This window comes from Ferdinandcohnia jepli, from assembly GCF_047246645.1.
In the GTDB taxonomy this organism is placed as follows: Bacteria; Bacillota; Bacilli; order Bacillales; family Bacillaceae_L; genus Ferdinandcohnia.
Window position 1 is genome coordinate 269,184 of the sequence record NZ_JBFOKR010000002.1, and the last position, 47,204, is coordinate 316,387.

At 36.5% G+C, this 47,204-nt stretch carries 42 protein-coding genes and 1 other annotated feature; of the genes, 5 read left to right on the plus strand and 37 right to left on the minus strand.

The annotated features are described in order from the left end of the window. Nucleotides 1–155: 155 nt before the first annotated feature. The 20 genes from minD to AB3M96_RS03410 all read right to left on the minus strand — a co-directional run bounded on the left by minD (nt 156) and on the right by AB3M96_RS03410 (nt 20,119). Nucleotides 156–956 carry a septum site-determining protein MinD gene (gene minD, locus AB3M96_RS03315; RefSeq protein WP_412966143.1) on the minus strand — a complete coding sequence of 267 codons (801 nt, stop codon included), beginning with the start codon at nt 954–956 and terminating at the stop codon, nt 156–158. 2 nt (nt 957–958) lie between these two features. After that, entirely contained in the window at nt 959–1,651 is a 693-nt protein-coding gene (gene minC, locus AB3M96_RS03320; RefSeq protein WP_412966198.1) for a septum site-determining protein MinC, read from the minus strand. Between the two features lie 121 nt (nt 1,652–1,772). After that, on the minus strand, nt 1,773–2,282 hold the full coding sequence (gene mreD, locus AB3M96_RS03325; RefSeq protein WP_412966144.1) for a rod shape-determining protein MreD: 510 nt from the start codon (nt 2,280–2,282) through the stop codon (nt 1,773–1,775). Next, on the minus strand, nt 2,283–3,143 hold the full coding sequence (gene mreC, locus AB3M96_RS03330; protein WP_412966145.1) for a rod shape-determining protein MreC: 861 nt from the start codon (nt 3,141–3,143) through the stop codon (nt 2,283–2,285). 156 nt (nt 3,144–3,299) lie between these two features. Next, nucleotides 3,300–4,322 (minus strand): rod shape-determining protein, encoded by a 1,023-nt coding sequence (locus AB3M96_RS03335; protein WP_412966146.1) that lies wholly within the window; start codon nt 4,320–4,322, stop codon nt 3,300–3,302. A gap of 109 nt (nt 4,323–4,431) precedes the next feature. Next, nucleotides 4,432–5,103 carry a RadC family protein gene (gene radC, locus AB3M96_RS03340; protein WP_412966199.1) on the minus strand — a complete coding sequence of 224 codons (672 nt, stop codon included), beginning with the start codon at nt 5,101–5,103 and terminating at the stop codon, nt 4,432–4,434. Nucleotides 5,104–5,184: 81 nt separating this feature from the next. Next, on the minus strand, nt 5,185–5,751 hold the full coding sequence (locus AB3M96_RS03345) for a Maf family protein (RefSeq protein ID WP_412966147.1): 567 nt from the start codon (nt 5,749–5,751) through the stop codon (nt 5,185–5,187). Between the two features lie 235 nt (nt 5,752–5,986). Continuing rightward, the gene (locus AB3M96_RS03350) at nt 5,987–7,093 is read right to left on the minus strand and encodes a hypothetical protein (protein ID WP_412966148.1); all 1,107 of its coding nucleotides are present in this window, start codon (nt 7,091–7,093) and stop codon (nt 5,987–5,989) included. 192 nt (nt 7,094–7,285) lie between these two features. Continuing rightward, entirely contained in the window at nt 7,286–8,098 is an 813-nt protein-coding gene (locus AB3M96_RS03355) for a PRC-barrel domain-containing protein (protein WP_412966149.1), read from the minus strand. Nucleotides 8,099–8,168: 70 nt separating this feature from the next. After that, nucleotides 8,169–9,500, minus strand: coding sequence for a hypothetical protein (locus AB3M96_RS03360; RefSeq protein ID WP_412966150.1), 1,332 nt, complete (start codon nt 9,498–9,500; stop codon nt 8,169–8,171). 521 nt (nt 9,501–10,021) lie between these two features. After that, the gene (locus AB3M96_RS03365; protein WP_412966151.1) at nt 10,022–10,864 is read right to left on the minus strand and encodes a pilus assembly protein PilO; all 843 of its coding nucleotides are present in this window, start codon (nt 10,862–10,864) and stop codon (nt 10,022–10,024) included. Between the two features lies 1 nt (nt 10,865). After that, nucleotides 10,866–11,609 carry a PilN domain-containing protein gene (locus AB3M96_RS03370; RefSeq protein WP_412966152.1) on the minus strand — a complete coding sequence of 248 codons (744 nt, stop codon included), beginning with the start codon at nt 11,607–11,609 and terminating at the stop codon, nt 10,866–10,868. After that, nucleotides 11,610–12,584: a type IV pilus biogenesis protein PilM gene (pilM, locus tag AB3M96_RS03375; RefSeq protein WP_412966153.1), complete on the minus strand. Its 975-nt coding sequence runs from the start codon at nt 12,582–12,584 to the stop codon at nt 11,610–11,612. A gap of 25 nt (nt 12,585–12,609) precedes the next feature. Further along, nucleotides 12,610–13,365 (minus strand): prepilin peptidase, encoded by a 756-nt coding sequence (locus AB3M96_RS03380; protein ID WP_412966154.1) that lies wholly within the window; start codon nt 13,363–13,365, stop codon nt 12,610–12,612. A 57-nt stretch (nt 13,366–13,422) separates the two neighbouring features. Then, entirely contained in the window at nt 13,423–13,887 is a 465-nt protein-coding gene (locus tag AB3M96_RS03385; protein ID WP_412966155.1) for a type II secretion system protein, read from the minus strand. Between the two features lie 145 nt (nt 13,888–14,032). Next, nucleotides 14,033–15,235: a type II secretion system F family protein gene (locus tag AB3M96_RS03390; protein ID WP_412966156.1), complete on the minus strand. Its 1,203-nt coding sequence runs from the start codon at nt 15,233–15,235 to the stop codon at nt 14,033–14,035. Then, nucleotides 15,228–16,277: a type IV pilus twitching motility protein PilT gene (locus tag AB3M96_RS03395; RefSeq protein WP_412966157.1), complete on the minus strand. Its 1,050-nt coding sequence runs from the start codon at nt 16,275–16,277 to the stop codon at nt 15,228–15,230. Before AB3M96_RS03395 ends, AB3M96_RS03390 begins: the two co-directional genes overlap by 8 nt. A gap of 12 nt (nt 16,278–16,289) precedes the next feature. Then, a complete protein-coding gene (locus tag AB3M96_RS03400; protein ID WP_412966158.1) occupies nt 16,290–17,942 on the minus strand; it encodes a GspE/PulE family protein in 1,653 nt (550 codons plus the stop codon). Nucleotides 17,943–17,967: 25 nt separating this feature from the next. Next, nucleotides 17,968–19,233 carry a VanW family protein gene (locus AB3M96_RS03405; RefSeq protein ID WP_412966159.1) on the minus strand — a complete coding sequence of 422 codons (1,266 nt, stop codon included), beginning with the start codon at nt 19,231–19,233 and terminating at the stop codon, nt 17,968–17,970. 40 nt (nt 19,234–19,273) lie between these two features. Continuing rightward, a complete protein-coding gene (locus AB3M96_RS03410) occupies nt 19,274–20,119 on the minus strand; it encodes a hypothetical protein (protein ID WP_412966160.1) in 846 nt (281 codons plus the stop codon). Nucleotides 20,120–20,319: 200 nt separating this feature from the next. Between AB3M96_RS03410 and AB3M96_RS03415 the strand changes: the two genes are divergently transcribed. The 3 genes from AB3M96_RS03415 to AB3M96_RS03425 are packed head-to-tail and all read left to right on the plus strand — an operon-like array spanning nt 20,320 to nt 23,034. Further along, nucleotides 20,320–21,516, plus strand: coding sequence for a prepilin-type N-terminal cleavage/methylation domain-containing protein (locus tag AB3M96_RS03415; protein ID WP_412966161.1), 1,197 nt, complete (start codon nt 20,320–20,322; stop codon nt 21,514–21,516). 11 nt (nt 21,517–21,527) lie between these two features. Then, on the plus strand, nt 21,528–21,962 hold the full coding sequence (locus tag AB3M96_RS03420; RefSeq protein WP_412966162.1) for a PulJ/GspJ family protein: 435 nt from the start codon (nt 21,528–21,530) through the stop codon (nt 21,960–21,962). Nucleotides 21,963–21,975: 13 nt separating this feature from the next. Then, entirely contained in the window at nt 21,976–23,034 is a 1,059-nt protein-coding gene (locus AB3M96_RS03425; RefSeq protein ID WP_412966163.1) for a type II secretion system protein, read from the plus strand. A 41-nt stretch (nt 23,035–23,075) separates the two neighbouring features. Here the strand turns inward: AB3M96_RS03425 and AB3M96_RS03430 are convergent, their stop codons facing one another. The 3 genes from AB3M96_RS03430 to AB3M96_RS03440 form a co-directional block, all read right to left on the minus strand. Then, the gene (locus tag AB3M96_RS03430) at nt 23,076–24,800 is read right to left on the minus strand and encodes a sensor domain-containing diguanylate cyclase (RefSeq protein WP_412966164.1); all 1,725 of its coding nucleotides are present in this window, start codon (nt 24,798–24,800) and stop codon (nt 23,076–23,078) included. A gap of 87 nt (nt 24,801–24,887) precedes the next feature. Further along, the gene (locus AB3M96_RS03435; protein WP_412966165.1) at nt 24,888–26,201 is read right to left on the minus strand and encodes a bifunctional folylpolyglutamate synthase/dihydrofolate synthase; all 1,314 of its coding nucleotides are present in this window, start codon (nt 26,199–26,201) and stop codon (nt 24,888–24,890) included. 66 nt (nt 26,202–26,267) lie between these two features. Continuing rightward, a complete protein-coding gene (locus tag AB3M96_RS03440) occupies nt 26,268–28,910 on the minus strand; it encodes a valine--tRNA ligase (RefSeq protein WP_412966166.1) in 2,643 nt (880 codons plus the stop codon). Between the two features lie 53 nt (nt 28,911–28,963). Beyond that, nucleotides 28,964–29,188 (minus strand) — a binding site (T-box leader). A 198-nt stretch (nt 29,189–29,386) separates the two neighbouring features. On the opposite strand from AB3M96_RS03440, the gene AB3M96_RS03445 reads away from it, so the two are divergent. Then, nucleotides 29,387–29,578 carry a hypothetical protein gene (locus tag AB3M96_RS03445; protein ID WP_412966167.1) on the plus strand — a complete coding sequence of 64 codons (192 nt, stop codon included), beginning with the start codon at nt 29,387–29,389 and terminating at the stop codon, nt 29,576–29,578. An 18-nt stretch (nt 29,579–29,596) separates the two neighbouring features. On the opposite strand, the gene ysxE is transcribed toward AB3M96_RS03445, so the two are convergent. From ysxE to hemA, 8 genes are all read right to left on the minus strand, one after another. Further along, nucleotides 29,597–30,640 (minus strand): spore coat protein YsxE, encoded by a 1,044-nt coding sequence (ysxE, locus tag AB3M96_RS03450; protein WP_412966168.1) that lies wholly within the window; start codon nt 30,638–30,640, stop codon nt 29,597–29,599. Between the two features lie 92 nt (nt 30,641–30,732). Further along, a complete protein-coding gene (gene spoVID, locus AB3M96_RS03455) occupies nt 30,733–31,959 on the minus strand; it encodes a stage VI sporulation protein D (protein ID WP_412966169.1) in 1,227 nt (408 codons plus the stop codon). Nucleotides 31,960–32,343: 384 nt separating this feature from the next. Beyond that, a complete protein-coding gene (gene hemL, locus AB3M96_RS03460; RefSeq protein ID WP_412966170.1) occupies nt 32,344–33,633 on the minus strand; it encodes a glutamate-1-semialdehyde 2,1-aminomutase in 1,290 nt (429 codons plus the stop codon). A gap of 65 nt (nt 33,634–33,698) precedes the next feature. Next, nucleotides 33,699–34,679, minus strand: coding sequence for a porphobilinogen synthase (hemB, locus tag AB3M96_RS03465; protein WP_412966171.1), 981 nt, complete (start codon nt 34,677–34,679; stop codon nt 33,699–33,701). A 3-nt stretch (nt 34,680–34,682) separates the two neighbouring features. Continuing rightward, entirely contained in the window at nt 34,683–35,471 is a 789-nt protein-coding gene (locus AB3M96_RS03470) for a uroporphyrinogen-III synthase (RefSeq protein ID WP_412966172.1), read from the minus strand. Continuing rightward, nucleotides 35,471–36,403, minus strand: coding sequence for a hydroxymethylbilane synthase (gene hemC / locus AB3M96_RS03475; protein WP_412966173.1), 933 nt, complete (start codon nt 36,401–36,403; stop codon nt 35,471–35,473). The genes AB3M96_RS03470 and hemC overlap by 1 nt, the downstream gene beginning before the upstream one ends. A gap of 14 nt (nt 36,404–36,417) precedes the next feature. Then, nucleotides 36,418–37,251, minus strand: a complete 834-nt coding sequence (locus AB3M96_RS03480; protein ID WP_412966174.1) for a cytochrome C assembly family protein — start codon at nt 37,249–37,251, stop codon at nt 36,418–36,420. 14 nt (nt 37,252–37,265) lie between these two features. Further along, on the minus strand, nt 37,266–38,621 hold the full coding sequence (hemA, locus tag AB3M96_RS03485) for a glutamyl-tRNA reductase (protein ID WP_412966175.1): 1,356 nt from the start codon (nt 38,619–38,621) through the stop codon (nt 37,266–37,268). 268 nt (nt 38,622–38,889) lie between these two features. Between hemA and AB3M96_RS03490 the strand changes: the two genes are divergently transcribed. Further along, entirely contained in the window at nt 38,890–39,375 is a 486-nt protein-coding gene (locus tag AB3M96_RS03490) for a LiaI-LiaF-like domain-containing protein (RefSeq protein ID WP_412966176.1), read from the plus strand. Nucleotides 39,376–39,427: 52 nt separating this feature from the next. Here AB3M96_RS03490 and AB3M96_RS03495 read toward each other — a convergent pair whose 3' ends face one another. From AB3M96_RS03495 to lonB, 6 genes are all read right to left on the minus strand, one after another. Then, on the minus strand, nt 39,428–40,150 hold the full coding sequence (locus AB3M96_RS03495; protein WP_412966200.1) for an amino acid ABC transporter ATP-binding protein: 723 nt from the start codon (nt 40,148–40,150) through the stop codon (nt 39,428–39,430). 30 nt (nt 40,151–40,180) lie between these two features. Next, nucleotides 40,181–40,843, minus strand: coding sequence for an amino acid ABC transporter permease (locus AB3M96_RS03500; protein ID WP_412966177.1), 663 nt, complete (start codon nt 40,841–40,843; stop codon nt 40,181–40,183). An 89-nt stretch (nt 40,844–40,932) separates the two neighbouring features. Continuing rightward, nucleotides 40,933–41,688: a transporter substrate-binding domain-containing protein gene (locus AB3M96_RS03505; RefSeq protein ID WP_412966201.1), complete on the minus strand. Its 756-nt coding sequence runs from the start codon at nt 41,686–41,688 to the stop codon at nt 40,933–40,935. A gap of 250 nt (nt 41,689–41,938) precedes the next feature. Further along, nucleotides 41,939–42,535 carry a ribosome biogenesis GTP-binding protein YihA/YsxC gene (gene yihA, locus AB3M96_RS03510; RefSeq protein WP_412966178.1) on the minus strand — a complete coding sequence of 199 codons (597 nt, stop codon included), beginning with the start codon at nt 42,533–42,535 and terminating at the stop codon, nt 41,939–41,941. Next, a complete protein-coding gene (gene lon, locus AB3M96_RS03515) occupies nt 42,532–44,856 on the minus strand; it encodes an endopeptidase La (protein WP_412966179.1) in 2,325 nt (774 codons plus the stop codon). The genes yihA and lon overlap by 4 nt, the downstream gene beginning before the upstream one ends. 183 nt (nt 44,857–45,039) lie before the next feature. Next, nucleotides 45,040–46,722, minus strand: a complete 1,683-nt coding sequence (gene lonB, locus AB3M96_RS03520) for an ATP-dependent protease LonB (protein WP_412966180.1) — start codon at nt 46,720–46,722, stop codon at nt 45,040–45,042. Nucleotides 46,723–47,204 lie beyond the last annotated feature (482 nt).

Here is a 47,204-nt window from a genome sequence, read left to right on the forward strand (position 1 = left end):
GCTTTACTTACCCACTCATTTCTTTTTGCTAACCTGAGTGGGTACAATTCCAGTTTTTTACCCACACCAACTTTGTATCATCACCAATTTGTACTAACATACTGACTTATTCTTTAAAAAATATTCAAAAAAATACCACCTTGTTTTAAAGGTGGTTAACGGACGCCGAAGAATTTTTTAATCTTTGAGAACATTCCTTTTTCATCATTTTCTAATGATTGAAGTGGAATAGATTCTCCTAAAATCCTTCTAGCAATATTTCGATATGAGATTGCTGTTTTGCTATCTGAATTTAAAGCGATTGGTTCACCTGAGTTTGATGCTTTAATTACTGCATCATCATCAGCTACAATTCCAATCAAGTCGATTGATAAATGAGTAACAATTTCATCAATATCAAGCATATCACCCGTTTGAACCATATGGTTACGGATACGATTGATGATTAGTTTCGGTGGTTCAATTTCTTCTTTTTCTAGTAATCCAATAATACGGTCAGCATCACGAACTGCGGAAGTTTCCGGAGTCGTAACAACGATTGCTTTATCTGCACCAGCTACAGCATTTTGGAATCCTTGTTCAATACCCGCTGGGCAATCGATTACGATATAATCAAAGTCTTGCTTTAACTCTTCAACAAGTTTTTTCATTTGCTCTGGCTGTACAGCTGTTTTGTCACTTGTTTGTGCAGCTGGTAAAAGGTAAAGATGATCCTCAAATCTCTTATCCTTAACTAACGCTTGTTTTAATTTGCAACGTCCTTGAACAACATCTACTAAATCATAGATGATGCGATTTTCAAGCCCCATTACAACATCTAAATTTCGTAGGCCTATATCTGTATCAACTAGACATACCCGTTTACCTAAAACAGCTAAGGAAGTTCCTACGTTGGCAGACGTAGTTGTTTTACCAACTCCACCTTTACCTGAAGTTATGACTATTGCCTCTCCCACAGCTAGATTCCCCCTTCTAACCTTGTTAAATTAGGCCTTAAATGCGATAACTGCTGTAATCTATCTACTACAATGGTCTCATTTTCATCGATATATGCACATTCCATGAGATTACTTTCGTTTTGTATCGAATCTGGTGCTCTATTCATTATATCACCAATTCGAAGCTGTGTTGGCTTCATTATCGAAGCAGAGATAATGGCGTCTCTACGTCCATCAAAACCTGCGTGTGCTACTCCTCGTAATGCACCCATGATAAAGATATTACCACTCGCAATCACAGTTCCACCTGGATTGACATCACCAATTAGCATGAGGTCACCCTCAACCTTTAATACTTGTCCAGAGCGGATCATTCTAGCAACTGATATTACTTCTAGGTTTCTCTTAATCTCAAGAGCTTCTTGTTTAGAAATTACATCACTTTCCACTGTATCAACGACTAAATGCTTTTTATTTCGAATAATAGAGCGAATATGCTCCTCTTGTTTTCGAGTTAAATAACGATTCCCAGTTTTTACTTTAACAGGCACAATCGGAACATCATCATTCCGTTTTTGATTCAACGAAAGCTTGTCCTCTAAATCTACGATAAGCTCATTAAATGAACAAGAATCATCGAGATGTAACGTTAGCCCGTCTTTTGTCCCTTTTATAGTAACATATTGCTGTTTTTGTCCTTTCACGACGTTCACCTCAACGATTAATAATTCAACAAAAGACACCCGTTTTCCTGTTAAAAATGAAATTTTCTTAGATTAGGACTAGTAACATTACAAAAATGACTTTTATTAGAGGTTTACCCTAACTTCTAGTTTACTCTTCTATTTGAAGCTTACCTAGTATTTTTTTAAATGGAAATGAAAATAATGTGACAAAAATACTATTTAATATAACAGTAGGCAGTACACGTAGTTCTAAAAATCTGTCAAACGACATTGTTGCAACTCCGATTGATAGATTAACACCAAATACAAAAAACTCTAAAATGACAACTCCAAGAATGCTTAATATAGAAATAATAATAATATTGGTTTGTAAAATCCTGCTTGCCTGGGAAATAATATAGGCAATTAACGGCATGGAAAACATATAAACACCTAAAACCTCTGTATAAATGACATCATACAAAAGCCCCAGAATAATGCCATATAATATTCCACCAAGTTTTGATTGATATATCGTAATGAAAATACTAAGTATCAGTATGAATCGAGGAACAAATACTTGGTCTTTATGGAAAATTTCAGCCGGAACGACATCGACAAAACTACTTTCAAACAGAAAGAAAAATCCCATAATTACTGGAAGAACAACTTTCTTCACCTATTCTTCCTCCTCTTCCTCTGGAACAATCATTGTTCTTTCAACTACGATAACATGATCTATTTCATAAAAATCAGCTGCTGGTTTTATATAAGCAGTTTTTGTTAATCCATAATCATCAGGTACAACTTCCATAACTTCACCAATGTACAATTCACTTGGGAAAACACCACCATATCCCGAGGTTAGTACCTTTTGATCCTTTTCTATTTCAGCATCTGGAGTATTGATTTTAAATAACAATGCTTTTTTTTCCTGATCATATCCTTCTATTAAGCCCATTATCTTTGCCTCGCCTTGTATATATGCTGAAATACGATTTATTCGATCTGGAGAACTTAATAGCTGAACAGTGGATGTTAGGGCATTAGAATGTTTTACCTTACCAATTAAGCCTTTTGAGGTGATGACAGCCATATTCTGCTCAACCCCATGCTGAGTACCTTTATTTATTGTGATAACCTCATGCCATTGATCAGGATTTCTCCCAATAACTGTGGCTTGAATTTTTGTAAACCCGCTAAGAGACTCTGTTTTGTCTAAAACCTCTTCAAGCTTTTGTTTTTCTTTTTCAAGTTCTTGCACTTTTGCCTCTAGTTGCCCATAAGCTTCAAGTTTTTCCTTCAAAATTTTATTCTCTTCGAACGTATTTTTAATATCATTTACATTCTCAAAAAATCCAGAAATAGATTGAGCCGGCGTATGAAATAATCCTTGGACCCATCCAACTGAATCCTTTAAGAATTTTTCTGGCCAGGACAATTCTTCCCGCTCTTTTAAGGAAAATCCGATTAATGCCACCAGAAAGATGAGACAGACAAGTAGAATAATTAATCGTTTATTAAGAAAAAATTGTGGCATAAATTACACCCTCTTACGTAGCTTTCATATTTCATTAATAACACGTAAAGTGGGGACGTAATCCCCACTAATTCAAACTGATATATTTCTGGAAGGAAAAACCCACTTTTTAACGTAATAGTGGGTAAAAGCTCCTCCTGGTAGAATCTACCACGTTTATCGGTAGTCCTTTGATTTTCCTTTAAATAAATGGATATGATCAAGAGCTTTACCCGTACCAATTGCGACACAATCTAATGGATTTTCAGCGATTAATACCGGCATACTTGTTTCTTCACTAATTATCTTATCCAGATTGCGTAATAATGCTCCACCGCCCGCTAACACAATACCACGGTCCATAATATCTGCCGCTAATTCAGGTGGTGTCTTTTCAAGAGTATTTTTCACGGCATCTACAATTGCATATACTGTATCATGTAAAGCAGATGCAATTTCATCAGCAGTAATTTCAATTGTCTTAGGGAGACCTGTCAATAAGTCTCTCCCACGAATCTCCATGTTTTCTATACCTTCTGGTGATCCTGCAGAACCTATCTCAACTTTAATTGCTTCTGCGGTACGATCCCCGATCATAAGATTATACGTCTTACGAATGTATTGGATAATTGCATCATCCATTTCGTCCCCAGCGATACGGATCGATTGACTTGTTACAATTCCACCTAAAGAAATAATTGCAACCTCTGTCGTTCCTCCACCAATATCAACAATCATACTGCCAGTTGGTTCCCAAACAGGAAGATTCGCTCCGATTGCAGCAGCAAATGGTTCTTCAATTGGATATGCATCTCTTGCACCAGCCTGTCGTGTTGCATCAATTACTGCACGTTGCTCAACAGCTGTAATTCCAGATGGTACACAAACCATGATATATGGCTTTCTTGCGAAGATACTCTTATTTCTAACCGCTTGGTTTATGTAATACTTCATCATTGTTGCGGTTGTTTCATAATCAGCAATAACCCCATCCTTCATCGGACGAAGAGCTACAACGTTTCCTGGCGTACGCCCAATCATATTCTTCGCATCATTTCCAACTGCAACAATTTGTTTTGTATCAGTTTGCATAGCAACTACTGAGGGTTCTCTCACAGCAATTCCTTTTCCTTTAATAAAAACAAGTGTATTTGCAGTTCCTAAATCTATTCCAAGGTCTCGAGTACCAATTCCAAACATGATATGTATCTTCCTTTCTGATACGAATTACAAATGATATAGATAAGTGTGTTTAAGTAAAAAACCCATAACAAATATTATAACGTACTACATGAAAAAATAACAGTAGTCACACATAGCCTTTTTCTTTCAAACTTACATATTTATGCTCACCAATTATTAAATGGTCCAAAAGCTCTATACCGATTATCTTACCACATTCGACAAGTCTTTTCGTCACTTCTATATCCTCCCTGCTTGGAGTAGGATCACCGGAGGGATGATTATGAACACAAATAATAGATGCAGCTGATCTTCTAAAAGCTTCTTTATAAACTTCTCTTGGATGAACAATGGAGGCATTTAAACTTCCTATAAAGATTGTCTGTCTATGGATTACTTGATTTTTTGTGTTTAAGTACAAGCATACAAAATGCTCTTGAGACAAAAATCGCATATCCTCCATAACATATTTCGCACCATCCTCAGGTGAGCGAATAACATATCGGTCTTCATATTGGAGTTTGCCAATTCTTCTTCCAAGTTCGATAGAAGCCATAATCTGGACAGCTTTTGCTTGCCCTATCCCTTTAATTGCTGTAATTTCTTCAACTGTTGCATCCTTTAGTAATCGTAATCCTTCGAATTGGTGTAATAAGCGGTTTGAAAGCTGAATAACTGACTCTTCCTTGGAACCAGTTCGTAAAAGTATAGCTAATAACTCTAGATTTGAAAGACTCTCTGGGCCTTCGGTAACTAATCGTTCACGCGGCCTTTCCTCTTGGGGATAATCTCGAATCATAAGTGCTGATGAATTCAACTACGTTCCTCCTATCCAATTTGTTAGGATACTCGGTCCGCTCGGGTGCACTTATATAAGATTTTACTTTTTAAATCCCAATTTCCTTAATTCCCTTAATGTACGTGATACTGGTAATCCAACAACAGCAAAATAATCTCCTTTTATATGCTTTACGAGGGATGAACCGAGCTCCTGTATACCGTAAGAACCTGCTTTGTCCTTTGGTTCACCAGAAGCAACATAATCTGTTATTTCTTCATCTGATAAATCCCAAAAGGTAACTTCTGTTTTTTCATAAAATAAGGAATGTGTATCGTTGTAAATGATTGCTACTCCTGTTATCACTTCATGAGTATGATTTGATAATGCTTTTAATACCTGAATAGACTCCTGTTCATTTTTAGGTTTTCCTAAAATTTGGTTTTGAAACAACACGGCTGTGTCTGCTCCAATTATATAGGAGTCTGGATACTGTTCTGATACAGCTTTTGCCTTGTTAAAAGCAATTTGCATAACCATTTCTTCAGGAGTAAAATTTTCATCGACGGATTCATCTATATTACTGACGGAAACATCGAAGGAAAGTTTCAGATTTTCTAGAAGTTCTTTTCGACGTGGAGATCCTGAGGCTAATACGAGGTGTTGCATATTTCTCACCCTTTTATCATTTTTCGTTACAGATAGGAAGATACGTATTTATCGTATCAAACAATTGGACGTTGTACAATTTTATAAAATCGAGTTTTAAGCAAGATTTAGTCTTTGATAAAAAATAATGATTTATGTAGAATCGTTGAAAAATTAAGCAATAAAGAAGGAAAGGAGAATCACTGTCTCCTTTCCTTCTTTGGAAGTGCGCGTCAAAATTAAATTTTACATTTCATTATGATAGTTTTGAAACCCATTTTGCGTAATTGCTAAAAGCGTCAAGCGCTGCCTGCTGCGACTGCCATAATACCTTTTTATCTCCACCAGTTTTAAACGTTTGCAGACTCTCATAAGCACTTATTATCTGAGTTATAAATGCTTTCATATCCTCAGTTAACTTATCTTGTTTGATCTCTTTTACCTTTGCATAGTCAGTTGATAGCTTTTCCCATTCAGCATCAGCAATGGTTCCTGTTCCAAATGCTTGTGAAGACTGAGCTAACAAACCTTTGAATAACGGAAGACTAGTAGCAATCGCTTCAGAATCTGACTTAGCAGCATTCTTATAACTACCGCCTTCATAGACAAAAGCTTTGACAAAGTATTCTAGCTCTGTACTCTCATATACCGCCTTTATACCAGCTATACTTTGTTGATCAGCACCAATTCCCATAAATACAAAGAACGATCCATCCTGTTCCACAGCGGACGCTGCATATCCACTACTTTTCACCTGACTTACGACAGTGTTTGCTGCTTCCAACGTAGAAAACTTTCCACCCTGAATAACTCCCGTAGACAAAGACTCGAGTTGAATTTCAATAACATCAGTCGCCGCAGGCTCTTCCTTACCATTATTTGAGCTAGGAGGAGGAGTCTCTTCTGAAGTAGTAGGAGGAGTTTGTGCTCCCTCCGGCCCGGCATTTACATCACTTACTACTTTTAAAATCATAACTCCAAAGCCTGTACCTACCACCACTGCAAGTAAAATAGAAACTAAAAATTGCTTAAAAGTAAAAACCTGTATTCCGCTACTTTTGCTCTTTTTTGGAAAGTGCGGTATTTTACTAGGACCTTTTGTTTTTCGTAGGTCCTCAATTGGAATAATCGGAATCTCAAAGTCTGGTGTTGCATCTTTCTTTACTGATGCGTCTGGTAATACCCAAGTGAAGTCATCCTCTTCCTCTTCACGTGCAGCGGCCACTTCTTCATTCTCGACAATAGTAAAGGTTTGATTTTTTTTACTCTTCACTTTAATATAAGGCTCTATTTCTGGTTGCTCCTCCGGAACCTTTTGTTGCTTCCCATTAATTTTAATAGAGATTTGCTTGGTCTTGTCCATTTTTACACCACCTATGATAGAAAACGACCTATTTTTTAACATGCTAACACACCTATAAAAAAAAAGAACAAGACATTTGTCGTCTTGTCGTAAAAGGTTTTCGTCAAATTTTTTAACACGGTATATAAACATCTAAAACAGCATAATACAAAAAAGCACGTAAATGAGGGGTGTCATTTACGTGCTTACCTATTACTCTACGTTCATTGATAACTCAACAACAACACTTGGGCCTTCGTCTTGAGCTTTTAAGATATCCTCTGCAGTAAGCTGAGTTCCTGCTGTGATAAGTACATTTCCTTCATTATCAACGATATCCTTTAACACAGTTTTACCATTAAGGATGTCGACTTGCTTCTGGCGTAATGCTTCAATTTCATCTTCTTCATGTTGATCAATTAAAAGATCTATGTCATCAAATGGAGTCTTCTTAACTGGTTCAACAGGTGTAGCTGCTTCTAGTAATTCTGCTAATTCATCATTTTCAGGAGTGTCTAACTCTGGGTTTTCCAAGTATTCAACTGATTCTAAGAACTTAGATGCAGCATCTTCTTGAACAATGATAATATCCTTACCGTACGTCAATACTGAATCAGAAGCTAACGCAACTTCTTTTCCAGAAACCTTTAAAAGAGTTCCTAGTAAATTCCCTGTTTCATCGTCGACAAAATATTCAACGACTTCACCTAAAAGTTGTCCTTTACGGGTCATAACTTTTGTGTTTGTGATTCTAATTTTTTTATTTACTAGAGAATTCGCAATTGGAATCTCGTTTAAATCAATTACAGAGCTTTCACTTTCAATAGTTACTGCGTATTCCCCAATACCAATTACCTTTTTAAACGGAATTGCTTTTACACTTACTTGCCAATCTTCATGTTCGATTGTAAGAAAATCCACTGAGCCTTTTTCTGGATTTATAACGAGGGATTTTACCTTCCCAATCTCTGTACCATCTATAATACTAATAATCGGTAAACCCACGATCTCAATACTCTTTTTCATATAATTCACCACACCTATTTATTTTTACGGCTTTTACTATATATTTTAACATGCTTTACGCTAAAATTCGTCATTTTTTGCAATATTCTTCTAGTAAATAGTTAATTTCTTGTAAAATAATCGGGTATTTCTTAAATCTACCTCGATATTCCATTAGTAATGTTAATAATTTATGATATTTTTCCTCTAACACATAGTGTTCTATTAGCAAGCTAATAAATGTATAACAATCCCGGTCTGATAAATCAGGATGCAAGTGGCTAATAATTAGTTTCTCATATTGCGCTGACGGCAATGACTTTCGCAGCAGCTTTAACTGTGAAACCATTATTTGAAGTACCTGTTGTTTAAGCTGTGAGTTTCCAACTGGAATATTTACCTCAGGTCCAGCTTCTTCTATTTCCTCTGCTATCATATCGGAAATTGTAGGTTCTTGGCTACTAGATTCATTTTCCAGTGAAATGGTATCTTCGTCAGTTGTAGTTGTATCAATTTCTTCTATAGTAAAATTCGCAATTTCAATTGTTGAATCATTTTCGTCCACATTACTATCTTCAGTACTTTCAGTAAAAATCTCTCCCTCTACCGAATCATCGATCTCGATATATGGAGAATGTAATTCTGCTACTAGTTTAGTAGGCTTAAGCGATAAGTTTTCTGCTATTTGATTCTCATCCTTTTCAACTTCTTTGATGAGTTCATCAAGTATAGAGTTGCTGTTTGCTAGCTCGTCATTGTCAACTTGTTTAGTTGCAGATATCTCAGCTATTGCTTTTTCTAATTCATCACCTTGAGTTTCGGTTATAGCAAAAGTTTCGTTTTCCACAATAACATCTTGTAGGTATTTAGAAGCAATTAATTCTTGCTCTATTGTTTGATCTTTAAGTTCCTCAATCGTATCGAGTGTAGGTATTGTAGTTAGAGGAGTTTCAATTTCAGTTTGATTATTTGTTTGCAGTTCCTCAATTTGGTCTTTAGGACTTACTTGTGGTTTGTCATTTTCTTCATGTATTGCAACAGCTTTATTAGAGATTACTTTAGGTTCTTCAAGTTTTGCTATTGAAGGTCCCTTGCCATCAAACTGAATAATTTCTTCGATATCATCTTCAAGTTCAAATTTAATAACCTTTTTACCATGTTCGCTTGACATTTCTTTCTTTTGGAACAACGTTTTACCGTACTTCTTTTCTATAAAAAGGCCTACTACTGTTAATAGCAGTATCATGATAAGTATGGTTTGCCATAAGGTAAGGATTGTTTCAAAAAGAATACCTATAAGTGCAAGCATGAATGCTATTCCTAAGATAAGAAACTTGCCAAACTTCGTAAAACCGGTAGGCAATACATATATAATTGGGATAAATAAAAGAAAAGCTATTAATGCAAAAATATATGCTTCCAAGTTCTCACCTCTTTCCAAGGCACTCTATCAATTAATTTATGACTATATCTTCATAGTAAGTACGAATAGTTCTTTAGATACAGAGTAGTACTATTCTACTATTTTTGACAAAATCAGACTCTATCATTGTATAATAAATCCTCTTATTTTAAAAGAAAGTTATTAAATGATTTATCAGGAACTTTTTACAAATAGGTGAAGTGTTTAAAGTGTAATGATTGTTTTTATTGCAAATAATAATTTGTGTTTCTAAATGGTTTGGTGATTTCCGCTCCTGGCACTCGCTTTCCGCGGGCGGTCCGTGAGCCTCCTCGTCGCAAAGCTCCTGCGGGGTCTCACCTGGACACGCTGTTCCCGCAGGAGTCTCCCGCCATGCGCTCCAATCACCCTTCTGAAAACATAGAATGTAAGAAAAAATAATCTTCTAGATTAAGCGTGATTGGACTAAAAAAGAAATATGTTCGCAAAAGATACCGAAACAAAAATAAAAGAACGGCATTATAGTACCGTTCTCTTTAATATTATTCACTTTTCTTCTCTTCTTCCTTCTCTTTGTCTAAACCAATTGTAAGAGGATTTCTCTTTTTACTTGGCTCAGGCGCCTTAATTTTCGGAGCATCTTCTGCTAATTCCGCAAATGCTGGCATATAGAAGGTAGAAATGGTTACCGCATACACAAGTGGAGTTGGCTCCTGTTCGATCATAGTTAACTCAGGCCTTCCAGTAATGGTTAAGGAATCAACCTTTGTTATCCTTGTTTGATGCTCGACCACAGATAAGAATTTTTCTAATTCATAATAACTTGGTGACTCTACAGTAAGAGAGACTGTTATTTGTTTAAGACCATTTACCAACTCAGGTTCCAATTCTGAAATAACGATTGGTTCACCGGTAGTAGCTTCAGTTGTTTCTGTCTGTTGGTTGGTTTCAGTTGCAGCATTTTCAGTTCCCTCGGTTGATTCAGATGTAGATGTTTCTGTTGTAGCATTTGGATCTTGTTGCTGTGCTGCATCTGTTTGTGAGTCCAATGTTAGTGCATTTTCACTATAGCTCATTGAAATAATTTTGCTTTTTGAAACGGTTTCCGCTCTTTCGAGTTCAAGCAATAATTGTTCAACAAGTGGAATAACAGGAATCTTTTTTTGAATTTCTGTTGAACTAACTACTGGTGCACTTGATGTCTGTTTTTTGGAAAGCACTGTGTCTAATAGTTTTTGTTCCATAACAAGCGTTCGTTCCTGTTGTTCAACTCTAGCTTCAACAGGTTTTACTATTACATAATACCAAAGGTAAAAACCACCGACTAAAATGGTAAGAGTTAAAACTAAAATTAAAACTTGTTTTCTAGTAAATCGGAGAGTCATATTAATTTCCCTCCTTTTGCAATGTCTTTAAAGCATCTTTATTAATCTTAAGCTCAAACTGAGCTAGGTATCGTGGAATATATTCTTTCTTGTCTTTTTCCTTTTTTTCAGTAGTTGTTTGATTTTCAACTGCCTGTTCAGTTGTCTGTACAGACGCTTGATCGATAGGATCTGTAGGGTTCTCTACTGTTATTGGATTATCAGATGGTTCAGTAACAGGTTGAGTTTCCATAACTGGCTGTTCAGTCGTTTCCTCTTCTTCTACTGGCGAGCTTGTCACAACCGAATTTAATTTTGTTTCATCGATATACTCTGAAGCATTTAATGAAGCAATATAATGAGCAATTTCGGTATTTGTATCAAACTGGATGACAAGTGAAACAATTCCATCTTCTACATAAGAAAAAGCTTGTATAAAACCACGTTCAGGTAGTAAACCAGATAAATGGTTTAACAACGGTACCGTCTCAACGAAATAATCATCAGCCCATTTAACGGTTTTTTCTAAGTTAATGACATTAGTTGATTCCTGATCAGCAGAGAACTTTTTCTCCTCTGTGGCCCGTTGTTCTTGAACTGCAGCAATTTGAGTGCTAAGAGACTTATCTGTAGATTGCACTTTATTATACACTGTGTAGGAGTAGAAGCCCCCACCTAAAACGACAATTAAAATAAGAGTCACTATTAAAAATATCGCTCTATTTTTAAATTCTTTTCTGGGTAGTAAATTAACTTCAACTAACATTTATTGCACCTCTTTTAGTGCTAAACCCAAAGGAAGATAATAATTTATAGGTAGCTTGTCTAATGTATCAATTGTAACAATCGGTAATTCATAACGTTCCAATAACATAGAAACTAATACATGTAATTGTGGATGATCCCCACTTATAAGGATGTTCGATACTTGCTCCTTACCCTGGCTAATCGTAAAACGGTAGAAATCAAGTACATGCTCAATTTCTTTTAAAATATCATCGACGACAACGTCAATTTCATAATGACGATTTGACCAAATAAGTTCTGCAACTGTATTGGTACGGTTTTGACGTATATCCCAATCGTCTACTGAAGTATCTAGTGTGATATGTCTCATGAACAATGGAATATGTTCATGGAAGATACTCAGATTAACAGATTGTAAGTCAAATTGTATAAGCAGTGAATGGTCTTCTTCCATGGTTTTATCACAGAAGTCAAACAAGCGATATAAACAAAGCGGAGAAATATCTGCTGCAATTGGTCTTAAGGTTACTTTTTCTAATAGAGATGAGTAGTCCTGCGCAATTTCCTCTGGAGCAGCAATTAGTAACACTTCTTTTTTATCCTCTTGTTCGGACAGTTTTTTAAAATCCATTACTGGTTCATCAAATGGTAAGTGTATTGTAGATCCAAGTTCTAAATACAAATAACCCATAATTTCGTCATCCTTAACCTCAATCGGAATTGAAGTCTTTCGAATTACAACGAATGAATCAGGGATTACAAAACGAACTTCACGATTTTTAATTCCCCATTCAGCAACACACTCTTGCAGGATTAATTGAAGAGTTTCCCGTTCAATGATTTTACCTTCCTGGATAATTCCTTTTGGTAGGTAACGTTCCCGAAACTTCTGTACAGTTAATGGGTTTGAATCCTTTACACCAACATAACGGATTACATGGTCTTTTATAATAATATTTGCAATATGCTTCGACGAAAAGAGTGTAAGAGCCATTATGCATTCTCCTTATGATTGTTAATTAAGAAACAATAAAGTGTGTATACCAATCTAAAAATTCATTACCAAAGTAATAAGCAACCAATGTACCTATAACGATGGCTGGTCCAAATGGCATTGGTTTTCCTTTTTTCACTTTGCCTAGTGCCATTCCTACTAAACCTAGAATTGTTCCGGTAATGGTAGCAAAGAAAAATGAGAGAAGAACTAACTTCCACCCAAGCGCTATTCCTAACACAGCGTAAAGCTTGATATCTCCGCCTCCCATGCCCCCCTTACTGACGAGAGCAATTACTAGAAGCAATAGAAATCCAACCGCACTTCCAAGCAGCATGTCCCACCACGGAGTAAGCGGAATAAAGATACGCTCAATAAGAAAAACGGGTGAGAAAAATAAGAGAACTTTGTCTGGAATAATCATATAAGTAACATCGGAAACGAAAATGATCATAAGTAATGAAATCAACGTCCAAGCTACAATCAATTCCTTTGACCATCCCACCAGAAGTGGCGAGATCGTAAAAAGAATTGCAGTGACCGCTTCAACTGAAGGATATATGGGTGATATGCGAGAACCACAGTTTCGACATGCGCCTTTTTGAAAAAGAAAAGAAAACACCGGGACAAGTTCTTTAGCAGTTAATTGGTGTTTGCAGTTTGGACATGAAGAACGTGGGTGAACGATTGATTCTCCATTTGGGATGCGAAGACCTACTACATTAAAAAAGGAACCAAACAAAATAGCTACTATTAATATATAACCAGAAAATACTAGCAATATCTCCACACCTTTTAATAAGATAACCCTCACATTGAGGGTTATCTTAAGTAGTTATTAATCCAAAATAGTTAAAATCTCAGCATCTGTTAGACCGTCATTTGCAGTAACTCCATCAAATGTAAATCCATTAGCTGTATGGTTTGTTATTTCAAAAGATAATATTCCGTTTGTATCTCTTTCTACAGTGAGAGTAAAGTTATCAGCTTTGTTTAGATAACTCTCGAAAGGAGATACCCCAGTTTGAGTTGGTGATACAGTTGTTCCACTATTATTTTGTGTCACTGTTAAGGTTGGTGTTGCTCCTGATGTATCAAAAGTTGGAGTTTCTGTAGTAATATAAAGTCTAGCTGAGTCAATAATTTGTTGTGCCTCTGCTACCGCAGAATCACGTTGAGAGTTACTAATCACGTTACCAATGGCAGGAACTGCAATTGCTGCAATTATTCCCAAAATTACAACAACAGCTAATAATTCAATTAAGGTTAAACCTTTTTGATTCTTTAAAACCTTTTTAAACATGTTTTCCCCTTCTTTCTTTTTAAATAGATTAGTAGTCTTAGTCTAAAAGTCCTTAAACTAGCTTTATTATACTGTATTTCCTTGTAGATTACACTACATTTTTAACGAAAAATGCAAAAAAATGTAAAAGTTTTTAATATTTGTATTAAATTTGATTAAATATGTCGAACATCGGTACCATAATTGAAGTAACAATAGTACCTACAATCCCTGCTAAGAAAACAATCATCAATGGTTCTATTAATGATTTAAGCTGATCTGTAGCGTTTTCCACTTCATCTTCATAAAAGGTTGCTACTTTCCCTAGCATTTCATCTAAAGAACCCGTATTCTCACCAATTGCAATCATTTGGGTAATTAAAGGTGGAAATACCCAATGTTTTTTCATGGGTTCCGTCATTGACCTTCCCTTTTCAAGTGATGTTCGTGAATCCTTTACAACCCTCGAAATCACTTCATTTTCAACAATTGATTCAACAACAGCTAATGCCTGTAGTATTGGTACTGAGCTAGTCAATAGTGAGCTTAGAGTTCTTGTCATTCTTGCTAAAGCTGCTTTTTGGAGGAGTTTTCCAAATATCGGCGATCTCAAAATCATATAATCCCAATAATATTTTGATTCCTTTCTTGCCTTTACAAGAACAATAGCTAGATAGAATAAAATAAAGAAAAGAATAACGACCCACCAGTAAGCTTGCATGACTTCACTCGCACCAAGCACAAATTTAGTGATTGCAGGGAGATCAGCACCAAAATCAGCAAACATTCCTACAAATGTAGGTACAACTGATACTAATAAAAAGATCACTACTGCAATAGCTACTACCCCAATTACAGCAGGATAGGCCATAGCTGATTTAATCTTTTGTCTAGTTTTATGTTGTTTTTCAAAATGAACAGCTAGTCGTTCTAACGTTTCATCTAGTGTTCCCCCTACCTCACCTACACGCACCATGTTTACGAAAAGAGTAGAAAACACTTTTTTATGCTTAGAAGTTGCTGCTGATAAAGATATACCTTCTCTTAAATCAAGTTCTACTTCAAATAAAGTTCGCTTCAATGCCTTACTGCTAGTCTGACTTGCTAATATACTCATAGAGTCTACTATGGTTACACCAGCTTTTATTAGAGTAGCAAATTGTCTTAAAAAGATAGTGAAATCTTGTAATTTCACTGGATTTCCTATTGATAGATCTTTTGTTAATAGGGTTTCTGGTACTTCATCCACCTGGGTAACTCGAATCCCTGATTCTTTAAGTTTTGAAACTGCCTCCTGTTTAGAAGGCGCTGCAACTGTACCTGACTTTTTCCCTTTTGTATCTCTTCCCTGGTATTTATATCTAGGCATTATGTTCAACCTTCTCTTGTAGATATGGCTGTGCAATTTCTTTCGAAATTACACCAGCCTGTACTAATTCCTGAAGATTAGCGTCTAAGGTGTGCATTCCTTCAGCTCTACTTGTTTGCATAATGTTCTTGATTTGGTGGTTCTTCTCGTTACGAATTAGGTTTGCCACAGCTGAATTATTAACTAATATCTCAGTTGCCGCACGCCGTCCACTTTTATCAATAGTTGGGAAGAGTCTTTGTGAAATGACTGCAACAAGAACTGATGCAAGCTGTATACGGATTTGCGCTTGCTGAGATACAGGAAATACGTCAATGATACGGTCGATTGTCGACGGTGCACTAGATGTATGCAAGGTTCCCATAACAAGATGCCCGGTTTCAGCTGCAGTTATTGCTGTTGAAATCGTCTCTAAGTCACGCATTTCCCCGACAAGAATAACGTCTGGATCCTGACGTAAAGAAGCCCTTAATCCATTAGCAAAATTCTTTGTATCAAATCCCACTTCACGTTGGTCAATAATACTATTTCCATGCTTATGAAGATACTCAATCGGATCCTCTAGTGTAATAATATGCTTACTCATATTTTGATTCATATAATTAATCATTGCTGCCATAGTTGAAGATTTACCGCTACCAGTTGGCCCCGTTACAAGGATAAGTCCCTGGGGTTTTTCTGAGACCTTTTTTATAATCTGCGGCAAGTGGAGATCATCAATTGTTGGGATATGGGATGGTATCACACGAAAGGCAAGCGCAATAACCCCTCGCTGCATATAGGCGTTTACACGGAACCTTGATATTGCAGGAATTCCATATGAAAAATCGAGTTCTCCTTTATCCTCAAATACAGACCACATATCTTCGGGGATTATCCCTTTCGCCATCTCTTCTATCATTGGTGGCTTCAATATATCTTTACCGTATTTCTTTAAATCACCATGGATACGGAAAACTGGTGGTACACCAGCCGTGATGTGAATATCCGAAGCCTTTAGCTCATGAGCTGAGCGTAAAATAAAATCAATTCTATCCTTCATTACACAACCCACCTAATCAGCTAATGTTACCCTTAAAATTTCCTCTGTCGTTGTTATACCTTGCCTAACTTTTAACAAGCCATCGTCAATTAAGAAAATCGTTCTGTTCTTTATTGCAATTTCTCTAAGTTTAGTGAAAGATTCTCCGTTCATAATAACTCTGCGCATTTCATCGTCTATCTCTAGCAGTTCATGAATGGCAACACGTCCTTTATAACCTGTCATATTGCAGGTTCCACAGCCTCGACCACGAATGATTTTATCAATTTTTATTCCTCTTCTAGCAAATATCTCTACTTCTCGTTTTGTAGGTTCATGTGCCTCACCACAATCTCGACACACTCGTCTTACGAGACGTTGCGCAACTACACCACTTAGAGACGAAGCAACTAAGAATGGCTCTACTCCCATATCTACTAATCTAGTAATTGTACCTAGTGAATCGTTTGTATGAAGAGTACTTAAAACCAAATGCCCAGTTAATGATGCTCTAACGGAAACTTCAGCTGTTTCCTTATCACGAATCTCCCCAACCATTATAATATTAGGGTCCTGACGTAGTATTGCTCGTAAACCTGCAGCAAAGGTCATTCCAACATTTGAATTAACTTGGATTTGGTTAATTCCATCAAGCTGGTATTCTACTGGATCTTCAATCGTGATGATATTTACATCTTCAGAGTTTAAATTATTTAAGGCAGCATACAATGTAGATGATTTACCGGATCCAGTTGGCCCAGTAATTAACACTATTCCTGTTGGACGTTCTATTAAGCTAAGGAAACGTTGTAGATTTACTTTATTAAATCCAAGAGAATTAAGGTCATTTAACGCATTACTTAGATCCAAGACACGCATTACTATCTTTTCACCATATACAGTTGGAAGTGTAGAAACACGCAAGTCAATCGGATGAAAGTCCAGATTCAACTTAATCCGGCCATCCTGAGGCACACGGCTCTCAGTTATATCCAAGTTTGACATAATTTTAATACGGGCTGTTAAGACACCTTGCATATTTTTAGGTAAGGAACGTTCAGTTCGTAGTACACCGTCCACCCTATACCTTAATATTACTTTTGTTTCCTGTGGGTCGATGTGTATATCACTCGCACGTTGCTGAACCGCATTTTGCAAAATTTGATTTACCAATTTTACTACTGGTGAGTCATCATTCGTTATACGTTCTTCTTCTACTTCTTCAACAGTATCGTCCTCAATATCGATGCCATCACCGATATCATAGAACTTTGTAATAGCTCTTAGTATTTCATCCTTAGTCGCAATCGCAGTTTCAATTTGAAAGCCAGTTTTTAAACGTAGGTCTTCAATAGCAAAAAAGTCCATAGGGTCTGCCATTGCTACAAATAGCTTGTCCCCTTCCCGCTTTAACGGAATAAGCTTATAGCGTTGAGCAAGTTGCTTTGGGACCATTGAAGTGACGGCTGGATCAATTGGATATCGAAACAAGCTTACATGTGGAATACCCAATTGGAACTCTAACACTTCAATTAGTTGTTGTTCAGTTAAATATCCTTTTTGTAATAAAGCATCTCCGAGTCTCTGAGTTTCAGTTTTATCACGTAATGCCTCTTGTAGTTGTTCTTCAGTAATTAAACCTGTTTCAACTAACAAATCACCAATCTTTTTCCTTACTTTTTTCATGGGTGCTCACCCCTCTACAACATGTCTATTTTTCAGTGTTTTCTTTATCCCATAAAGAACCATCATTCTCTAGTTCCGATTCTTCGTCTTCATCAATTGTAGGAGTATCATTTTGATCCTGTAATTCATCAATAATATCCGCAATTAGTTCTTCAGGATCAAACAGACCATGAACCTCAACGCGATGAATTGGTTTATAATAATCTTCCGCAAGCTTAACCTTATCAAGCTCTTTATTGCTTTGCTTAACTAAACGGGAGACGGTGACAAGCACTCCGTCTTTACCCTTCTCTTTCACTTCAGATTTCCCGTATTTAACTAAACTTGAGTATTGTTTAATCGTTTTTGGCTTATATACTTCTTTTTCACCCAAAATTATTTCATACTCATTAGGTAGCTTTGCTCCAATTAGCTCTAGTTGTAATCCTTCTCCTGTTAAAGCGAAGGTTAATTTATACTGGAATGGATTGATATTATAAAAAATTAAATCTTTATTTCCATCTATTTTTGCTTCATAGCCTAGTTTTGCATATGCCGGCAACTCATCACTTATATGTCTCTCGATAATTTTAAAATTTGTAGGTAGAATTGTTTCGTAAATTCCTGTTGCGATAATACTTAATGCTTCATCTGTAAAAGCAAGTCCGTTCGTCTGGGCAACAAAATCTGATAAAGAGAATGATTGTGCCGGGCCAATTTCAATAACGCCAACGTCCTTCACCCATTTATTCACTTCAGTCTCGTCTTTAATATTTGAAATAGTCGCTTTTGAAATAACCTGAGTCTCGTCGACAATAATGTAGCTAACTAAATTGATTTCTAGCGGTTCTGGGTCCAATCGACCTGCCTTTTCTGTTAAGACATTGATTAATTCCTCGTGTTTAAAATCATCTAAGTTTTTCTTGGCTAATGTTTGAACAGCCATTTCTAAACGCTGTTTATTAATAACTGAAGGAAACACATTTACTGTACCGTTTGATGCAGCTTGTACTATTTGATCAATAGGAAATACAAAAAGCTCATCTTTTGTGAGCACTTCTTGATTATCTCCGTTAATGATTGTTATATTACCAACGGTATTCCATTCTGTAATTTTAGCTCGTAGTAAGTTCTTAGCTTCATCTTTTGTCAACCCTGAAACGTCCACTGGACCAATCATCGTGCCTTCGGTAAATAGTTCTCCAGAGAAATATGTACGATACGTACTAGCACCCACATGTGAAAATGTAAAAATAAACAAGACACATGCTATCATTAAGGCAAATATTTTAATTTTAAACTGATATCCCACACTTGTTGCCCCTTTCTATCAGGCTACCGTTCTTCTATTTTTATTTTCTATCGAAACTTAAAACCTCTAACGTTTCCATTTCTGATTCAGAGGAGATTTCTTGTTCCTTATTCGCTATATCATCTTCATATGTTTCATTTAATACAACTTCAAGTTCCTCAAGATCTGAGAAAAGAGGATTTGCTTCGAAATCAATGGGTACAGTTTCTTTTTGTTCAACAAAGTCTGTGTTTTCTTGAAGAATTTCGTCTATATTATGTATGAAGTCGAGACTTCCTACATCTTCTTTATCTTTATCTTCACTTTTATTGGTCTCAATCTCTTCATTTATTGAAATTTCATTTAGCCAATCTTGTTCCTCAAAACTATCATCTATTGAAACGGCAACTTCCTCATGAACAGAAACCTCTTCCTGTACTTCATAGTTTTCAACGAAATCAATAGTAGAATCATCTATAGTCTCATCAACTTGGTCATGGTCTGGAACTAATTCATCTATGACTTCCTCAGTTTTGATATTGTTTTCATTGTCTTCAGTATTAATAGTTTTATCGTTGCCAACAAACTTTACAGGGATAAGTTTTTTGGATTCCACTTCTTGGTCTTGAATAAGTAGTTCCTTTTTTCTACTTGTCATTGACTTACTATTTTTAGGAACTTGCTTTTTAATTTTATCTACTAGCAAAGTAAAAACAATAACTAGTAAAATAGTAATAAGCCCAAGCTGTAGCTTTCCTATAAAAGGCTCAGCCACAATACCTACAATACCAAGACAAAAAGATAGTAACAATATCACAAATTTTGTCAGTGGTCTAACACCTAAAGGAAGCAGTAATATAATAGGAATAAGGATAATAAAAGCGATGCCAGAAAAGATATAAGTCACAAATCGTTCCACCTTTATAGTTATTAATGCCCATTTTACAAAATTATCTATATTAATCTACATTTTATCTTATAAAACCAAATTATTAAAGACGAATCTACACGAAAATTGTAAAAAAATGAAAATTTAGTAAACATATCTCTACATATGAGATAAGTTGTCGTATAATAATAGAAAGTAGGCAAAAAGTAGGTGAATATATGCCAAAAGCACGGAATCAAGGTTTTACATTAATCGAACTACTAGCTTCAATAGTAATTATTACAATAATACTTACGGTTTTCATGAAATTCTTTTCACAGGCAATTATGTTTGCTAATCAAAATGAGGAGACACTAACTGCATCTAATGATGCTAGAGAAGTACTATCTTTACTTCAAGAGAATCATAGATCAATAGATGTTCTAAAAAGCATTACTGAGAATGGTGGAATTTATAACCCGGACGGAACAGTAAAGACAAACACAGTGATCACAAATACCGATACGTTAAAAAAACTTTTAAATCCATGGAATGAAATGAGTGGATTGGTTGTTGACGATATAAAATTGTCTTTAAAAGACGGACCAAATAATCTTGTAGAAGTAAAAGTGGAAGTGATGACACCTGATGATAGTAAAGTTCTATCCGAAACATTTGGATATGTTCCAAAGAAAAGAACAAATACAATATTTAATCTTTCAGAATTACCAAGTTCTTCTGCTAAAGGAAAATTAAATATTTGGACCGGTTTAACTGAGGAGTCAATTTTTATAGAACCTGATACCTACGATATTGCTTTTCAAATGAAGAATTCAAATCATAACCGTTTTTCTTCGATTACTTTTACAGAAGATGGTGATTCTTCCTATTACTCTATCAAGAGAGAGATTGATGAATATACGATTAAAGGAACACTACTATTTAGATCACCACATAATAATGGGGGATTCGGCATATTAGTAGACGGTACTTTAATGAAACCGACTGACACAATTAAATCACAAACTGAATACTTAAATGAAAATGGCTTTATGATATCGGTGATTCCCAAAGATAATCAAGTCCATTTGAGTCTTCGTAAGGATGGCAAAGAAGATACTTCATGGATTAAAATTACAAAGCAAATTGCAATGCAAACTGGTACAAGTATAAACTGGCAGTTACCTGTACAATTAGAAATTAAAGTACAAAATGCGTATTCAATTAACAACTCCCTTGACCCATTGTCAACCACGAGAGTATATACCATGGTTCTTGCACAGGGAAGTACAGTGAAAACACAGCCGATACTGTTTCAAAGCGACACTATTAATTTAGCAAAAATAACGTCATATGATTATTATTCCAAATACATTGGCCTTAGGTTGTGGAGTAACAGCAGTACCAGTTTTAATGAAATAAAAATATTCCGCTAGAGGGGAATGTTATGAAGAGTATTGATAATCAAAAGGGATTTACACTAATTGAATTACTTGCCTCTCTGGCCATCTTTGCTATTATTGCAGGTCTTGGTACTGGAATTTTACTTAATAGCATGAATTATTATGAAAAGAGTAAGAATAAGCTTTCTCTAGGACAGGAAGCGAATATCCTGCTTAGTCAAATAACAAACTTACACCAGACATCTGATGAATACGTACTCTCCTTTAATTCAACAACTGGTGAAGTTAAATTGAATTCTGAAAAGGTGGGTAAGCCCAATCTTTCCTATGAAATACTTGCTGGAGCGAAGGACTACTCAAGCTTTTCTGGTGACCTCCTTGTTAAGACTGACCGACCTTTATATATAAAACTCAATGTTGAAGATACAGAAAACTCGTTATCTTACAGTGTTAAAACAGTGATAAATCGGAAGCAATAAGGAGGGAATTACCATGTATTTTAGAAATGAAAAAGGAAATACACTTCTATATGTCCTTGTTACAATAACTTTACTTTCAGTATTTGGAACAGTACTTTCAGCGCAAGCCTTAAGCGGTTCAGAACAAGTACAAAAAACGGAAAGTTTTCAGCAGGCAACCGATGCGGCAGAAATGGGTATTGATCATTTTTATAGGGATTTTAAAGTGAAAATTAATAATGTTGATTTAAGAAATAATACTTGTACAACAATAATCAATACTGCAAATACCATTATCAATTCTAAAACAATTGATTCTAATACTTCTTACAAGATTACTTTTGATTCTGACCCAAGTAAGAATTGTTGGTTTAGTCCAGATGAAGGGAAGTATAAATTTAGCTTTTTAAGCACTGGCTACATTAACAAAAACGGAACACAGGTCTCTGACAAAACTTTAACTGCAACGTTCCCAATACAGATTAATAATCTTTTCCCACCTAAGCCTGAAGGGTTTGACGATTGTGGAAGTGCAAGTGAACCATGTATTCCCACAGGTACTAACACTTATACGTATGACAAAGCTTATTTTCCAAATGGATTGACTATCGCTGATAAATCAACAATCATTGCAAATAGTATTTATACAAATGGAGATTTAAACATTAGTGGTTACAATAATACAGATGAATTAAGAATTAAGCATGATTTATTCATAAACGGTGGTTCCCTCTTCCATAACCATGCAGACGCTATTGTTGAAGGTAACTTTTATTTGAATGGAACCTTCCAAGAGAATAACCATGGAGAACTTATTGTAAAGGGTAATGCTTACTTCTACCAAGACATTTTAACAAAACCACACTCCTTTATCTGTGTAGAAAAAACCTTAACACTGTCTGAAGTAACAAAAAATGTCTTAGGTGTTACTTTACTTGGTCCAGGACAAACATGTGATTCCATTAATAGTGTAGGAAACGGCAATGGAAATGAAGTTACAGGGGTATATGCTAAAGAAATTAGGATTTTTAATTCCGATGAAAATATTTTAATTAATGACAATGATTTAGAAGTTGATTATACAGGGAATTAAGCATACGTAAAGAAGCTCATATCGCCTAGATATGAGCTTCTTTATTTCACATACTCCGCAACCCTATTCCTGCCCGCCTGCTTCGCCCCAACATACATAGCACGATCAGCATGACGTAGGAGCTCAAGCGAAGTTTCTGCATCATATGGTGCAGTTGCGAATCCAATGCTCGCCGTGATACGAACCATTACTCGCTTTTGACTTTGGTTCAAATCATCTTCGATAGTAAATGGCCGATTAGAGATCATTTGTCTGATCGTCTCGGCAAGTTCATAACATGCACCCTTTTCTGTATCCGGTAATAATATGACGAACTCTTCTCCTCCATACCTTGCGACTGTTCCTATGTTACCAATTAGATGTTTAAGTCGTAAAGCTAATTCTCTCAAAACATCATTTCCACTTTGATGTCCGTAAGTGTCATTGATGGCTTTGAAATGATCAATATCTAATAGTATTAGTGATAGTGGTCCAGTTTTATGATTGTCTAGTTTTTTGAACTCTGTTTCTAGTACTTGTTCAAAGTACCGGTAATTGTAGACTCGAGTTAATGAACATATCTCACTTTTACTCTTGGTTTCTTCATGATGTCTAGCATTTTCAATTGCTACTGCTAGATATGTTGATAGGATATCAACGATCATTAACTGGTACTTTTCATAGCTTCGTCTTTTGTTTGAGGCTAGTGCAAAGACACCTACCACTTGTTTATTTCTTATAACAGGAACACAGATGACACTCTCAGCCGAATCTGGTAAATAACCTTCAGTTATATCTCTAAATTCTTTTTTCGTATTATAAAGGATTGCTTTCTTCTCTTTCCATACCCTACCTGCAATACCTTCTCCCATTCGTAGAGGAGGATATGATTGGTCAGTTTGATTATCCGTAGAAAAACTTCTAATTACATGAAGTTCCCTATCCTCCACAACATCAAGTATGTATGCATAATCAACAGGGAGCATTTTACAAATTTTTTCTATAAACACATCTAGAACCTCTTCAACCTTTAATCTTCCTGCAAGTTGATGTCCAATTTCAGATGCTTTTTGCAAATAATCATTAATTCGTTGACTAGAATAATAGAGTCGTAACATGAATGACAAACTAACAAGAGGAATTCCAACGTAGAATAATGCTATTAATCCAACTTCAATATATAACATGTATAAGACAAGACCTACTGGGAAATGCAGTAAAATAGTTGCGCCTTCCCAAATGACATCATTCGTTATAAATGGTTCTTTTTGAGGATTCTTTGATAATGTAGCTTTGATCACACGTAACAACGCATGGTTAGTGATAAATCTAGTAATCTGATATCCGATTACAGGGATCAAGAATCCAGGAGACGACATATCAATTACTCCATGTGTTCCACCTAGTAAATAAAAGACCACTGCTGCAAGAAATGAAGTTAAAAAGAATAAAAAGGAATTAAGTGGTATCCGGTATGAATCCTTTACTCCAATTCTTACTCGAATTAACAATAATACTAAAGCAATTTGTGTAATTAAGACTTCGATAAATAATCCAAAGAAGAGGAAAATCGCTAGAGTAACACCCTCTGTAAACATAATAGGAACATTGTTTACAATGATAGGTAAAGCAGAGATTAGCCCAGTAAGTAGCAAGAAGCTTATAATATCGATCTCAAATCCAGCAAATACTGGTTCTGTATTCTGATACAATAACCACATGCTTATAGGAAATAGCAAAAACCATGCTAACCAAAGGCCATGTCTAACTCTATTACTTACCTCCATCACGTTTTCCTCCTCTCATTTACATCCTATGATTATTTTACCAAATTTTCAGATACATGTCTTCATTTTAGTTCTTTTTTCCTATCATTAATTTTTAGTTGATAAGATATAATGCCGTACATTTGAAATAAAATAAAGTGACCCAGTTATTAGCAACACTTCATTCTCACTGTTAGAAAGCTTATTCTTACTTATTTCAATTGCTTCTATCCAATTCTCTATGACACGTATTGAATCACTAGCTGATGAACTTTCATATAGGTCTTTTGAACTAGCTGCTCTCGGAAAGTCAAAACTAGTAAAAGTTAATGAGTCAGCTACTTCTTCAAGCTGAGATATCATGTTATCTAGTTTTTTATCCTTCAATGCACTAAATACAACATGGACTTTCTTATCTGATAAATGTGTTTTAATAGTATCCACCAAGCTCTTAATTCCCTCTGGATTATGTGCACCATCAATGATAATAGGTGGTTGTGTTGATATTTGTTCAAACCGTCCTACCCAGTTTGTTTCTTCTAATCCTTTAAGAAGTTCCTTTTCTGAAATCTTCGCTACACCTTCCAGTACTAATAACTTAATTGCCATAACAGCCAAGCTAGCATTATTTACTTGGTGTGCCCCCTTCATTGATAAGAAGAGATTTTTATATGTATCGTTTGGTGTCTTAAGTGAAAAAAGTTCTCCTTGCTCAGAAGGCTTATGATCCACAATAAAGAAGTCCTTGCTTAATTGATAAAGAGCACTGTTTGTCTGTTTTGCCTTCTGGCTTATTACTTGAATAGCTTCCTCTTGATCAACAGCTGTAATAACAGGCTTTCCCTCTTTAATAATCCCTGCTTTCTCACTTGCAATCTCAGTTAATGTATCACCAAGGATGTTCATATGATCATACCCAATACTTGTAATAATTGAAAGCATCGGTGTAATGACATTCGTTGAATCAAATCTGCCTCCTAGTCCGACCTCCATGATGACAAAGTCTATTTCAGGGTTTGTACCAAAATAATAAAGTGCCATAGCTGTAATGACTTCAAATTCAGTTGGTCCACCAAGGTCAGTTTGTTCCAATTCATCAGCTAATGGTTTGATAACTTGTAAAAGAGAAACAATCTCTTCATCACGAATCGGTTTTCCATTCAAACTGATTCTTTCATTAAAGCTTTCAATATAAGGAGAAGTAAATGTACCTACAGAATAGCCTGCCTGTTGTAAAATGTTTCGAAGATAGCTAACTGTAGAACCTTTACCATTAGTTCCTCCAACATGAATTGCTTTAATTTTTTTCTCTGGATGGTTGAGTCGTTCCATCATCCACTCCATCCGTGATAAGCCGGGCTTTATACCAAGTCTTAATCGACTATGAATCCAAGATAATGCATCTTCATATGTATGAATCATTATTTGTTCCTCACTTTATGCATAAGTAGAGACGAATCTACTAGTAGATTCGTCTCTTGTGTATCCTTACCCTTTTAATTCTGTAATTCTTGTGCGAACTGCATCACGTTTTTCGATGTAGTCCTTCTCCTTAGCGCGCTCTTCTTCGATTACTTTTTCAGGAGCTTTTTTAACAAAGCCTTCATTGCCTAGTTTCTTTTGAACTCTTTCAACTTCTTTATCAAGCTTTTCAAGTTCTTTTTCCAGGCGTTTGATTTCTTCATCAATATTGATAAGTCCTTCAAGTGGAAGAGTCAATTCTGCTCCAGTTACAACCGCAGACATTGCTTTTTCTGTCGAAGAAATCTCCGTTGCGATAATTAATTCACTTGGATTACAGAATCTTTCAAGGTATGAACGATTACTCTCAAGCTGTTCCAATACCTGATCATCTTTTGCCTTTATGTGAAGCTTAATTTGCTTACTCATTGGTGTATTAACTTCGGCACGAATGTTTCGAACTGAGCGAATGATATCTACCAATAAACGCATTTCTGATGCAGCGTTTTGATCAGTATACTCTTCTTTAACTACTGGCCAGTTTGCAATTGTTATGGATTCGCCATGATGTGGCAGGTTCTGCCATATTTCCTCGGTAATAAACGGCATGAACGGATGTAAAAGTCGCATTGTGTGATCTAATACATATGCCAAAATTGAACGAGTTGTTTTCTTAGCTTTCTCATCTTCACCGTATAGAGGAAGTTTTGCCATTTCAATATACCAATCACAGAAATCGTCCCAAATGAAGTTGTAAAGTACGCGACCAACTTCTCCAAATTCATACTTATCAACTAGCTTTGTAACAGAAGCAATTGTTTCGTTCAAGCGAGTTAAAATCCATTTATCAGCAACAGATTTTTCTCCAGTAATGTCGATATCTTCATACTTCATATCGCCCATATTCATCATTGCAAATCTTGAGGCATTCCAAATCTTATTTGCGAAGTTCCAAGTTGACTCAACTTTTTCCATACTGAAACGTAAGTCTTGACCTGGTGAACTTCCTGTTGATAAGAAGTAACGTAGAGAGTCTGCACCATATTGAGCAATTACATCCATTGGGTCTACACCATTACCAAGAGATTTACTCATCTTACGCCCCTGTGAGTCACGTACTAAACCATGAATGAGTACATCCTTGAATGGACGTTGACCTGTGAACTCAAGACCTTGGAAGATCATCCGAGATACCCAGAAGAAGATGATATCATAGCCAGTTACTAATACATCTGTTGGGTAGTAACGCTTGAAGTCTTCTGCATTTACGTCTGGCCAACCCATCGTTGAAAACGGCCATAACGCTGAGCTGAACCATGTATCTAAAACGTCATTGTCCTGTGTCCAGTTTTCAATGTCTGCTGGAGGCTCATGATCTACATGTACTTCTCCAGTTTCATTGTGATACCAAGCTGGAATTCGATGTCCCCACCATAATTGACGGGAAATACACCAGTCACGGATGTTTTCCATCCAATGTAGGTATGTTTTTTCAAATCGATCAGGTACAAATTGTACTTTTTCTTCCTGAGCTTGAAGCTTAATTGCTTCATCCGCTAATGGTTGCATTTTTACAAACCATTGAGTTGATAAATATGGTTCAACAACAGCACCACTACGCTCACTATGACCAACTGAGTGCATATGATCTTCTATCTTGAAAAGGACACCTTCTTCTTGTAGGTCCTTTACGATTTGTTTTCGACACTCAAAACGATCAAGTCCTTGGTACTTTCCTGCATTAGCATTCATTGAGCCATCTTCATTCATAACTAGAACGCGCTCAAGATTATGTCTGTTTCCTACTTCGAAGTCATTTGGATCATGTGCTGGAGTTATTTTAACTGCTCCAGATCCAAATTCCATATCTACGTAATCATCGCCAACGATAGGGATTTCTCTACCAACGATTGGGAGAATAACAGTCTTGCCAATTAAATGCTTAAATCGTTCATCTTCTGGATGAACAGCAATCGCTGTATCGCCTAGCATTGTTTCTGGACGAGTTGTTGCAATTTCGATATGACCGCTTCCATCTGCTAACGGATATCGCATATGATAAAATGCACCTTGAACATCTTTATAGATAACTTCAATGTCTGAAAGAGCAGTCTTTGTAGCAGGATCCCAGTTAATAATGTATTCACCACGGTAGATTAGACCTTTTTTATATAGAGTGACGAAAACTTCACGAACCGCTTTTGAAAGACCTTCATCAAGTGTGAAACGCTCTCTTGAATAATCTAATCCAAGCCCCAGCTTTGACCATTGTTCACGAATATGACTTGCATACTCTTCCTTCCACTTCCATGTTTCCTCTACGAATTTTTCACGACCTAGATCATAACGTGATTTTCCTTCTTCACGTAGCTTTGCTTCCACCTTAGCCTGTGTTGCAATTCCTGCATGGTCCATTCCCGGTAACCAAAGTACATCATAGCCCTGCATTCTTTTAATACGGGTTACGATATCTTGTAATGTCGTATCCCAAGCATGACCTAAATGCAGTTTACCAGTAACGTTTGGCGGTGGAATTACGATTGTATACGGTGTTTTGTTAGCATCACCAGTTGCTTCGAAGAACCTTCCGTCTAACCAATACTGATAACGTCCCGCTTCAATCGCTTGCGGGTCATACTTGGTTGATAATGTTTTTTCTGTTGTTTCCATATGATTTCCTCCTTACTAGTACCTAAAAAAATAAAAAACTCCATTCATCCTATTAAAAGGACGAATGGAGTTAATTCGCGGTACCACCTTTTTTCATAGATATGTTACTATCTATGCTCTCAATAAAGATAACGGCTCTTCACCGGCTTTTACTACTGAAGATTCATAAAAGCTACTCATGGGCGACCTTCCAACGTAACAGTCCTAAGAAATCTCCCAGCAAATGATTTCTCTCTCTGAAGGTGTGACGATGTACTCTTCCCAATCCATGTAATTAAGATGATTTAATTTATTATATAATCTACTACAAATGTTACCTAATTGCAACCTCTATAGTCAATAAGGTTAACCAAGTTTTTACTACTTTATTCATATGCAGAGTCAGCGTGACAAACTTTTTTAAAACATTTAGCGGAACTTTTCATGATTCCTAAGCATAACCTAATTATAGGAGTTCTCGAAGGGAGCGAAACACCATGAGAAGACGAATTCGAAAATATGGCTATCCTCCATGGCTGCGATATACTCGTGATGTTTGTGCACAGTTTATCATTCCGATTGTAATCGTACAGGGAGTCCGAACGATTTTTCTACCAACATCGTTTGATGTCATATTCCTAGCACTTCTAATAGTATTTGCTGCTTCATTGCATTTAGATTGGATCTAAAAAAATCCCATACAGCGCCTATGTATGGGATTCTTCTTCTTCAGTATTTAATTCTTCTTGCTTTCTCTTATCTTCTGCCTCAAGAATCTTTACAGCTACATATTCAATGTTTTTGGTAAGCCAATAGGCTCGTTGTAACTGTTGGACATGCTCTCTCTCACTTTTGGTTCTATTTTTCTCGTAATTTTTAATACAACGATATATTGGTTCAGGGTATGATAAATAGCTTAGAAATAAATAAATCTCTTCATCTCGTAACGGATTGTGTTTCCGATATGTTTCATACCATTCAACACAGTTTTCACATAGAGTTGGATATGTTTTTAATAATCGATAATAAAGACTCACTAAGTCATTAACAGGATTCCCATAAGCTGATTTCTCAAAGTTAGATAGATACCCTTTTCCATTATCATCAAAGAGGAAATGTGAATCAGATAAATTTCCATGGGTGAGTGCGGTACGGAAGGTCTTACTTTCTTGCACTTTGTCATACCAGCAATCAAGTTGATTATGTGCAAACCGACTAGCAAGGCTAACCTCATAAAAATACGTGCAAAATTGTAGTTCAAAGGGGGACATATACCATTTCTTTTCAGCTTGTTCTACGAATGACTCGAGATATTGATTTTGCTCCTCCCACTGATTAACAATTCCCTCAAAATGACTCGTAATTTCATCCTCTTCTATTGTTTGTTTTCTCGATGTAGTAAGATGAACCCTTGCTATCTCCTTAAAAATCACATCATTACGTGTGACACGGTCAGTTGGTTCATGGTTCTGTATCCACGGCATTAAATAATGATAGTTTTGACCGTAATAGACGAGATACATTCCATCTCTTGTAGGATAGATCGGTACCGCTCTCGTATAGCCCTGTTGAAATAATTGCTGAAGAAAGACTGGAAAATGTAAATTTATTTTCTTTGTTATTGTTTTAAGCGCGAATACACCGTTTCTCGTTACGACCTTCTTTATCTTTCCATGGTCTTCTATATGTGTAGGCTGCAAATTATATTTCTTTAAGATGGGCCCATAATTTCCGACCTCATTCTTTGCCATGAGGACCACCCGCTCTCTATACCTATTTATTGATAGTGTTTCAATCCACTTAAATAACAAAACAGGTGAGGGAGTGCCTCACCTTATTTCCTTTAAATATTTACCTGAACAGGAATGTATAAAAGCTGTCCTTCTGATAAAGAATCTTCATTTAGGGTGTTTACTCGTACTAATTGCTGAGTAGAGATTTCATAGCGCTCCGCAATTTTATCTATCGTATCACCACTTTGAACAATACAAATCTTCATTGTTGTATGTTCTTCTACTTCATCTCTACCAAATATTTTCGTAAGAAGTAATTCATTTTCGCTTCTTGTAGAAGATTGATTACTAGCTTCTGCAGTTTGCTCTTTCTCTGATCTTTCCTCAACTGCTGTTACAGTTTCTTTATTAGGGTTATCTGATCCGAAAGTAAGCTTATTATCATGTCTTGCTTTAACCTCAATTTGTGGTGTTAGAGTAGCCACCACTTCTTCTTCCTTCTCCTCTATCACTTCCTCGACTTGCTCTTCAACAACCTGTAAAAGTTCCTCAGGCTCCTGATATGCCTCTCTTCTCGCTTCTACTTCAAAAGGTACGAATAAATCATCATCAGCTTCTTCCTGGTGCGAATTATTTGTTTCACTGACCTCTTCTACCTCTTCATTCTCTGGTTTATGTAGCACTACTTCATCTGGTGATTGCAGTACTACTTCCTCTTCCTCGACTTCTTCAGAAACAGGTTCTTGCTCTGCCCTCACTTCTTCAAAAGTCTGTTCTTGTACAGGTTCTTCCTCAAAAGAACTGCTCCGAACGAGCTCTAGCTCTTTTTCAGGAGCTTCGACCTCTTGAGATGCCACAGGAAATGCTTCTCTAGCTGGCTCTTCAACAGGATCATCTGGTGGTGGTGTGGTTTGCGTAACATTTTGAATTCCACTTATAGACAAATCCGCAATAATTTGCAGACAGCCACGTTTTGGAAGTTCATAATCAAATGCTTCGATAGATACATATACTTCATCAAGACTCTGAACACGGTTTTGAGGAATCGTGATGTCAACAGGGAATCTATGATTTAATACACTGATTCCGTCTTCACGAGTTTTCACCTCATTTACGAGTCTTACCGACGTAAAGTCGCGTTCTTCCTCTTCAGAAGCATTTTCATCTATTCGATATTCACCAGTTAGTTGTAATGCACCGCGAATGGACACATATTGATCATGCTCTTGAATCACAATATCTGGATCAAGAGAAATTGAAACAAGCTCTGAGACTTCCTGTCCCTTTTGAAACCAGACTGATTCCTCAACCGAAAATCGTAAGTTTTCAGATGACAAAGCTACTCCTCCTTTCAGTCCCCTTCTATACTTATTTACTATGACATTACAATTTTTATGATGATTTTAAGGGAATTATGATAAGTTCTTTAAATAATATGTGGGAGAACAAAATATCAGTAGATAAAGTGGAGGCTGTAATGAATTGTTAATAGTGAAGAATTGTTGATTTTTGAAAGTACTTACGAATAATTTTAATTAATGCCGAAATAATCCTGAAAACAACCGAATTAATTTATTTATGTTGAATTGAGAACATTATTGTCGGATTCTCACGCTTTATTGCCGAATTCTTCTATCCAGCTCCTATTACAGCAGGAAAAGTAGCCTTTGAATGCAAAAAAAGACAGACCCAAACCCAGGTCTGCCTTCAATCCTTTGATATTAGCCCTTCAACTTTGAAAATGCTGTTTCTGCAGCAGCAATCGTTTTATCAATGTCCTCATCTGTGTGAGCAGTTGATAGGAATAATCCTTCAAATTGTGATGGTGGAAGGAATACGCCTTGCTCAGCCATTTCACGATAATAAGTTGCGAAATAGTCTAAATTAGACGTTTTAGCTGCTTCATAGTTGATTACTTCTTCGTTTGTAAAGAAGAAGCCAATCATTGAACCTGCACGATTAATACGACAAGGGATATCATATTTTTTTGCAGCTGCTTCTATGCCTTGTTCCAGACGGTCAGCTTTCTTTTTAAATGCAGTATAATGTTCTGGTGTTAATTGTGATAGTGTTTCATATCCTGCTGTCATTGCTAGTGGGTTACCAGATAGTGTTCCAGCTTGATATATTGGTCCGCTTGGTGCAATTTTCTCCATAATGTCAGCACGACCACCGTACGCACCTACTGGAAGTCCTCCACCGATTACTTTCCCTAAGCATGTGATATCAGGTGTAACTCCAAAATATCCTTGTGCACAATTATAATCAACTCGGAAACCAGTCATTACCTCATCAAAAATTAGTAAAGCTCCATATTGAGTTGTGATTTCACGCAATCCTTCTAAGAAACCTGGTAGCGGAGGAACAACTCCCATGTTACCAGCAACAGGCTCTACAATAATACCTGCGATGTCGTCTCCAAATTGCTCAAAAGCATAACGAACACTGTCTAAATCATTATACGGAACAGTAATCGTGTTTTGCGCAATACTCTCAGGGACACCAGGGCTATCAGGTAGACCAAGAGTGGCTACACCTGAACCAGCTTTAATTAATAAAGAATCCCCATGTCCATGGTAGCAGCCTTCAAACTTCATAATTTTATTTCGGCCAGTATATCCTCTAGCTAATCGTAATGCACTCATTGTAGCTTCTGTTCCTGAGCTAACCATACGGACGATTTCAATTGATGGTACTCGCTCAATAACCACTTCAGCTAATTTATTTTCAGAAAGAGTAGGCGCACCAAAGCTTGTCCCTAGTTCCGTAACCTTCTTAATTGCTTCAACTACTTGATCATTCGCATGACCATGAATGAGTGGTCCCCATGATAAAACATAATCTATGTATTCATTTCCATCTATATCATAAATCTTTGAGCCTTTTCCACGCTCCATAAAAATCGGGTCCATTTTAACTGATTTGAACGCACGTACCGGGCTGTTAACTCCACCAGGCATTAGCTTTACAGCTTTAGCAAATGCTGCTTTAGATTTTTCATAACTTCTCATCGTCATAACCCCTTTCAATATTTTAGAGGTGATACTCCCCTTTTTCAAGGGGCAACACTACCACCTTATTTCTCTTCCAACCAACGAGCAATATCTTTTGCATGATACGTAATAATCAAATCTGCACCTGCACGCTTCATGCCTGTCATCATTTCCATTACAATTTCTTTTTCATTAATCCAACCATTTAGGGCAGCAGCTTTAACCATGGAGTATTCTCCACTTACGTTATAAGCTACGACTGGAGCGTTAAAATTATTTTTCACATCTCTAATAATATCTAAGTATGAAAGAGCTGGCTTAACAATTAAGAAGTCTGCCCCTTCTTGAACATCAGACTCTGCTTCACGAATTGCTTCTAAGCGGTTTGCATAATCCATTTGATAGGTTTTACGGTCACCAAATGAAGGTGCACTTTGTGCAGCATCACGGAATGGGCCGTAAAATGCAGATGAATATTTAACTGCGTATGACATGATAGGAACATGTTCAAAGCCTGCTTCATCTAAGCCATAACGGATAGCAGCTACGAAGCCGTCCATCATGTTTGAAGGTGCGATGATGTCTGCCCCGGCTTTGGCCTGACTAATTGCAGTTCGTGCTAGTAAATCAAGTGAAGGATCATTTAAAACCTGTCCATTTTCAACTACCCCACAGTGACCGTGTGATGTATATTCGCAAAGGCAAGTATCAGCAACAACAACAAGCTCCGGATGTTTTTCCTTTGTTACCTTAATCGCTTGTTGAACGATACCGTGGTCATGGTAAGCTCCTGTACCAACCTCATCCTTTTCTTCTGGTACTCCAAATAAAATAACAGATTTAATTCCTAATGAAACAATCTCATTTAATTCTTCTTCTAGTAAATCTAGAGAAATATTAAAAACTCCGGGCATAGAAGAAACTTCAACTTTTTTGTTTTCTCCTTCTACGATAAATAGTGGATAAATCAAGTCTTCCTTATGTAAATATGTTTCTCTAACTAATGAACGTAAATTTGCTGTATGACGTAAACGACGGTGTCTTGCAAACTGTAATTGTTCCATTTATTATTCCTCCTTAGGCTTACAATGCGCCTCTATTTCTAAAAGTAAATCATCAATCGTATATGTACTAGGACAAATGTGAATCGGAATACCTACCTTCATAGCCGCTAGTTTCGTTTGCGGTCCGATGCAAGCAAATACTGTACCCTTCGTCCACTCTTTCCACTCTGTTTGTTTAACAATCTTATAAAACTGAGAAACGGTTGAGGGACTTGTAAACGTAACAATATCTATTTCTTTGTTTTTTAAAAGTTGAATGAGCCGTGTTTTATCGTTATCATTTTCTACTGTTTCGTAGACAATTAGATCTGTAACTTTAGCTCCTGATTCAGATAACTTTTCAACTAAATAGGGACGCGATAAATTTCCTCGAGCTAATAAAAAACGCACTCCAACTGTTACATATGGTTCCAGACTCTCATATAAACCTTCTGCAATAAACTCAGCTGGAACAAGATCCGGAGTAACACCATATTGCTCCAATGCCTTCTTCGTTTTTGTACCTACAACAGCAATTTTAGGCAATCCCTTTATTTCACGATTTACCAGATGATAGAATTCGAAAAAATAGTCTACACCATTTTTACTTGTAAATACGAGCCAATCATAGGTATCTAGCGTTTTAATCGTTTCAAGTATCATCTGTTCGTTTTCTGGCTTTTCAAACGCAAGTAACGGTAGTTCTATGGGAATCCCACCAGCAGCTGATATTTTCTCAGAAAACTCAGCTGCCTGTGTTTTACTTCTTGTAACTAAAACCTTTTTTTGAAAAAGAGGTTTATCGCTCTCCATTACTGATTTAGCTCCTCTTTAACTTGGTCAATTAATTTCTTAGCTCCAAGCTCTGTTAGCTTAGCAGCTGCTGCGTTACCAACTTCTATTGGATTTGTTCCATACACTTGTTCTTTATAAATGGTTTTTCCATCTGGAGAACCAACTAATGCTGTAAGTGCAATTTCTTTTTGATCATTCATAGTTGCGTAGGCTGCAATTGGAACCTGACAACCACCTTCCATTTTGTGCAGGAATACTCTTTCAGCAGCTACTGTTGTTTCGGTATATTCATCATTTAACTTTGCTAATTCAGCTAATAATTCTGCGTCTTCTTCTCTACATTCGATTGCTAATGCACCTTGACCAACTGCTGGTAGGCAAGTTTCAGGTTCTACATACTCTGACACAACATCATCAGACCAGCCCATTCGCTTTAGACCAGCTGCAGCTAACACAATTGCGTCATAATCCTCATTTTCAAGCTTTGCAAGTCTTGTATCAATATTTCCACGAATCCATTTTATTTCGATGTCATCACGTTTAGCTAAAAGCTGTGAGCTTCTTCGTAAGCTACTCGTTCCAACAACTGCACCACTAGGAAGTTCCTCAAAAGCTTTATTGCCTTTTGAAATAATTACATCACGATGATCTTCACGTTTTGGCACACAACCAATGACAAAGCCTTCAGGTAGTACAGATGGCATATCCTTCATACTATGTACTGCCATGTCTATTTCTTTATCATATAGAGCTTGCTCAATCTCTTTTACAAAAAGGCCTTTTCCACCAACCTTTGATAAAGTTACATCAAGAATTTTGTCACCCTTTGTTACGATTTCCTTTACCTCAAATTCATAAGGTACTCCTAAATTTTTCAATTGTTGGATAACCCAATTTGTTTGAGTAATCGCAAGTTTACTTTTTCTTGAGCCTACAATAATTTTACGCATTATGTTCCTCCTAGTTATGAATGCCAAAAATGAAAACGAGATAGACTTCCAAATAAAAAGAAATTTATTAGTAGAAGTAGAAACGCTCCCATATTCCAAAAGGCAATTGTTTTTCCTTGAAGCTTTTGCACAACTCTTTTATATAGATACCATGCATATATTAGTAACACAAAAAAGGAGCCTAATACCTTCGCATCATATAAATAAAAATTATCTAGTTTTAGGTATGCCCATAAAACTCCTAAAAGCAACGACAGTAAAAGCATTGGCACACCAATCAAATTCAATACATATGACATATGATCAAGCTTTGATAAGTCATCCATTCTAAGGAGTCGTTTCCCCCACTTTTTTTGCTTTAATAGATTGTATTGAATCGCATAAAGAATTGAAAAAACAAATGACAGAGAAAAAGCACCATATGAAAGAATCGCCATTGTAATATGTATCATAAGTAATTCAGAAATTAGCTGTCCTTCTACTGCACTGGAACCATGCTGACCCGGTGCAAAAGTGTGAAGAGCCATTATGAAGAAACCAATTAAATTGGTAAAAAACACAATGAAATCAACTTTTAAAAATTTTGTAAGAAGTAGCGATAGGGAGATTAATACCCAGGCATAAAAATAGAGTCCTTCAAACATAGATAATATCGGAAACCTACCTGTATCAATGACCCTAAAAATAAGAAATATCGTTTGAATTATCCATACAAATGCAAGTAACCAGAAGGCAAATGTGTTTACCTTCCGGTTGTTATGGAGAAAGTCTATAAAATAAAGTAACACACTTAGTGCATAGAGAATTACCGTAAACTCATGTAATCTCATTACATTCATCTCTACCATATAGGATTCCTCTCTTATGACTGTAGAGAAGGCTGCTTTTTACCAGCTGCTATCACATCAACCAGTTCATTTTGTTGTTTTTGTTTCCCTTTTTCGATATCAACTGCTTCTTCAATATCAAAAATCTTCATAAACAATGCTAGAGATTCCTTGGCATTTGGTTCTGCAGCAAGCTCTTTAGCCTGTAAAATAGGGTCTTTTAACAGCTGATTGATAATACTCTTTGTATGTTTATTTAACACCTTTTTCTCACGGTCTGTTAGACTTGGCATTTTTCTTTCAATGCTTTCCATTGTTTCAGCTTGAATGGCTAATGCTTTGTTACGAAGTGCTGAAATAACTGGTACAACACCTAGTGTGTTTAACCAAGATTTAAATTCAACTATTTCAGCTTCAATCATTACCTCAATTGCCTCAGCCGCTACCATACGCTCTTGCATATTAGCCTCGACAATGCCTTCTAGATCATCAATATCATACAAGAAGATACTTTCAAGTTCAGCAAGCGCTGGGTCTAAATCCCTTGGTACTGCAATGTCTACCATAAATAATGGACGGCCTTTTCTCATTCGCTCAACATTCTGCATCATGTCCTTTGTAATAACATAACCCTTCGCACCTGTTGAACTAATCATGATATCGGCATCAACTAAAGCACACTGTAACTCTTCAATTGTTTTTGCTTCACCTTGGAATTTTTCAGCTAAATTTTTTGCCTTTTCAAATGTACGGTTCATGACTGTAACTTTTTTCACACCTGAACCATAAAGATTTTGAACGGCTAATTCACCCATTTTACCTGCACCTAAAATCAGCACATTTTTCGATGATAAATCACCGAATATTTTCTTTGCAAGTTCCACGGCTGCATAACTCACAGAAACAGCATTTGAGCCAATCTCAGTTTCTGAGTGAGCCTTTTTTGCAAGTGTAACTGCCTGTTTAAATAAGTGATTAAATACAGTACCAGAAGTTCCATCTTCTTGAGCTGATAAAAAGCTTGAACGGATTTGTCCAAGAATTTGAGTCTCACCAACTACCATTGAGTTAAGTCCACAAGTCACATGGAAAAGATGGTCAACTGCACCCTCATTTTCAAAAATTGTTAAATACGGAGAAAACTCTTCCTTATCAATTCCGAACCACTCTGAAAGAAAGGCCTTGATGTAATAACGTCCAGTATGAACCTGATCAACAACCGCGTAAATTTCCGTACGGTTACAAGTTGAGACGATAATATTCTCAAGGATACTCTTTTTTGTTTTTAATTCCTTCATTGCTTTTGCAATATCATTGGGGTCAAAAGTAAGCTTTTCACGTATTTCAACAGGGGCTGTTTTATAATTTAATCCGACCATAATTGTATGCATAGCTCTAATCCCCCCACTAAAATGTTTTAGTTCATAATTAATTCGTTTATGTTGTTAAAGACGAACACAAAAACTATCTATATTATAGCATGTGCATTATTACAAAAAATCGAAAAATGTGTGAACACTATTTGACAACCTATGCTAAGATTGTAAGTAGAATTTATAATAGACATATAAGAACATATTCGTACATATTTCGTTATACTACAAAGGTTACATTAACAAAAAAACGTGGTCAAATCAAGTAACTAGCACGGAGGACCGTATGAAAAAGAACAATATATTTTCTGGTATTATCTTAGTTGGGATTGGTTGCTATCTCCTTCTCCAGCAACTCCAAATACCAGTATTTACACATTTTTATTCCTGGCCAACACTTGTAATCATTGTTGGCATTGCTTTTCTTGTTCAAGCATATTCTGAAAACAATCACGGCAGCATCCTACCGGGTGTCATTTTAGTAGGTTTCGGATTTCATTTCCATGGGATCAATCAGCTAGCTTTTTGGCCAAAGCAATCTGGAACGCTTTTGTTTATCATTGGACTAGGTCTGCTGCTTACATATTTCAAAACGAAAAATGGTCTATTTCAAAGTATACTTGTTTTAGTTGTTTCGTTGTTATTCCTTAATTACAACCGATTTATGGGTTGGCTCGACTTTTTAGAAGGTGGTTTTGCCTTTATATTAAATTATTGGCCACTAATTCTAGTCGGCGTAGGTGTCTACTTATTATTTATTAAGAAAAGGTAAAATATACTAATCATGCAAAAAGACAGAGTATTGGGCTCTGTCTTTTCTTTATTTATAAAACCGAATTTAAAAAATCCCTTGTACGCTGTTCTTTTGGGTTAGCGAAAATGTCTTTCGGTATTCCGACCTCCACAATTTTACCATCATGCATATAAACAACCATATCCGCAACTTCACGAGCAAACCCCATTTCATGGGTAACAACAACCATTGTCATACCTTCATTTGCTAACTGCTTCATGGTCGCTAGTACCTCACCGACTAACTCTGGGTCGAGGGCGGAAGTAGGTTCGTCAAATAACATTATTTCTGGCTTCATTGCTAGTGCACGGGCAATTGCTACCCGTTGTTTTTGTCCGCCTGATAATTTTGATGGATACACATTTTCTTTTTCTGCTAATCCTACCTTTTGTAAAAGCTCCCTCGCTTCTTCAATTGCTTGTTGCTTAGGAATCTTTTTCACCTGAGTTGGTGCTTCAATGACATTTTCAATTACAGTCATATGTGGGAATAAATTAAAGTGTTGAAACACCATACCCACTCGTTGTCGAACCTGATTCAAATTGTCTTTTTGAGGGTTAATCTCTTCATTATTTATTAATATCAAGCCACTATCTTTTATTTCTAAAAAATTTAAACAACGAAGCAACGTACTTTTACCAGAACCGCTCGCTCCTATTAAACACACAACTTCACTCTCTTTTACTTCGATGTTTATATCTTTTAAAACATGCAGGTCGCCAAATGATTTATTTAAGTTCTCTACTCGTATCATTTCTTTTTTACCCAATTTATTGTCACCCCCTTATTTTTCACTTGCAGATAATTTTCTCTCAAGCATACCAACAAGTATCGTAAAGATAAGAACTAGAAATAAATAATAGACTGCTACTATCAACAAGTAGGTCATATAATCAAAGTTATTTGACCCAAGTGTTGTTGAGACATTAAACAGCTCGTTTAATCCGATAAATGCTGCTAGCGAAGAATCTTTTAACCCGATAATAAATTGGTTTCCGAGGGGTGGAAGCGCTCTTCGAAATGCTTGTGGTAAAATGATTCTCCGCATCGTTAATACCTTGCTCATACCAAGCGATTGTCCTGCTTCCATTTGGCCACTATCAATTGACTGGATTGCTCCCCTGAATATCTCAGCTATATATGCCCCGTTATGAAAAGCGAGACCCAATGTTACTGCCCAAAACATTGAAATATCTAGAGAAGTCAATCCAAAATAAAAGACAAAGATTTGAACAATTAAGGGTGTACCCCTAACAAGGTAGATGTACAGATCTGCAATCTTTTCAAGTGCTTTTTTACTTGATATTTTTAGGAAAGCAAAAAACAAACCTATAAAGATTGCTATTAATATAGATACTGCCGTTACTTGAAGAGTTAACAGCATTCCCTTTAAAAATATGGGATATGAAGCTATGAGTTGCTCAAGGACGTGACTAAACTCCGGCAATTGTTTTCATCTCCTCACTTTACGTGGTTATAATAAAAGTTCTGTTGTAAAAGAAACGAATGTAGAAGAACTACATTCGTTTGAAAGAACTATTCACTCTGTGGGTCTGTTGTAATATCTTCTTTAAAGTATTTTTCACTAATTTTCTTCAACGTGCCGTCCTCTCTAAGTTTTTCGAGTGCTTCATTTATTTTTTTCAGTAATTCTTCATTTTCTTTCGATACAGCAATTGCTTGTTCACTTAGCCCGAGTATTTCCTTACCCTCGATCTCTATACCTGAACCAATTGCCTCTTTTCCTGTTAAAAAGTCTGTAATAACTGCATCATGTTTACCGATTGATAATGCTTCTAACGCCGTTACATCGCTATCATATTGAATCACATTATCTGTTACTTCTTGTGCAGTTTTAGCATAGGTAGAGCCCTTTGACACTGCAACTTCTAATCCTTTTAGGTCATCAAGACTTTTGATATCACTATCTGGCCTTACAAAGATTTGTGGCCCAGAGTAATAATATGGTGTTGAAAAATTAACATGTTCGAGACGCTCATCTGTAATCGTGTGACTGGCAACCGCTGCATCAAAACGACCTGATTTAACTCCTTCAACAATACTATTAAACTTAAAGCGTTTTTGCTCGGGTTCTAATCCAAGTTCCTTAGCTACTGCCTCTGCAACTTCGATATCAAACCCCGTCATTACTCCTTCCCCATCTGTAACACTAAATGGGTTGTATTCTCCAGATGAAGCAAATGTGAATTTTCCTTCGTCAACTAATGACATTCCATCTGATGAAGATTTTTCTCCTCCACATGCAGCTAAAATAACTACAAGAAAAACCATCGCTAACAATAAAACTAGTCCCTTTTTCAAATCTGTATCCCCCTTTTTTATGTCGCAAAACCTTTCTCACATAGATTTTTCGCCACAAATTTTCAACAGCGTAAAACCTTTATATGTCATATATGTATTTACCAATGGCCTCACATATTCCAATTCGGGTAAATCACCCTTGAATCTTGCAGAATCATGCGGTTTCTGCATTTTTTGTCAAAAACCACTTTTATAACATAAAAAAAACAGCTAAAATCAATTAGCTGTTTTCTGAATTCATATAAGATTTTAAAACAGACCATGCTTCGTCTTTGCCTAATCCTGTTTCAGATGAAAACTTAATTAAATGGTCGCCTGGTTCAAGATTTAATGTCTCTCTTACAACCTTTAGGTGCTTATCCCATTTTCCTTTAGGTATTTTATCTGCTTTTGTCGCGATAATGATAACAGGTATATCATAGTGTTTCACAAATTCATACATCATAACATCATCTTTTGAGGGAGGATGTCGTAAGTCTACAATTTGAACAACAGCCTTAAGCTGTTCTCTAGTTGTTAAATACGTTTCAATCATCTTTCCCCATATTTCTCTTTCACGTTTAGATACCTTTGCATATCCATATCCTGGAACATCAACAAAATGAAGCAACTCATTGATAAGATAGAAATTCAATGTTTGTGTTTTTCCTGGCTTAGAGGATGTTCTTGCTAATGCTTTACGATTGATCATCTTATTAATAAAGGATGACTTCCCTACATTCGAACGACCTGCTAGAGCAAACTCTGGTAAATCCACTTCAGGATATTGATCTGGTTTAACAGCACTTATTACAATTTCTGCACTTGTTACTTTCATTTTTTCTCCTCTGTTAGAGCATGTTTGAGTACCTCGTCTAAATGAGATACCGGCACAAACTCCATATCTTTTTTAACACTTTCTGGGATATCATCTAAGTCCTTCTCATTATCCTTCGGGAAGAGTACCTTTGTTAAACCAGCTCGATGTGCACTAAGTGATTTTTCTTTTAATCCACCAATTGGTAAAACACGACCTCTTAGAGTGATTTCACCAGTCATTCCAACCTCTTTACGGACTGCTCTTCCTGTCAATGCAGAAATAAGTGCCGTAGCAATCGTGATACCCGCTGATGGGCCATCCTTTGGAACTGCACCTTCCGGAACATGAAGGTGGATATCGTTTTTCTCGTTGAAATCAGGGTCAATATTTAATTCTGTTGCTTTTGAACGAATATAACTAAATGCAGCTTGTGCAGACTCTTTCATGACATCTCCAAGCTTCCCTGTTAAAACAAGCTTTCCTTTACCAGGAGCAATCGATACTTCAATTGACAGTGTATCACCGCCAAAAGCAGTATAAGCTAGACCAGTAGCAACACCTACTTGATCTTCAAGTTCAGCTTGCCCGTAACGGAACACTGGTTTTCCTAAAAACTCAACAAGGTTTTTATCTGTAATGACAACCTTCTTTCGCTCGCCTGAAACAATGATTTTTGCTACTTTTCGGCAAATAGTTGCAAGTTGTCTCTCAAGACTACGGACACCGGCTTCTCTTGTATAATGACGAATGATACTTAATAAAGCATCTTCACGAACTTGAAGCTTTCCTTTGGTCAAGCCATGTTCTTCAACTTTTCTAGGTAATAAATGATCCTTTGCAATATGAACTTTTTCAAGCTCTGTATATCCAGCAATTGTAATGATCTCCATACGATCACGAAGTGGACCAGGAATGGTTGCCAGGTTATTTGCAGTTGCAATAAACATAACCTTTGATAAATCATAAGGTTCCTCAATGAAATGATCACTGAAATTAAAGTTTTGTTCAGGATCAAGGACTTCTAACATAGCAGCGGAAGGGTCCCCTCTAAAATCACTAGACATTTTATCAATTTCATCTAGAAGGAAAACAGGGTTTATCGTACCTGCCTTCTTCATACCTTGAATGATTCTACCTGGCATTGCCCCGACATATGTACGACGATGTCCTCTAATTTCAGATTCGTCTCGAACACCACCAAGCGAAATACGCACAAAATTTCTTCCTAGAGATTTTGCAACTGATTTTGCCAAGGACGTCTTCCCGACTCCTGGAGGGCCAGCTAAACATAAAATTGGACCTTTTAGTGAGTTCGTTAGTTGTTGAACTGCTAAATACTCAAGCACACGTTCTTTGACTTTTTCAAGGCCAAAATGGTCCTTTTCAAGAATATCCTCAGCTCTATGTATATCCAACTGGTCTTCAGTAGATTTTGTCCATGGTAACGATAATAACCATTCAATATAGTTACGTATAACAGCACTCTCAGCAGAAGTTTGAGGAATTTTTTCATAGCGGTCAAGTTCTTTTAACGCTACATTTTTCACATTATCTGGCATACCCGCAGCCTCGATTTTATCTTTCAGGGTCGTTACTTCACCAGTTTTACCCTCTTTGTCTCCTAATTCCTTCTGGATGGCCTTCATTTGTTCACGCAAGTAATATTCCTTTTGCGTTCTTTCCATTGACTTCTTGACTCTTTGGCCAATTTTCTTTTCAAGATTTAATACTTCTCTTTCGTTATTAATAATCGTAATAACTTTATTCATTCTCTCATGAACATCAAGAGTTTCAAGAATTTCTTGTTTTTCCTTTAGCTTAAGTGGAATATGAGAAGCGATGATATCCGCCATTCTGCCTGGTTCTTCAATATCTGTAACAGACGTATATGTTTCAGTTGAGATTTTTTTTGATAACCGTATGTATTGTTCAAAATACTCAAGCATTGTGCGCATGAGTGCTTCTGTTTCAACATTCTTTGTTTCATCTTCTTCAAAGTTTTTTACCTTAACAGAATAATAAGTATCATTATCATAGATTTCCTGTATTTCAGCACGATTTAGCCCCTCAACTAATACACGAATTGTACCGTTTGGTAGCTTTAGCATTTGCTTTACTTGAGTAACTGTTCCTATGTTATAAATATCATCCTTAGTTGGATCATCTATTGCAACGTCCTTTTGAGTCGTTAAGAAAATAATATGGTCTTCAACCATTGCTTTTTCTAAAGCCTGAACAGACTTGTCACGACCAACATCCAGATGTAATACCATTGTTGGATAAACCAATAATCCTCGAAGTGGTAAAAGTGGAACAATGATTTCTTTTTTCTTTTTCATTGCCAAACACCTCAAAATTGAATATAGTTCTTAACTGTGTATTTTATCTTATTTACCTGCCAGTGTCTATTTTGTGGATTATCACTTTTAAAAAGAGGGCTGTCGAAGGAATTACTGTTTCTTCCAGGGATTAAATAAAAAAGACTTCGACGTTCTTTCTTAGTATGTCGAAGTCGGTATATTTTAAACTGATTCTGTCTTCGAATAATTCGTTGATGCTGGTATGATAGACTCTTTTGCCCGCTTCTGGCGTTCTGGAGTCTCAATCGCAATTTCAAATACTTCCTCTAGATTTGTTACTGGGATAATTTCTATACCATCAATATCCTTTAGGATAGATTGCATATTCTCTTTTGGGATGATCACTTTCTTGGCTCCTGCTTGCTTTGCTGCTTTAATTTTTGGAATGACACCGCCGATAGGTTTTACGTTTCCGTGGATACTAATTTCACCTGTCATTGCAACGGTATGGTAAACCGGGAATTTATGTATCGCTGAATAAATACCAGTCGCCATTGCAATCCCCGCAGAAGGTCCATCAATAGGAATTCCACCTGGAAAGTTTACATGAATATCATAATCTGAAGCTGGAACACCCATTGACCGTAACACTGTAATTACATTTTCTATTGAGCCCTTAGCCATACTTTTTCTTCTAATTGATTTTCCACGATCGCCGATGCTTTCTTCTTCTACAATTCCAGTAATATTTATCGTTCCATTTTTTTCTTTGGCTGGTATTACAGTGACCTCAATTTCTAATAATGCCCCTGTATTAGGACCATATACAGCTAAGCCATTTACAAGTCCTACTCTTGCACTAGGATAAATTTTTTTATCATAACGAGGTGTTAACTGGCTTGAATGTAGTACCCATTCAATATCCTCATCCTTGATATAATCCCGATCCTCAGAGATTGCAATACCTGCAGCAATTTGAACCATATTGACAACCTCACGCCCATTTCGCGCATATGAGGCAAGAGTTGAAATCCCTTTTTCAGTAGCCTTCATTCCCACTTTATCAAGTGCTTTTCTCGTAACTATTGCTAACTCATCTTGGTCTAATTCTCTGAAGAAAACCTCCAAACAACGTGAGCGGATCGCAGGTGGTATTTCACTTGGAGTCCTCGTCGTAGCACCAATCATACGGAAGTCGGCTGGAAGCCCGTTCTTAAAAATGTCATGAATATGTGTAGGAATTTGTGTGTTTTCTTCACTATAATAAGCACTTTCTAAAAATACCTTTCGATCTTCTAACACTTTTAGCATTTTGTTCATCTGAATGGGATGTAGCTCTCCGATTTCATCAATGAACAAAACACCGCCATGTGCATGGGTAACTGCACCAGGCTTTGGTTGGGGAATACCCGCCTGACCCATTGCTCCAGCTCCTTGATAAATCGGGTCGTGAACGGAACCAATTAATGGATCGGCAATCCCTCTCTCATCAAATCGTGCTGTCGTAGCATCCAATTCAACAAAGACTGCATTTTGTTTAAATGGAGATTTCGCGTTACGTTTTGCTTCTTCCATCACAAGTCTTGCTGCCGCAGTCTTTCCTACCCCAGGTGGTCCGTAAATAATAACATGCTGAGGATTTGGTCCACAAAGTGCTGCTTTAAGAGATCTGATCCCATCCTCTTGTCCAACGATATCAGCAAAGCTTGTCGGGCGTACTCTTTCAGCTAGTGGTTCCGTTAATTTGATAGCGCGCATTTTTCGAAGCTGTTCCATTTCTTTTCGAGATTCTTTATCTATGGATACCTTTTGTGTACGCTGATTTTTTAGGAGATTCCAAAAATAGAGTCCAATGATGACTCCGAAAAAAAGCTGTACGAATAAAACAATTCCTGTCCAACTCATGCTATTCCTCCTGCTCTCAAAGATGTCTACTTACCCGCTATTATCTCCTGAGAAAAGGTGGAATAAACCAAAATTGACGGATTTTTCGGTTTGAGAAAGGAAAAAAGGAATTCGTAGTTTATACCTTTAATTTTAAATTTAAATTTGGTAACGGGTGGGCGTAATGTAGGATAAATTACTTTTTTACACTTAGCTTTAATAGGGTGCGCGAGTGTATTTTCTCTTTCTTACCCACTCAGCTTTAAAGAAGCGCACGAGTGGGTATGTATTCTCTCTTTCTTACCCACTCAGCTTTAAAAGGGCGCGCGAGTGGGTATGTATTCTCTCTTTCTTACCCACTCAACTTAAAAAGGGCGCGCGAGTGGGTATGTATTCTCTCTTTCTTACCCACTCAGCCTTAAAGAGGCGCGCGAGTGGGTATGTATTCTCTTTTTCTTACCCACTCAGCTTTAAAGAAGCGCGCGAGTGGGTATGTATTCTCT

Bases quoted from the DNA above. Each gene is read 5' to 3' on its own strand.
- lon (WP_412966179.1), bottom strand. From the start codon at position 44,856: ATGAAAAAGAAAAAAGAAATCATTGTTCCACTTTTACCACTTCGAGGA.
- AB3M96_RS03355 (WP_412966149.1), bottom strand. From the start codon at position 8,098: ATGAAAAAGAGTATTGAGATCGTGGGTTTACCGATTATTAGTATTATA.
- AB3M96_RS03385 (WP_412966155.1), bottom strand. From the start codon at position 13,887: ATGTTTAAAAAGGTTTTAAAGAATCAAAAAGGTTTAACCTTAATTGAA.
- AB3M96_RS03365 (WP_412966151.1), bottom strand. From the start codon at position 10,864: ATGACTCTCCGATTTACTAGAAAACAAGTTTTAATTTTAGTTTTAACT.
- AB3M96_RS03480 (WP_412966174.1), bottom strand. From the start codon at position 37,251: ATGGTAGAGATGAATGTAATGAGATTACATGAGTTTACGGTAATTCTC.
- AB3M96_RS03370 (WP_412966152.1), bottom strand. From the start codon at position 11,609: ATGTTAGTTGAAGTTAATTTACTACCCAGAAAAGAATTTAAAAATAGA.
- hemL (WP_412966170.1), bottom strand. From the start codon at position 33,633: ATGAGAAGTTATGAAAAATCTAAAGCAGCATTTGCTAAAGCTGTAAAG.
- AB3M96_RS03335 (WP_412966146.1), bottom strand. From the start codon at position 4,322: ATGTTTGGAATTGGTACTCGAGACCTTGGAATAGATTTAGGAACTGCA.
- AB3M96_RS03415 (WP_412966161.1), top strand. From the start codon at position 20,320: ATGCCAAAAGCACGGAATCAAGGTTTTACATTAATCGAACTACTAGCT.
- lonB (WP_412966180.1), bottom strand. From the start codon at position 46,722: ATGAGTTGGACAGGAATTGTTTTATTCGTACAGCTTTTTTTCGGAGTC.
- pilM (WP_412966153.1), bottom strand. From the start codon at position 12,584: ATGGCTCTTACACTCTTTTCGTCGAAGCATATTGCAAATATTATTATA.
- AB3M96_RS03430 (WP_412966164.1), bottom strand. From the start codon at position 24,800: ATGGAGGTAAGTAATAGAGTTAGACATGGCCTTTGGTTAGCATGGTTT.
- AB3M96_RS03440 (WP_412966166.1), bottom strand. From the start codon at position 28,910: ATGGAAACAACAGAAAAAACATTATCAACCAAGTATGACCCGCAAGCG.
- AB3M96_RS03425 (WP_412966163.1), top strand. From the start codon at position 21,976: ATGTATTTTAGAAATGAAAAAGGAAATACACTTCTATATGTCCTTGTT.
- AB3M96_RS03390 (WP_412966156.1), bottom strand. From the start codon at position 15,235: ATGCCTAGATATAAATACCAGGGAAGAGATACAAAAGGGAAAAAGTCA.
- hemB (WP_412966171.1), bottom strand. From the start codon at position 34,679: ATGGAACAATTACAGTTTGCAAGACACCGTCGTTTACGTCATACAGCA.
- AB3M96_RS03420 (WP_412966162.1), top strand. From the start codon at position 21,528: ATGAAGAGTATTGATAATCAAAAGGGATTTACACTAATTGAATTACTT.
- yihA (WP_412966178.1), bottom strand. From the start codon at position 42,535: ATGAAAGTAACAAGTGCAGAAATTGTAATAAGTGCTGTTAAACCAGAT.
- AB3M96_RS03490 (WP_412966176.1), top strand. From the start codon at position 38,890: ATGAAAAAGAACAATATATTTTCTGGTATTATCTTAGTTGGGATTGGT.
- AB3M96_RS03445 (WP_412966167.1), top strand. From the start codon at position 29,387: ATGAGAAGACGAATTCGAAAATATGGCTATCCTCCATGGCTGCGATAT.
- AB3M96_RS03505 (WP_412966201.1), bottom strand. From the start codon at position 41,688: ATGGTTTTTCTTGTAGTTATTTTAGCTGCATGTGGAGGAGAAAAATCT.
- AB3M96_RS03395 (WP_412966157.1), bottom strand. From the start codon at position 16,277: ATGAAGGATAGAATTGATTTTATTTTACGCTCAGCTCATGAGCTAAAG.
- mreC (WP_412966145.1), bottom strand. From the start codon at position 3,143: ATGCCACAATTTTTTCTTAATAAACGATTAATTATTCTACTTGTCTGT.
- hemC (WP_412966173.1), bottom strand. From the start codon at position 36,403: ATGCGTAAAATTATTGTAGGCTCAAGAAAAAGTAAACTTGCGATTACT.
- AB3M96_RS03400 (WP_412966158.1), bottom strand. From the start codon at position 17,942: ATGAAAAAAGTAAGGAAAAAGATTGGTGATTTGTTAGTTGAAACAGGT.
- AB3M96_RS03470 (WP_412966172.1), bottom strand. From the start codon at position 35,471: ATGGAGAGCGATAAACCTCTTTTTCAAAAAAAGGTTTTAGTTACAAGA.
- radC (WP_412966199.1), bottom strand. From the start codon at position 5,103: ATGATTCGAGATTATCCCCAAGAGGAAAGGCCGCGTGAACGATTAGTT.
- ysxE (WP_412966168.1), bottom strand. From the start codon at position 30,640: ATGGCAAAGAATGAGGTCGGAAATTATGGGCCCATCTTAAAGAAATAT.
- AB3M96_RS03350 (WP_412966148.1), bottom strand. From the start codon at position 7,093: ATGGACAAGACCAAGCAAATCTCTATTAAAATTAATGGGAAGCAACAA.
- hemA (WP_412966175.1), bottom strand. From the start codon at position 38,621: ATGCATACAATTATGGTCGGATTAAATTATAAAACAGCCCCTGTTGAA.
- AB3M96_RS03345 (WP_412966147.1), bottom strand. From the start codon at position 5,751: ATGCAACACCTCGTATTAGCCTCAGGATCTCCACGTCGAAAAGAACTT.
- AB3M96_RS03495 (WP_412966200.1), bottom strand. From the start codon at position 40,150: ATGATACGAGTAGAGAACTTAAATAAATCATTTGGCGACCTGCATGTT.
- AB3M96_RS03435 (WP_412966165.1), bottom strand. From the start codon at position 26,201: ATGATTCATACATATGAAGATGCATTATCTTGGATTCATAGTCGATTA.